The organism is Cytobacillus sp. NCCP-133 (assembly GCF_026011715.1).
Lineage (GTDB): Bacteria > Bacillota > Bacilli > Bacillales > Cytobacillaceae > Cytobacillus.
Map to the genome: position 1 here is coordinate 57,672 of NZ_BRVM01000014.1, position 47,001 is coordinate 104,672.

General features: G+C 40.6%; 46 protein-coding genes (1 of these 46 cut by a window edge). 40 read left to right on the plus strand and 6 right to left on the minus strand.

The genetic code is table 11. The features are described from left to right. The 6 genes in view from cobS to NCCP133_RS15685 are tightly spaced (at most 15 nt apart) and all read left to right on the plus strand, a layout consistent with a single transcriptional unit that may run on beyond the window. Positions 1 to 767, plus strand: the 3' portion of a protein-coding gene (gene cobS / locus NCCP133_RS15660) for an adenosylcobinamide-GDP ribazoletransferase (protein WP_264806011.1). Its footprint begins 25 nt before the window's first position; only the last 767 of its 792 coding nucleotides appear in the window; its start codon lies off the left edge, out of view; its stop codon occupies positions 765 to 767. Further along, positions 725 to 1,339 (plus strand): histidine phosphatase family protein, encoded by a 615-nt coding sequence (locus NCCP133_RS15665; RefSeq protein ID WP_264806012.1) that lies wholly within the window; start codon positions 725 to 727, stop codon positions 1,337 to 1,339. Before cobS ends, NCCP133_RS15665 begins: the two co-directional genes overlap by 43 nt. Then, on the plus strand, positions 1,291 to 1,725 hold the full coding sequence (locus NCCP133_RS15670; protein WP_264806014.1) for a bifunctional adenosylcobinamide kinase/adenosylcobinamide-phosphate guanylyltransferase: 435 nt from the start codon (positions 1,291 to 1,293) through the stop codon (positions 1,723 to 1,725). Before NCCP133_RS15665 ends, NCCP133_RS15670 begins: the two co-directional genes overlap by 49 nt. 15 nt (positions 1,726 to 1,740) lie before the next feature. After that, the gene (locus tag NCCP133_RS15675; protein ID WP_264806015.1) at positions 1,741 to 2,325 is read left to right on the plus strand and encodes a cob(I)yrinic acid a,c-diamide adenosyltransferase; all 585 of its coding nucleotides are present in this window, start codon (positions 1,741 to 1,743) and stop codon (positions 2,323 to 2,325) included. Beyond that, a complete protein-coding gene (locus tag NCCP133_RS15680) occupies positions 2,326 to 2,820 on the plus strand; it encodes an ECF transporter S component (RefSeq protein WP_264806016.1) in 495 nt (164 codons plus the stop codon). Continuing rightward, positions 2,817 to 3,527: an ATP-binding protein gene (locus NCCP133_RS15685; RefSeq protein WP_264806017.1), complete on the plus strand. Its 711-nt coding sequence runs from the start codon at positions 2,817 to 2,819 to the stop codon at positions 3,525 to 3,527. The genes NCCP133_RS15680 and NCCP133_RS15685 overlap by 4 nt, the downstream gene beginning before the upstream one ends. Before the next feature lie 105 nt (positions 3,528 to 3,632). Here the strand turns inward: NCCP133_RS15685 and NCCP133_RS15690 are convergent, their stop codons facing one another. Continuing rightward, the gene (locus NCCP133_RS15690; protein WP_264806018.1) at positions 3,633 to 4,913 is read right to left on the minus strand and encodes an MFS transporter; all 1,281 of its coding nucleotides are present in this window, start codon (positions 4,911 to 4,913) and stop codon (positions 3,633 to 3,635) included. Positions 4,914 to 5,196: 283 nt separating this feature from the next. Here NCCP133_RS15690 and NCCP133_RS15695 point away from each other — a divergent pair, with 283 nt between their 5' ends. The 5 genes from NCCP133_RS15695 (at position 5,197) to NCCP133_RS15715 (ending at position 10,119) form a co-directional block, all read left to right on the plus strand. After that, on the plus strand, positions 5,197 to 6,678 hold the full coding sequence (locus NCCP133_RS15695; RefSeq protein WP_264806019.1) for a SulP family inorganic anion transporter: 1,482 nt from the start codon (positions 5,197 to 5,199) through the stop codon (positions 6,676 to 6,678). Positions 6,679 to 6,746: 68 nt separating this feature from the next. Continuing rightward, complete coding sequence (locus tag NCCP133_RS15700; RefSeq protein ID WP_264806020.1) at positions 6,747 to 7,643, plus strand: patatin-like phospholipase family protein; 897 nt, start codon at positions 6,747 to 6,749, stop codon at positions 7,641 to 7,643. Between the two features lie 305 nt (positions 7,644 to 7,948). Further along, positions 7,949 to 8,365 (plus strand): CBS domain-containing protein, encoded by a 417-nt coding sequence (locus NCCP133_RS15705; RefSeq protein ID WP_264806021.1) that lies wholly within the window; start codon positions 7,949 to 7,951, stop codon positions 8,363 to 8,365. 332 nt (positions 8,366 to 8,697) lie between these two features. After that, the gene (locus NCCP133_RS15710; RefSeq protein ID WP_264806022.1) at positions 8,698 to 9,564 is read left to right on the plus strand and encodes a pyruvate kinase; all 867 of its coding nucleotides are present in this window, start codon (positions 8,698 to 8,700) and stop codon (positions 9,562 to 9,564) included. A 72-nt stretch (positions 9,565 to 9,636) separates the two neighbouring features. After that, the gene (locus tag NCCP133_RS15715) at positions 9,637 to 10,119 is read left to right on the plus strand and encodes a PEP-utilizing enzyme (protein ID WP_264806023.1); all 483 of its coding nucleotides are present in this window, start codon (positions 9,637 to 9,639) and stop codon (positions 10,117 to 10,119) included. Between the two features lie 579 nt (positions 10,120 to 10,698). On the opposite strand, the gene NCCP133_RS15720 is transcribed toward NCCP133_RS15715, so the two are convergent. Further along, positions 10,699 to 10,953, minus strand: a complete 255-nt coding sequence (locus NCCP133_RS15720) for a hypothetical protein (RefSeq protein ID WP_264806024.1) — start codon at positions 10,951 to 10,953, stop codon at positions 10,699 to 10,701. A gap of 25 nt (positions 10,954 to 10,978) precedes the next feature. Continuing rightward, complete coding sequence (locus tag NCCP133_RS15725; protein ID WP_309298078.1) at positions 10,979 to 11,593, minus strand: class I SAM-dependent methyltransferase; 615 nt, start codon at positions 11,591 to 11,593, stop codon at positions 10,979 to 10,981. Between the two features lie 363 nt (positions 11,594 to 11,956). On the opposite strand from NCCP133_RS15725, the gene NCCP133_RS15730 reads away from it, so the two are divergent. The 8 genes from NCCP133_RS15730 (at position 11,957) to rnjA (ending at position 21,557) form a co-directional block, all read left to right on the plus strand. Next, positions 11,957 to 13,423 carry a SulP family inorganic anion transporter gene (locus tag NCCP133_RS15730; RefSeq protein WP_264806025.1) on the plus strand — a complete coding sequence of 489 codons (1,467 nt, stop codon included), beginning with the start codon at positions 11,957 to 11,959 and terminating at the stop codon, positions 13,421 to 13,423. Between the two features lie 82 nt (positions 13,424 to 13,505). Next, positions 13,506 to 13,925, plus strand: a complete 420-nt coding sequence (locus NCCP133_RS15735; protein ID WP_264806026.1) for a universal stress protein — start codon at positions 13,506 to 13,508, stop codon at positions 13,923 to 13,925. Positions 13,926 to 14,124: 199 nt separating this feature from the next. Further along, positions 14,125 to 15,573 carry a SulP family inorganic anion transporter gene (locus NCCP133_RS15740; RefSeq protein WP_264806027.1) on the plus strand — a complete coding sequence of 483 codons (1,449 nt, stop codon included), beginning with the start codon at positions 14,125 to 14,127 and terminating at the stop codon, positions 15,571 to 15,573. A gap of 12 nt (positions 15,574 to 15,585) precedes the next feature. After that, entirely contained in the window at positions 15,586 to 16,005 is a 420-nt protein-coding gene (locus NCCP133_RS15745) for a universal stress protein (RefSeq protein WP_264806028.1), read from the plus strand. Positions 16,006 to 16,117: 112 nt separating this feature from the next. After that, on the plus strand, positions 16,118 to 16,537 hold the full coding sequence (locus tag NCCP133_RS15750) for a universal stress protein (protein ID WP_264806029.1): 420 nt from the start codon (positions 16,118 to 16,120) through the stop codon (positions 16,535 to 16,537). A gap of 195 nt (positions 16,538 to 16,732) precedes the next feature. Then, positions 16,733 to 19,057: an RNA polymerase recycling motor HelD gene (gene helD / locus NCCP133_RS15755; protein ID WP_264806030.1), complete on the plus strand. Its 2,325-nt coding sequence runs from the start codon at positions 16,733 to 16,735 to the stop codon at positions 19,055 to 19,057. A 145-nt stretch (positions 19,058 to 19,202) separates the two neighbouring features. Beyond that, positions 19,203 to 19,622, plus strand: a complete 420-nt coding sequence (locus tag NCCP133_RS15760) for a universal stress protein (protein ID WP_264806031.1) — start codon at positions 19,203 to 19,205, stop codon at positions 19,620 to 19,622. A 270-nt stretch (positions 19,623 to 19,892) separates the two neighbouring features. Beyond that, positions 19,893 to 21,557 carry a ribonuclease J1 gene (gene rnjA, locus NCCP133_RS15765; protein ID WP_264806032.1) on the plus strand — a complete coding sequence of 555 codons (1,665 nt, stop codon included), beginning with the start codon at positions 19,893 to 19,895 and terminating at the stop codon, positions 21,555 to 21,557. Positions 21,558 to 21,618: 61 nt separating this feature from the next. On the opposite strand, the gene NCCP133_RS15770 is transcribed toward rnjA, so the two are convergent. Next, positions 21,619 to 21,927, minus strand: a complete 309-nt coding sequence (locus tag NCCP133_RS15770) for a recombinase family protein (RefSeq protein WP_264806058.1) — start codon at positions 21,925 to 21,927, stop codon at positions 21,619 to 21,621. A gap of 420 nt (positions 21,928 to 22,347) precedes the next feature. Here NCCP133_RS15770 and NCCP133_RS15775 point away from each other — a divergent pair, with 420 nt between their 5' ends. After that, positions 22,348 to 24,306 carry an LTA synthase family protein gene (locus NCCP133_RS15775; RefSeq protein ID WP_264806033.1) on the plus strand — a complete coding sequence of 653 codons (1,959 nt, stop codon included), beginning with the start codon at positions 22,348 to 22,350 and terminating at the stop codon, positions 24,304 to 24,306. A 39-nt stretch (positions 24,307 to 24,345) separates the two neighbouring features. On the opposite strand, the gene NCCP133_RS15780 is transcribed toward NCCP133_RS15775, so the two are convergent. Beyond that, entirely contained in the window at positions 24,346 to 25,536 is a 1,191-nt protein-coding gene (locus NCCP133_RS15780; RefSeq protein WP_264806034.1) for a dicarboxylate/amino acid:cation symporter, read from the minus strand. 504 nt (positions 25,537 to 26,040) lie between these two features. Between NCCP133_RS15780 and NCCP133_RS15785 the strand changes: the two genes are divergently transcribed. The 6 genes from NCCP133_RS15785 to NCCP133_RS15810 all read left to right on the plus strand — a co-directional run bounded on the left by NCCP133_RS15785 (position 26,041) and on the right by NCCP133_RS15810 (position 34,925). Then, on the plus strand, positions 26,041 to 27,117 hold the full coding sequence (locus tag NCCP133_RS15785; protein WP_264806035.1) for a D-alanine--D-alanine ligase: 1,077 nt from the start codon (positions 26,041 to 26,043) through the stop codon (positions 27,115 to 27,117). Between the two features lie 195 nt (positions 27,118 to 27,312). After that, positions 27,313 to 28,686 carry a UDP-N-acetylmuramoyl-tripeptide--D-alanyl-D-alanine ligase gene (locus NCCP133_RS15790; RefSeq protein ID WP_264806036.1) on the plus strand — a complete coding sequence of 458 codons (1,374 nt, stop codon included), beginning with the start codon at positions 27,313 to 27,315 and terminating at the stop codon, positions 28,684 to 28,686. A 1,209-nt stretch (positions 28,687 to 29,895) separates the two neighbouring features. Beyond that, complete coding sequence (locus tag NCCP133_RS15795; protein ID WP_264806037.1) at positions 29,896 to 31,380, plus strand: DEAD/DEAH box helicase; 1,485 nt, start codon at positions 29,896 to 29,898, stop codon at positions 31,378 to 31,380. 538 nt (positions 31,381 to 31,918) lie between these two features. After that, entirely contained in the window at positions 31,919 to 32,881 is a 963-nt protein-coding gene (gene uvsE, locus NCCP133_RS15800) for a UV DNA damage repair endonuclease UvsE (RefSeq protein WP_264806038.1), read from the plus strand. 93 nt (positions 32,882 to 32,974) lie between these two features. Beyond that, positions 32,975 to 33,454 carry a PH domain-containing protein gene (locus tag NCCP133_RS15805; RefSeq protein ID WP_264806039.1) on the plus strand — a complete coding sequence of 160 codons (480 nt, stop codon included), beginning with the start codon at positions 32,975 to 32,977 and terminating at the stop codon, positions 33,452 to 33,454. Then, complete coding sequence (locus tag NCCP133_RS15810; protein WP_309298080.1) at positions 33,441 to 34,925, plus strand: PH domain-containing protein; 1,485 nt, start codon at positions 33,441 to 33,443, stop codon at positions 34,923 to 34,925. Before NCCP133_RS15805 ends, NCCP133_RS15810 begins: the two co-directional genes overlap by 14 nt. 119 nt (positions 34,926 to 35,044) lie before the next feature. Here the strand turns inward: NCCP133_RS15810 and NCCP133_RS15815 are convergent, their stop codons facing one another. Next, positions 35,045 to 35,770 (minus strand): rhomboid family intramembrane serine protease, encoded by a 726-nt coding sequence (locus tag NCCP133_RS15815; protein ID WP_264806040.1) that lies wholly within the window; start codon positions 35,768 to 35,770, stop codon positions 35,045 to 35,047. Between the two features lie 156 nt (positions 35,771 to 35,926). Between NCCP133_RS15815 and acpS the strand changes: the two genes are divergently transcribed. From acpS to NCCP133_RS15885, 14 genes are all read left to right on the plus strand, one after another. Continuing rightward, on the plus strand, positions 35,927 to 36,283 hold the full coding sequence (gene acpS / locus NCCP133_RS15820; RefSeq protein WP_264806041.1) for a holo-ACP synthase: 357 nt from the start codon (positions 35,927 to 35,929) through the stop codon (positions 36,281 to 36,283). Between the two features lie 216 nt (positions 36,284 to 36,499). After that, the gene (locus NCCP133_RS15825) at positions 36,500 to 37,513 is read left to right on the plus strand and encodes a LolA family protein (protein ID WP_264806042.1); all 1,014 of its coding nucleotides are present in this window, start codon (positions 36,500 to 36,502) and stop codon (positions 37,511 to 37,513) included. 254 nt (positions 37,514 to 37,767) lie between these two features. Next, on the plus strand, positions 37,768 to 38,925 hold the full coding sequence (gene alr, locus NCCP133_RS15830) for an alanine racemase (RefSeq protein ID WP_264806043.1): 1,158 nt from the start codon (positions 37,768 to 37,770) through the stop codon (positions 38,923 to 38,925). 177 nt (positions 38,926 to 39,102) lie between these two features. Next, entirely contained in the window at positions 39,103 to 39,384 is a 282-nt protein-coding gene (locus tag NCCP133_RS15835) for a CopG family ribbon-helix-helix protein (RefSeq protein ID WP_264806044.1), read from the plus strand. Between the two features lie 4 nt (positions 39,385 to 39,388). Beyond that, positions 39,389 to 39,739 carry a type II toxin-antitoxin system endoribonuclease NdoA gene (gene ndoA, locus NCCP133_RS15840; protein WP_009336311.1) on the plus strand — a complete coding sequence of 117 codons (351 nt, stop codon included), beginning with the start codon at positions 39,389 to 39,391 and terminating at the stop codon, positions 39,737 to 39,739. A gap of 401 nt (positions 39,740 to 40,140) precedes the next feature. Further along, positions 40,141 to 40,974: an RsbT co-antagonist protein RsbRA gene (locus NCCP133_RS15845; protein ID WP_264806048.1), complete on the plus strand. Its 834-nt coding sequence runs from the start codon at positions 40,141 to 40,143 to the stop codon at positions 40,972 to 40,974. Positions 40,975 to 40,976: 2 nt separating this feature from the next. After that, complete coding sequence (locus NCCP133_RS15850; RefSeq protein WP_026041667.1) at positions 40,977 to 41,333, plus strand: STAS domain-containing protein; 357 nt, start codon at positions 40,977 to 40,979, stop codon at positions 41,331 to 41,333. A gap of 4 nt (positions 41,334 to 41,337) precedes the next feature. After that, the gene (locus NCCP133_RS15855) at positions 41,338 to 41,739 is read left to right on the plus strand and encodes an anti-sigma regulatory factor (protein WP_026580738.1); all 402 of its coding nucleotides are present in this window, start codon (positions 41,338 to 41,340) and stop codon (positions 41,737 to 41,739) included. 11 nt (positions 41,740 to 41,750) lie between these two features. Then, complete coding sequence (locus NCCP133_RS15860) at positions 41,751 to 42,761, plus strand: PP2C family protein-serine/threonine phosphatase (protein ID WP_264806049.1); 1,011 nt, start codon at positions 41,751 to 41,753, stop codon at positions 42,759 to 42,761. A 60-nt stretch (positions 42,762 to 42,821) separates the two neighbouring features. Beyond that, on the plus strand, positions 42,822 to 43,154 hold the full coding sequence (locus NCCP133_RS15865; RefSeq protein ID WP_264806050.1) for an anti-sigma factor antagonist: 333 nt from the start codon (positions 42,822 to 42,824) through the stop codon (positions 43,152 to 43,154). Beyond that, positions 43,151 to 43,624 carry an anti-sigma B factor RsbW gene (gene rsbW, locus NCCP133_RS15870; protein WP_264806051.1) on the plus strand — a complete coding sequence of 158 codons (474 nt, stop codon included), beginning with the start codon at positions 43,151 to 43,153 and terminating at the stop codon, positions 43,622 to 43,624. The genes NCCP133_RS15865 and rsbW overlap by 4 nt, the downstream gene beginning before the upstream one ends. Further along, complete coding sequence (sigB, locus tag NCCP133_RS15875) at positions 43,602 to 44,396, plus strand: RNA polymerase sigma factor SigB (protein WP_264806052.1); 795 nt, start codon at positions 43,602 to 43,604, stop codon at positions 44,394 to 44,396. The genes rsbW and sigB overlap by 23 nt, the downstream gene beginning before the upstream one ends. Next, complete coding sequence (locus tag NCCP133_RS15880; protein WP_264806053.1) at positions 44,393 to 44,989, plus strand: PP2C family serine/threonine-protein phosphatase; 597 nt, start codon at positions 44,393 to 44,395, stop codon at positions 44,987 to 44,989. The genes sigB and NCCP133_RS15880 overlap by 4 nt, the downstream gene beginning before the upstream one ends. Before the next feature lie 110 nt (positions 44,990 to 45,099). Continuing rightward, a partial coding sequence (locus NCCP133_RS15885) for a Tex family protein (protein WP_264806055.1) occupies positions 45,100 to 47,001 on the plus strand: 1,902 nt, incomplete at its 3' end.

The window sequence follows — 47,001 nt, forward strand, 5'->3', positions numbered from 1 at the left end:
TAAACCTTCAATTTTTCACCAGCATCCCCATTCCGATAGCGATGCCGATGGATAAGATTCACCTTGAGAAAGCGATCAAAACGTTTCCGCTGGCAGGACTCATTCAGGGGGGGATATATGCGTTCATTCTTTATGCTTTCCTTGAATGGACACCATTTTCCGTTTTGACTGCTGCGTTTGCGGTATGGCTGGCAGGGATTATATTGACTGGCGGTATTCATCTCGATGGGTGGATGGATGCGAGCGATGCATTCTTCTCCTACCGGGATCAGGAGAAACGGCTTGAAATCATGAGTGATCCCCGGGTAGGAGCCTTCGGGGTAATGTCCATTATCGTTTTGCTGAGCGTCCGCTTTTTGTTTATCTATGAAATTGTGCTTTTATCACAATCTGCTACATACTTTCTCATCACTTTGATCCCTTTTTTAAGCAAAATGGTAATGGGTGTTTTACTGATAAACATCCAGGCTGCAAAAAAAGAAGGGCTTGGTTCTTTATTTCAGCAGGCAGCCACAAAAACAACTTTATTTATCTACCCATTCTTCCTTCTGCTGATCGCTGCTGCGGCATTGTTCACAGGGGCACAAGCTACTCTCGGATTTTTGGCCATGACGGTTTTTTCAGTACTGTTTTTCCTGTTCATATCAAAAAAAGTCATCGCCTGGTTTGGCGGCATGACAGGGGATATACTGGGTGCAAGTGTGGAAGGGATGGAGGTTTTCCTATGGATGATCGTGTGGTTATTGCATTATTTCGCCATGGGATAACGGAAGCAAATAAACGCCATGCCTACCTGGGCTGGACAGATTCATCTCTTTGCCCCATTAATCAGAATCTTATCAAAGTTTCTGCCGGTTACGAGCTGATTTTATCCAGTGATTTAGGAAGATGCCGGCAAACAGCCAATATTCTCTTTCCGGGAACTACTCCAGATGCAAGCAAAGATTGGCGGGAAATCCATTTTGGGAAATGGGAAGGCAAAACTTATGAGGAATTGAAAGATAATGCTGATTATCGAAGCTGGTTAGAGATACCTTTCACCCATAAACCTCCTAACGGTGAATCATTCGGCGAATTTACAGAAAGAGTGGATAGGGGCTGGAATAAGCTGATTCACAGAATGCTGGATGAAGAGATCAGAACAGCCGCGATTGTTACACATGGCGGTGTGATGCGGTACTTATTAAGTAAATATGCACCCGAAGCTAAAGAGTTTTGGGAGTGGCAGGTTCCCTTTGGTAAAGGATACGAATTTAGCTGGAAACAGGAAGGATTAAGGAGGGGTGAGAGATGCACTTTGTTACGGGAGGTGCCTTTAACGGCAAATCCAAGTGGGTGAAGGATTTCTATCGTCTGGAGGAGGTCCAGTATCAGTGGATTTCCGCCTACAAGGGAAAAGTCAACATGGATACGGATCAAAATTCCGCTGATATTCACATACTAGAAGGCGTTGAGTTGTGGATCCGCGGCCTGGCAAAAGAGTTTAATACCGATGAGGTTCGAACCAGATGGAAAAATCAGCTAAGGTTTTGGCTTGGTTGGGAGAAAGAAGACATTCATAGGAGAGTTATTTTAATAGGGTCAGATATTTCAAAAGGGATTGTTCCGGTGGAAGCCGCTGATCGATACTGGCGGGATGTAACCGGATGGGCCTATCAGGACACCGCTGCGGCTGCAGATCGTATTGACTTAATTTGGTATGGCATAAGCCAAAAAATAAAATAAAAAGGGGATTGAGCAATGAAGCTTTACACAAGAACTGGCGATGAAGGAAAAACGAGCATTATCGGGGGAAGAGTTGAAAAGGATGATGTAAGGGTTGAGGCATACGGTACTGTGGATGAAGTAAACTGTTTTGTCGGACAGGCTATAACACAGCTTGATCCTGCCATTTTTCAGGACGTACTGGTTGATCTTGAGAAAATCCAGCATGAGCTTTTCGACTGCGGCGGAGATTTAGCCAATGTCTCAAAGAATCGGGAGCTGAAGCTTGGCAAGGATTCGGTTGACTATTTGGAGTCTAAAATCGATGTGCTTATCGAGGAAGCACCAGAGCTCGAACGGTTTATTCTGCCAGGAGGGGCACCTGCTTCTGCATCGATTCATATCGCAAGGACCGTAACAAGAAGAGCGGAAAGGCTCGTTGTCTCTTTACGAAAAGCAGATCCGGAAACATCTGCAGTTGCCTTAAAATACCTGAACCGCTTATCCGATTATTTCTTTGCTCTGGCAAGGGTTATTAACTTCCGGCTTAACGAAAAGGATGTGGAGTACGTCCGAAGTGCAAAAGTGTTCAGGGAAGGGAAGCGCAAGGAGGACAAATAAATGAAAAGCATGAAGGTTTCTTTGGCAGCGATGCTCATCGCTTTAACCGCTGCAGGTGCAGCAATAAAAATTCCTGCTATTATTGGGAGTGTTGCTCTGGATGCCTTTCCTGCCCTGCTGGCGGCTGTGCTGCTTGGGGGCTGGGGAGGTGCTGCGGTTGCATCCGTTGGCCATCTTCTATCCGCTTTATTAGGAGGGATGCCTCTCGGGCCGCTGCATTTTCTCATAGCTGCTGAGATGGCACTCTTAGCATTCGCCTTTGGTTATTTATACCGCAGAGGCAGGCGCTGGCAGGCTGGTGTTCTTTTTATACTTGGCAATGCCTTTGCTGCGCCGCTTCCTTTCATCTTTTTAATGGGTAAAGCATTCTACTTGGCGATAGTGCCATCTTTATTTATCGGATCTGTTTTAAATACCGTTATTGCCTATATAGCTATTCCAAGACTTGTGAGGATACTTGAACCTCACTTTACTAAAATGAGTGAAGGGCAATGAGAGACGTCATCACCTTTTCCGTCAGCTCCGGTGATACATTAGTTATTGCAGCTGATAATAGCGGAGCGATTGGAGAAAAAGATCAGGACGCAGTGCATGTACCCTATGAAACGGTTGCGTACTTTACTTTTCGTGTTTCTGTGATGGAATGTCTTTCTGCGGGTGGGGAACCATTCGCGGTGATCATGCAGAATTTCTGCGGTGATGAGGCGTGGAGTTCTCTTGTAAAAGGGATTGAACAAGGCATGAACGAGCTAGGCTTAACAAATCTGGTAATAAGCGGAAGTACAGAAAGCAACTTTCAATTATCTCAGTCAGCTGTAGGGTTATCTGTTTTGGGGAAAAAAGTGGAAAATGGGGATCAGGGGCAAATTCCTTTTACAAACGAGTCTAGTATCGCTGTAATTGGCTCTCCGCTAGTCGGTGAAGAGGTAATCCAGCATGGGCTGGATATTGTTCCGTTGGACTTATTCCAAGAAATAAATTCACTCAGTGAGGTCGTGACCCTTCCTGTTGGTTCAAAAGGAATCCTATACAAGCTGAATGAACTATTTTCCAATAAGGCTTTCAGTGGGGATGAGTTTAATGCAGAAGTGGATATCCACAAATCTTCAGGCCCGTCTACTTGTTTCATTGCTGTTTTTCCTCAGGAAAAAACAGAAGAGATAAGGAAACGGTCGGGGAAATATTTTCATCTATTAAAATAATATTTCATGATCAGAATAGCGGGGGAGCCGGTCAATATTAATTAACACCTATCCTGCGTTTGAAAAATTTATCCTTTTTCATATAAACAAAGGATCCTGAAATCATCAGGATCCTTTTACAGGTTGTTTGGCCAGCAATGCACTCAAAATAGCGATCACAGGCAAAATCATGGTGATATAAATAATTTCTTCATAGCTGCCGAAAAGATCATAGGCAAAGCCGAATGGAAGCGGTCCAAGCGCAGAGCCGATAACCATAACAGTCATCGCTGTGCCTTTAATGCTTCCAAGATACTGCCTGCCAAAATAACTTGGCCATACATAATTCAAAGCAATTCGTTCAAAGCCTCCGCTAATCCCCCAAAGGACCCCGAATAGGATGGCAACTGTCACATTTTTAGTGAACAGCAGGACCAGCATAAAGATAATCTCCCCTAGAAAAATGCCCGCCAGCACATAATTCACTTTCACCTTATCAAGGACGAATCCAGCCGCCAATGTAATGGGAAAACCGATCATCGCCATTAGGCTTAGTACCAGTGCAGCAATACCAGGTGAAATATTCTGAACGCCCAAAATAGAGACTAAGTGAAAGGTCAGTCCGGTGTTTACAACGGCAGGTATGGCCACGCAAAAGAGAAGGAGCCAATAAGTCTTTGTTTTCATCGCTTCCTTTAACGTCCAATTTTCTTCTAAATCAGTTTCAGCATAACCCTCATCTAGTTCGCCTTTTTTACGTATCGGCTTTTCCCGTCCGTCAGGCAAAAGGCCGATATCCTCCGGTTTATTCCGAATGAGAACGTAAGCGAGCGGAACGAAAATCACCAGCGTAGCAACTCCCCAAAACTGCCATGAGAAGCTCCAGCCCCATTTATTAACCAGCCATGCATTTAATAGAGGAAAGATTGCAGAGCTGGAAAATCCGCCGATCGCCATCAGACTTAGTGCTTTTCCCCTCTTAGTTATAAACCATTGAGGAACAAGTGTATTAGGAATAAGGGTCATGGAACCCTGCCCAAGAAGCCTTAAAAAGAAGAAACCTATGAAGAGCATAGCGGTATTAGCCACAATGCTGTTCCAAAAACAAGCCAGCGCAAGGCTGATTCCAATAAAAACAGCCATTTTCCGCTGTCCATGCCGGTCGATGAAGCGGCCGACAAAAAACATGCATAAGCCGGAAGCAAGAGTAGCTGCGGAATAGACAGCCGATACTTGTGAACGGCTCCAGCCGAAATCGTGAATATAGGAATCAATAAAAACCGATATGGAATATGTTTGTCCCGGCCCAGCGAAAAACACACCGAGAGCAGAAATGAGGACAATCATCCAGCCATAATAAAAAGGTGTGGAAATAGGAGCAGCTATTCTTTGTGTTTGTGCTTTCATGTCAAAACCTCCTCGCTTATCATATCAAAGCACGAAGGTTTTGCCCAATTTTTTACACATGGCTGTTTTCAGAAAAATTTTATTTTTGCATTGTGTCCAAAATGTGAAATTCAATAGGATTATCAAGCATTTACTATTTAACCTCATAAAAAGGAAGGCTTTAAGCGTTTTCATGGGAAAAGCGCGCTTCCTTTTTTTATGCTATGCTTTGAGCATCAACGACGGATACGACTTTCATGAGAGTTGAAAGTCACAAATTAAAATAGGAAGAGGTGCCGTTTTATTGAGTTTTAATAAAATTAAATATAGCTGGTTTGGTAACGTAAAGGGAGATTTGCTTGCGGGTATTGTGGTGGCATTGGCCCTTATACCAGAGGCCATTGCTTTCTCCATCATAGCAGGCGTAGACCCTATGGTAGGACTCTATGCGTCTTTCTGTATATCGGTAGTTATTGCATTTGTTGGGGGAAGGCCGGCCATGATTTCAGGAGCTACAGGTGCTATGGCTTTATTAATGATTACCCTGATCGCTGACCATGGTCTGCAGTATTTATTGGCTGCTACTATTCTAACTGGTATTTTACAAATCATCTTTGGAGTTTTTAAGCTTGCCAGATTCATGAAGTTCATTCCACGATCGGTTATGGTTGGATTTGTGAATGCATTGGCGATATTAATTGTTATAGCTCAGCTCGACCATTTTGTTGGTGAGACCTGGGTGATGTATGCTCTTGTAGCTGGTACATTAGCGATTATTTTCATTCTTCCAAAATTTACAACGGCTATTCCTTCGCCCCTAATAGCGATTGTCATCATGACGATTGTAGCTATTTTTGGCGATTTGAATGTAAATACTGTTGGGGATATGGGTTCCCTGACACAGGCTTTGCCGTTGTTTGCCATTCCAAGCATTCCGTTTACATTTGAAACGCTTCAGATTATTTTCCCTTATTCATTGGCACTGGCTATTGTAGGGCTACTGGAATCTTTATTAACTGCTTCTATTGTGGATGATATGACAGATACTGGAAGTGATAAGAATCAAGAAAGCAGGGGCCAGGGGATAGCGAATATTGTCTCAGGGTGTTTTGGCGGCATGGCCGGCTGTGCGATGATCGGTCAATCGGTTATAAATGTAAAATCAGGCGGTAATAGCCGATTATCATCCCTGGTTTCAGGTGCAGTTCTCATGTTCCTCATTATAGTGCTTGGGGGAGTAGTTGTCCAAATTCCAATGGCCGCTCTTGTGGGTGTGATGTTAATGGTTGCAATCGGTACATTTGACTGGTCATCTATAAAGAGTTTAAAGGTAGTTCCTGTGACAGACTCGATTGTTATGGTTGTGACGGTTGTAACGGTTGTTGTTACACATGATTTATCAAAAGGTGTCTTTGCAGGGATTATTTTAAGTGCCATCTTCTTTGTAGCGAAGATCTCAAAAGTGTATGTGACATCTGTCTCAGTTCCTGGAGCAAGCAAGAAAGTGTACAATGTAAAAGGGCAGCTTTTCTTTGCATCTGTAACAGACTTTGTGGACGCTTTTGATTTTAATGCTGATAATAACCTTAAGTCTGTGGAAATTAATCTTTCTCATGCCCATGTTTGGGATGATTCAGCCGTTTCTGCAATCGACAAGGTGGTCTTCAAATTCAGAGAAAATAATATTAAGGTTAGTCTTGTGGGATTGAATGAGCCAAGTTCCGTTTTAGTAAAACGAATGGCCATCCATGATAAGCCGGGAGCTAAATTATCCGGGCACCATTAAAAAATGGCGCGTTGTATTTATACACCGCGCTTTTTGTATTTAAACTCTTGATTATTGGAGGGATTAAAATGGAAAAATCCGGATTGGTGCTCGAGGGCGGCGGAATGAGAGGAGTCTATACAGCTGGGGTCCTTGAATTTTTCCTGGAAAAGCACATGTTCTTTCCATATATTATCGGTGTTTCGGCTGGCGCCTGTAATGCTGCTTCATATGTCTCAAGGCAGCATGGCAGGAATCAGAAAGTAACCATCGGGTATGTGAATCATCCTGATTACATCTCATATAAGAATCTATTTCTAAAAAAAGAGCTGTTTGGCATGGATTTAATTTTTGATAAAATTCCAAATGAATTAGATCCATTTGATTTTCAAGCCTTTACAGCAGCTCAGGAGAATTTTATTATTGGGACAACTGATTGCAAAACAGGGGAGCCGGTTTATTTTAATAAGGAGTCTTATGCCCGCGATATTTTAACTATTATCAGGGCTTCCAGCTCGCTCCCCTTTATGGCGCCTATCATCAATTTTGCAGGAAAAGCCCTCATGGATGGAGGAATATCTGATCCTATTCCCATTAAAAAGGCAATTAAAGATGGGGTGGAAAAAAGTGTAATTATTCTTACGAGAAATAAGGGCTATCGGAAAAAGAAGTCTTCCCTTTCAAAGCTTACCAGGTATTTTTACAAAGAGTACAGCGGATTGATAAACGCAATTGAAAACCGGTATAAAATATATAATGAAACGCTCGATTATATCGAGCAGCTAGAAAATGAGGGCAAAGTATTCATCATCAGGCCTGAACAGGAACTTCAGGTAGGAAGAGTGGAGAGAAGTCCGATTAAGCTGACACAATTATATGAGCAAGGGTATGATGATGCGTTTAGGTTATATGATGAACTAGGGGCATGGATATCCCAGCCTGAATATAGTATTGGGAAGTCCTCGCGTGAAGCCGTGTTTACCTAAGGAATCTTATTGAAATCCTGTACAAAAAGATGAGATCTTTTGTGCAGGATTTTTTTTGCTTGATCCTCTATTATGGAAACACATAATCTGCAGCATGCAGCAAGTGATCTTCTCTCCCAAGTATAAATTGAGCTGTACATCCAAACAATAAATTAGAATTAACAACTTTTGGAGGGAGAAGGCAGAGTGATTTTTCCTGCTTCATTATTAACAAAAAAAATGTTTCGTCTTTTAGAATGAAAATGACCATTATGCTAAATACTATTTCTGTTTAGCCAACCTTTTATTATAGGAGGAGAATAAATATGCAAGTGAGAGATGTAATGAGCACAAATGTACAGAGCTGTTCGGTAAATGATGACTTAAAAACGGCAGCTTCCATTATGCAATCCTCAGACATTGGTTCACTTCCAATTGTAGAGAACAATCAGGTTGTAGGTATGGTAACAGACAGGGATATGGTAATTAGAGGGCTTACCAATGGGACGGCAAACGATACAGTCCGAAACATTATGACCAATCATGTCGTAACGATAGCTCCTACTGCATCCCTGGAAGAAGCGGGACAAGTAATGTCTCAAAATCAAATCCGCCGCCTTCCGGTTGTTGAGAATGGAAATTTGGTAGGAATGCTCTCTCTTGGTGATCTAGCTGTCCGTGAGCAGGCTAATTTAAATGCGGGGGAAGCCCTGACCCAAATTTCAAAAAATGATTTGCACTAACAAAGGCATCTTTACTTTTTATACTGAAGTAATAAATATGCCTTTTAACGATTACAGGGATCCTAATTTGGGTCCCTGCAATCGTAAAAGAGAGGCTAAGCCATACAATAACTGCTTAATTTATATTATAATAAAACTAAATACTTTTAGTTTTGAATATTCCTTCAATAATGATTAGCGAATTAGCGGATTTAAACGTTGTTCGTTTCTGTTTTCCCTCTTTTCCCCCTAAAAGCTCTCCATAGATATAATTCATCTATTAATTTTATCAATATTAAAGATTAAAGGCTGTTTTCGCAAAAGAGCGATATTAAATAAGGAAGGAGATTTGAATGTTAATAACAAAAAAACTATGCTATTCGGAGAAAATCCCTAAGTCTTTATTCAGTATGGTTGAATTACTAAACGGAGGAATGGACTTTGCTATCCTTCGGCCGTCAAGCGAGCATTATATGGGTCTTGAAAAAAGGATGGCATCACTTGAAGAGGCCTCGAGAATCTCAGGCAGAAGGTTGAATATGATTCTCGAGCTTTCCCCCTCTATTCCAAAGGATGACGATTCAGATCAAAGGCTTATGATTAGAGAAGATGTCAAAGCAGAGATTAAGTGGGGAAAAAAGGTTGGGATAAGTTATTATTATTGTCCCAATATAAGAAATCGGGCGGATGTGCTCGAATATAAGAAGGAAATTTTGAAAGCGTATAGTAAGGACGAATGTCTGCCGATGATTTTATCGGAACTCGGCAATGCTTATAGCATAAAAAATATTATTGAAATAGTAAAAGAATCAGATGCTCTCATTGTAAATACGAATAGTCTGGAGCGTCAATTTCCATCTAAGCAGGTTCCGCTAATCATTAATGATATTATCTTGAAATGTAATGAAAATGGAAAACCTGTTATTCTAAAAGAATATTGGGAGGATATTGATCTTGAACGGATTAATTATGAAGCTGTGGATGGTATCATTTTTGTATTGGAAAAAAACAGCCGAAAGACAATAAGCGAAGTAATAGAGATCTTTAATCGGGATTCTGCAAGGTCCAATGGCAAAACTTTAAAAACCAATCCTTCGGTGTCTCTCAGCAACTGGTCTCATGGGGTGCATCTTGCTAACCAACTAAATGCCAGGGCAATTATTATAACTATTGAGAACAATGAAGGTGCAATTCTAACTATTTTAAAGGCTAATTCTTAAATTCCTATTATCCTTAATACTCCAAATAGGCAGCTTTCGCAAAAATATCAGCTTACCCGGGGAGTAGTGTCAGTGTATTTCGATGAAAAAATTTCAGATACAGGCATCATTGAAAGTGTAGAAGAGATTTATCAATTAAAAATAGGCGATAGGGTAATCTTTTTAAAAGGAGACAATGATATAGATGATTGGCCAGAAGTCGTGGTAATAGGTGATGTGCTAGCTAAAGGTGAAGGAATAGGCAGCATGTTTACTACAGGCCGGGTCTTTGTCTATAACAATCTAAATTACCTGGGAACAATGGAGCGGGGAGATATTTTGGTTTTCAACAAAGAAGTCGATCAAAACCCTGATTTGATAAGGAGAGCATCAGTTATTATAACAGAAGAAAAAACTTTGAATTCATTGGCAGCTGTTTTAGGATTGAATTTAAGCAAACCTATGATTATAGGGGTAGAAAATATAAAAAATCTCCGTTCAGGAGAAATCGTAACAGTTGATACAAATGCCGGAAAAATTTATAAAGGCGGCATCAAAACGGCAAAGTATGCATAAATTGTTTCAGTTAATTAAATAAAGTGAAAAAGGACCCCTAATGAGGTCCTTTTTCACTTTATAAGAAAGTACAAAAATTTTAAACGTCGATAACTATCTAGAGCAAGCAGCCTAACCCTTGAGGTCACAAGCCTGTCTAGCTGCGGCTCCTAGGGACTCTCAGGTCTAAGCTGGGCTTGCGTTTTTCTTGCTTTCAACGGGCAAATAAAAATTACCAGGTGAAGCAGAAAGTTATTGTATGTCACTTGCTTGTTTTAACTCGCTTCGATGAATCAATTCAATATATTTATCATTATTTAGCTTTTTAATCTCACAATACCCGGATTCGTAAACATAAAGAACGTGATATTTTTCGTTATTATAAATAATTATATCATTCGCTTTTAACATTTTATCACCTACTTTATATTCAGGTCCTTTTTTACAATTGAATCTAGTGGCCGGCTGTCAGTTTTAAACCCCAAGCCATTGCATTCCGTGCAGGTTTTTAATAGAAGATTCCTTAACAAGGGAGTTTTGCCTTTGCCTTTGCATCTTGAACAAATTAATTTGATGGCCATTAAATCCTCCTTTACTGAATTAGTGCGTTACGCTTAATACAGGAATATCCATCGGAACTTGCAATTCATTTAATAGGTTTAATGTTTGTGCATCTTGAAATAAGATTTCCAATAAATAAGGGATTAAATTCTCGCTTTGTATATTGCCGATGGTAGCTGTCCAGCTGTTATGCTCGTTCTTTTGGAACTTTAAAGTGTAAAAATGCCCGTCTTTAAGAATGATAAATCTGATATCATGCTCGTTTACATATTTAATTGTAATTTCATTCTCCAAATAATTACCTCCAGTTAAAGAGAAATTATTTCTTACATACGGCAATCCCAATCGGGTACCGCACATCATGTTTTGGCGGTTCAACCAGGACACCTTTTTGGCCATAAAAGGCTGTATCTTGATAATCAGTAAATAGATCCCGAAATTCATCAACTGTAAGCTGATGAACATGAAAAGGCGATCCGCAGGGCATTCCTCTGCCTTTTCCGAATGGAGTAGAAATAACCAAAACTCCACCAGGCTTTAATAATTGATAAACATTCGATAGGAATTGTTGTTCGTCCTCAATGTGCTCGATTGTTTCAAAGGAAACGATCACATCGAAGAGCCCTAACTTTTGGGGAAGAAGTGGATTCACTGCATCTTCACAGCGATAATCAACAAGTGGGTGGTTATATCGCTTTTGCGCATATGCAAGTGTTTTGGGGTCGCAATCAATTGCAACTATTTGTTTTATTCTCTTTTTGCCCATCTTGGCCAGCATTTGGGAACCAAATCCGGATCCACAAGCAAGATCTAGGACTCTGCCCTTTGTATAATGATTGCTAAAGTGGTATCTTGCAATGTGTTCCAAGAGCAAACCGTTTGTAGGCTTCATATAATCCGGAATCACTCTTTCTCCGGTATCTTCAATTATCATTGGCTTAGCTCTCCTTTTTTGCCTCCCTTACATTATTGGGAATTTCCTATTCATTATATCAAAAGAGAGGAAAGATTTGTAGGATGAGTTACATTATCGGGCTTACCATTAATTGTATAGATATAAAAGCTATCCCTTATCTATGTAAACAAATTGTAAGAAATGTAAAACATTTTTAGATGCACTTTTTCCACTATTTATATAGTAATAACAAGAAAAACAGCGAATGTAAGAGAAAATCATATGTATTATCGCTTACATGAGCTCTTGTCAAAAAAATATATATGGTATGATTCATTATGTTTTTGTCGGCTCGACTTTGATGAGAGTTCAAGGTCATTAAAAAAAATAAGGGGTGTTTATTTGAAAGCTCATTCTATAAAGGAACATTGGTTCGGCAATATAAAAGGTGATGTTCTTGCAGGTATTGTAGTAGCCTTGGCACTTATTCCTGAAGCAATAGCCTTTTCAATCATAGTGGGGGTTGACCCAATGGTTGGTTTATATGCCTCATTCTGTATAGCTGTTGTTATCGCAATTGTTGGTGGAAGACCTGGAATGATTTCGGGTGCAACAGGTGCTATGGCACTGCTAATGGTTACACTAGTTGCTGATCATGGTGTGCAATATCTTTTTGCTACTACAATTTTAACAGGTATTATCCAAATTTTGTTTGGGGTATTCAAGTTGGCGAAATTTATGAAATTTATTCCCCGTGCGGTTATGATTGGATTTGTAAATGCGCTTGCAATCTTAATTTTCATGGCCCAGCTTGAGCAATTTGTTGATGCTACCTGGGTTATGTATTTAATGGTTGCCGGGGCTTTAGCTATTATCTATATTTTCCCGAGAGTAACAAAAGCTGTACCTTCACCTTTAGTAGCGATTATTGTGATTACAGTGATTGCTATTATGACAAATAGTGATGTAAAAACAGTAGGAGATATGGGGTCATTATCTACAGCTTTGCCATCATTTTTGATTCCAAATATTCCACTGAATTTTGAGACCTTGCAAATCATCTTTCCATATGCCTTGGCATTATCGGTAGTTGGTCTCCTTGAATCATTATTAACTGCTTCTATCGTGGATGATATGACAGATTCGTCAAGCAATAAAAATAAAGAAGCAAGAGGGCAAGGGATTGCAAATATTGTGACAGGATTTTTTGGCGGAATGGCTGGCTGTGCAATGATTGGCCAATCTGTTATCAATGTAAAATCCGGCGGTAAAGGAAGACTGTCCTCCCTTGTTGCAGGAATTATATTGATATTCTTGATTCTAGCATTAGGTAAAATTGTTGTACAAATACCAATGGCTGCACTAGTTGGTGTTATGTTCATGGTTGCTATTGGAACCTTTGACTGGTCTTCCCTTAAAGGCCTTGCAAAGGCTCCAGTCACAGATTCAATCGTTATGGTCGTTACTACTATAACGACAGTTGCAACCCATGACTTATCCAAAGGGGTATTTGCAGGTATTATCTTAAGTGCGATCTTCTTTGTTGCTAAAATCTCTAAAGTGCATGTTACATCACGGGTTGAGGGAGAAAAGAAAATTTATGCTGTTACAGGCCAGGTTTTCTTCGCTTCTGTAGAAGAACTTGTAGCTGCATTTGATTTTAACAATGATGTAAAAGAAGTGGAAATTGACTTTTCTCAGGCGCATATCTGGGATGACTCGGGTGTCGCTGCTATAGATAAAATTGTGTTAAAACTAAGGGATAATGGTGTATTAGTCCGCTTAGCGGGATTAAATGCGCCAAGTTCAAATTTAATAGAACGACTGGCTGTTCACCGCAGACCTGGCGCAAAGTTATCGGGGCATTAAAGGCCTGACTATTTCAAAAAAAGCACGTGTTTCACGTGCTTTTTTTACAAAAGAGCTTATTTGATAAGGAGCGAATTCGATATTGTTTAAAAAAATTATGCTAGCATATGATGGTTCAGAAAACTCGCTTAGGGCAGCTGAAAAGGCAGCCTTTATTGCAGAAAATACGAAAGGTGCAGAAATCACAATCGTGTATGTTATTGATGGTGCATCTTCTAAGGAAGACGTTTTACATTATTCATCCAAAGAAATCATTAATGAAAAAAGAAAAGAACGTTTAAAAAAGGTTGAAGATTACTTTAATGAAAAAGGCATTTCATTTACCCATGAAATCCTTCATGGTGAAGCAGCCCCAGCAATCGTCGACTATGCAAATTCCAATAATTTTGATTTAGTTACTGTCGGAAGCAGAGGTTTGAATGGACTTCAGGAAATGGTTTTGGGAAGTGTAAGCCATAAAGTGGCAAAACGTGTAAAAGCTCCAGTTATCATTGTAAAATAAATGGGAGATCCCTGAATTAGGGATCTTCTTTTTTTAGGGCTTGGACGTAATAAAAATGAAAATCCAGTTTGATTTAGCAGCTTCTGGGAATATAAAAAGCAAAGGTAAACGGTAGTTTTATGCTGAAATAAATGGTAATTTCCCTAAAGTCATTATATGCAAAATTTGTACCATACTAATAAGAAAGGGAGGAACTAAAATGGAACAAATGAGCTATAAGGATACTTGGTTAAGCAATATTAAAGGCGATTTATTAGCAGGCATCGTTGTGGCTTTAGCTTTAATTCCTGAAGCTATTGCCTTCTCAATCATTGCTGGTATTAGCCCGATGGTAGGCCTGTATGCATCTTTCACAATCGCTGTTGTTATCGCTTTTGTAGGAGGGAGACCCGGTATGATTTCCGGGGCGACAGGGGCAATGGCCTTGCTGTTTATCGATCTAGTGGCAGAACATGGCTTGCAGTATCTGCTTGCTGCAACGATTTTAACAGGTATTTTACAAATCTTGTTTGGTGTTTTCAAACTGGCCCGATACATGAAATTCATCCCCAGGTCTGTTATGGTCGGATTTGTAAATGCATTAGCGATATTAATTTTCACTTCTCAGCTGCAGCATTTTGAAAATGAATCAGGGATTATTTATTTGCTGGTAGCTCTGACATTGGCCATAATCTATTTGCTTCCCTTTGTAACGAAGGCTATTCCAAGCACTTTAATTGCCATTGTCATTATGACAGCCATTACGATTTATATGAATATTGGGGTCCGGACAGTAGGCGATATGGGGGCTATCTCACAAACTCTTCCGATTTTTCTGATCCCCGATATCCCTTTCAATTTTGAAACGCTGGCCATTATCTTTCCGTACTCTCTTGCATTGGCACTAGTAGGATTGCTTGAATCCTTGCTTACTGCTGCCATTGTAGATGATATGACAGATACAGACAGTGATAAAAATACGGAGAGCAGGGGTCAGGGAATTGCAAATGTAGTAACAGGTTTTTTTGGAGGGATGGCTAGCTGTGCGATGATTGGCCAATCTGTCATCAATGTAAAATCCGGCGGCAAGGGAAGGTTATCATCCTTCTTTGCAGGTGTTTTTTTAATGTTATTAATTGTGGTGCTGGGAGATATAGTGGTAAGGATCCCGATGGCAGCCCTAGCAGGTGTCATGATCATGGTCTCCATAAGCACGTTCGACTGGAATTCGATTAAGACTCTCCATCTTTTGCCGAAAAGCGATGCAATCGTCATGATTGTAACAGTGTTTACAGTTGTCCTAACCCATAACCTGGCTATTGGTGTCTTTACAGGTATATTACTTAGTGCCATTTTCTTTGTCTCCAAAATTTCGCAAGTGCATGTTAACACCGAATTGGAAGGAGGGACCCGAATCTATAAAATGAAGGGACAATTATTTTTTGCTTCTGTCACTGAGTTATTAAAGAAATTTGATTATAAGGAAGATGTTCAAGTTGTCGAGCTGAACCTAAGGCGTGCTCATCTCTGGGATGATTCTGCTGTGGCTGCAATTGATAAAATCATTAATAAATTTGAGGAAAATGGGAAACAAATTACATTAACAGGCTTAAATGAAGACAGTTCAGAACTAGTCGGCAAATTAGCGAATAAGCTTGGATCTCATTAAGGCGGTGGAGAAATGTATAAAAAGATTTTATTGGCAACGGATGGTTCAGAGCATTCCCGAAGAGCTGCAGAGCATGCCATTGCAATGGCGAAATGTACGGGTGGCTCCAAAATTGAAATTGTGTATGTGATTGATGATGACAACGCAAAGTCGGATGTTCTGCAAAATTGGAATAAAGCAGACTTAGGGGATAAAAGAAAAGACAGAATTAAGTTTGCGGAACAACAGGCAAAGGAAGCGGAAGTTCCTTATGAAATAAAGACACTTCATGGTGAACCTGGCCATGCTATTGTAGAATATACCAACAAAAATAATATGGATGTAGTAGTAATCGGAAGCAGAGGTCTGAATGTCCTTCAGGAACTTGTTCTGGGAAGTGTCAGCCATAAAGTGGCAAAAATGGCTAATTGTCCGGTTTTGATTGTCAAATAAGAAATGGTGCATCATGTACCATTTCTTTTTTTAGGAAAATTAATTTAAATATTCAATAAATGATTTGAAAGCGCTTTAATTTAGGGTATCATTAAACTAGGGGGGGAGAAGTATGTTTAAGAAAATTCTTTTGGCTTTCGATGGTTCAGAGCATTCTTTTCGTACAGTTGCAAAAGCGATTGATATAGCTAAGCTAACCCAAGATTCAAAGGTGGAAGTTTTATATGTCTTATCAGATGAAACATCTAAAAGCGAGGTAATAAATTTATGGGAAGCCGAAGGGATAAAGGAAGACCGTTTGGAAAGGTTTAAGCTGGCTGAGGAAGCTGCTGCACAAAACGGCATAGATTATGAAATCAAGTTTTTGAGGGGGGAGCCTGAAGAAAAGATCGTTCAATATGCCAATGAAAATAGCATAGATATGATCATTATGGGTTCAAGAGGCTTAAATCCTTTTCAAAGCATGATCCTAGGCAGTGTAAGCCATAAAGTAATGAAAAGAGCAACATGCCCAGTCATGGTTGTGAAATAATCAAAAATTCCTTAGTAAGGCGTCTTATGGACGCTTTTTCTTTTGAAGGGATTTTGCATAACGAAAACGTGTATGTTATATTCAAAATGAAATTTCATCTAAATTCCTCGTATATCTTCAGTTTTCTTCTTTTATTTCCTGATGGTTTACTATGAAAGGATAAAGAAAAATTTATAGGATGTGACAACCGAAAGAATGGGTACTGATAAAAACACTGATATATATGAACATCCAGATTATCAAGCTGAAGTGCAGCATTTGGAGTTCACCAAAGTTTATATAAAAAGCATACTAGAAAGCTCAAAAGGCAGTAGATCAAATTTTAAAGAAAATATAAAACAAGCCTTTGTTGATTTGGACTATCTGGACAGCAGTTTAAGTTATATCAATATCTTAACGAATGCGAAATTTCTGGAAATGGCCGAAGGTGAACTGGAAAGGCTTGAAAGTATTTTAAACAAGCCCTATTTCTCCAGAATTAATTTTCAAAGAGATGCAGGCGGCAAAGAAGAGATTCTTTATATTGGAAAAACATCCTTATATGACCGGGAAAATCAAATGCCTATTATTGTTGATTGGCGCTCCCCAATAGCAAATGTATATTATGACGGAAGGTTAGGCAGCGTTTCGTATGAGGTGAATGGGGAGGAAAAAGAAGGATATTTATCCCTTAAAAGGCAATTTAATATTGAAAAAGGCACATTAAAAGATATACGGGACGTTGATTTAACCACACATGATGAGCTGCTGCAGGAATCTTTGGCTGGAAAGGCAGACAACCGCCTTACGGAGATTGTCTCTACAATTCAAAAAGAACAAAATGATGTTATTCGAGCCTCCTTAGATCACCCCATTATTGTGCAGGGGGCAGCAGGAAGCGGAAAAACAACGATTGCCCTTCATCGAATCTCCTACTTTTTATATACTGCTGGGGAGAATTTTCAGCCGGATAAGTTGATGATTCTGGCTCCAAACCGCCTGTTTATTGATTATATCTCTGAGGTTCTTCCTGAGTTAGGTGTAAATCGGATAAAACAGACCACGTTTATCGATTACATGCGGGAAAGCTTAGGAGGCAAATTGAAGATTGCCTCTCCTGGAAGCAAGCTATTGGCTTTGGTAGGGAATGCAGCAGATTCAGACAAAATTAAATGGGTTTCGGCATTGAAAGGGTCTCTTCAATTCAAGGAATTGCTGGATAAGTATATGGCTGACATCGTAAGTGAACTTGCGCCTTCTGAAGATTTCAAGGTTGAAAAATTCAGGCTGATGAAAGGGGCGAAGCTTAAGAGGCTTTTCCTTAAGGAATATAGATATATGCCTGTATATGCACGCTTAGATAAAATTAAAGCGCTGCTGGCAAATCATTTAAAAACAAAAAGAAAAACAATCTTGACCATGCTGGAAGAAAAATATGATGAGGCACTGGAAAGAGCCCTTTATAATATAAAAGATGCAGAAAAACGAAAGAAAAAGGTAACATCTCTTATGGATCAAAAAGAGAAGAGAATAGAGAGCATTAAAACAGAAGCGAGAACAGCTGTGAACAGATATATGAAACACTTTGCCAAAACGGCTGTCTTTACTTTATATAAAGACTTAATGACTTCAAAGGAAAAGCTTCAGAAGTATTCTGGCCTAAGTATGGAAGAGGCTTCCCAGCTGGCTGCCTATAGCAGCTTTATATTTAAAAAAGGTGTCTATGAGCTGGAAGATCTGGCCCCGCTTTATTATTTAAAATCAAAATTGGTTGGCATTGACCCTGCATTAAAAATGAAGAGTGTTTTTATAGATGAGGCGCAGGATTACAGTTATTTTCAGTTTGCGGCTATGAAGGAAGGAATGGAAACAGAGCTATTTACAATTGTAGGAGACCTAGCACAGGGAATACATGCCTATCGGGGACTAAATAGCTGGGAGCCCTTATTAAACGAGGTTTTTCCTTCTGCAAATTACTATTCATTGCAGAAAAGCTATCGGACGACAGTTGAAATCATGGAACTCGCCAATGACATATTATCGATCATGAAGGAAGACCTCCCAAAAGTGGAGCCGGTTGTCAGACATGGATACAAGCCAGTCTTTTATAAAATGGATCCTGCTGACCGGAAACAGATTGTGGATTATATTGAAAGGGATGTGAGCGATCTTTACAGCCAGGACCTAAACTCTATTGCTATTATAGGCAGGACAGAGAAAGAATGCGTTGCCTTGGCAGCCATTTTGGAATCGGGCAGCATTAAAACCCAGCTTCTTGATGAATCCGAGGACATTAAGAAAGGCCATGTTGCGATTGTTCCCTCTTATCTTGCTAAAGGCCTGGAATTTGATGCTGTATTGATGATAAGCCTTAATGAGGAATATACTGAGCAGGAACTGGATATTAAGCTATTGTATGTGGCTATGACCAGGCCGATGCACAGGCTTTATTTGTATGGGAAAGACCCATCAGACTTTTTATTAAATAAGTCTGATAAGTCCCATTATAAAATCAGCAGCAGGTTAGGTGCCGAAGTATAAAAGCTGAAATATGGTTTTTTTTTGCACAGCCAAAATATTGTCATGAAATTGTCAAGCTATCACTGGAGTTCATATTGTTCATGTATACTTAAAGCACTTAAGATATAAGAGATAAAAACTAAGCGGTGTCTATAGGAGTGAAGTCATGTTTAAGAAAATTCTATTAGCAGCGGATGGCTCTGATCACTCTGTTCGATCAGCAAAAAAGGCAATTTATCTAGCAGAGCAAAGTCCGGAAACAGAAATTACAGTTGTTTATGCAGTAGACGGCCAAACATCAAAAGTGGATATCCTTCATCATTATGATAAAAAAGTGGTAGACGAGTTGAGAAAACGTCGGTTAGAACCGATTGAAAATCTTTTAATTGAAAAGAATCTCAAATATAAGATGGTGATTTTGCATGGTGAACCTGGACCTGCCATTGTAGATTATGCCAACAAGAGAGACTTTGATATAGTAGTTGTGGGAAGCCGGGGGCTTAATGCCCTTCAGGAAATGGTACTGGGAAGTGTAAGCCATAAAATAGCGAAAATGGCAAAAGCACCTGTTATGATTATCAAGTAAGGCGCAGACTTAGTCTGTGCTTTTTTATACTATCAGAATTTATATCCCTTTGAACTTAGATAACTATCTAGCTCCAGGCGCCTTGCGCTTTTCTTATACATTTTTACAATTGATCCTGTGAATGTGTGGAAAATGATTCCTTTTAAATGTGCAGAGGTCTATTAAATGTTACAATTAAATATGCCAATAAAGCGTTTTCGGCTTTACGGACTCATGATTCTTTTTCATACCATCTAAGAGGTAAAAATATAAATATTAGGAGTTGGATGAATGGCTATAAAAAAAGAGAATAAAGTTAAGATATTGGCCTTAGGCGGCCTGGGGGAAATCGGAAAGAATACATATGTCATCGAGTATATGGATGAAATGGTTGTAATTGACTGCGGCATTAAATTCCCGGACAATGAACTGTTTGGAATCGATTATGTATTGGCTGATTATACGTATCTTAAACAAAACCAACACAAGCTAAAAGGCATTTTCATTACCCATGGACATGAAGATCACATCGGAGGAATCCCATTTTTGCTCCGGGATGTGCAAGCACCTATATTCGGGGGGGATTTTGCTCTGGAGCTGATTAAGAGCAAGCTGGCGGAGCATCGAATAAAAGGGGCAAAGTTTCAGCAGATTGATAATGAAACGATTATTCAATTTCAGAACTTAAAAGTAAGGTTTTTCCGTACAACTCATAGTATTGCCGATTCTTTTGGCGTTGTCGTCTCAACACCTGAAGGGAATATTGTCCACACAGGAGATTTCAAATTTGATCTGACGCCGGTGGGAGCGGTAACTGATTTTCATAAAATTGCAGAAATTAGCCGTGAAGGGGTACTGTGTTTATTATCAGATAGTACGAATAGTGAAGTTCCGGGTTTTTCATTATCTGAAAAGAAAGTCGCTGACGCCATTGAAGATGTGTTTCAAAATGCCGAGGGCAGAGTCATTTTCGCTACATTTGCGTCTAATATTGACCGCATTCAGCAAGTAGTCCAATCTTCCATAAAACATGAGCGGAGAATTGCGGTTGTGGGAAGAAGCATGGAAAAGACTCTTGAAATCGGCAGAAGGCTCGGATACATATCAGCTCCTGATAAGGCTTTTATTAGCATAAAGGATATTGGACAGCTGTTAAGCAATGAAGTGACAATCATCTGTACTGGAAGCCAGGGAGAGCCGATGGCTGCTTTATCCCGGATTGCGAATGGAAACCACAAGCAAATACAAGTGATTCCCGGCGATAAAATTGTTTTTTCGTCCTCTCCGATTCCTGGAAATGGAATTAGCATTAGCAGGGTCATGGATAAATTGCTTAGAGCAGGAGCGGAAATTATCCATCATAAAATAAGTGAAGTGCATGCCTCGGGGCATGGAATGCAGGAAGAACAAAAGCTGATGCTGCGGTTGATCAAACCTCGATACTTTATTCCGATTCATGGAGAGTATAGAATGTTAAAAGAACATGTTCGCTTAGCATCGGATTGCGGAATTTCAAGCGAAAACTGTTTTATTCTTGATAATGGAGACGTATTGGAATTAACTGCTGAAAGTGCACTAAAAACCGGGACAGTGCCGGCACAGCCGGTTTATGTCGATGGAAATGGAATTGGGGATATCGGGAACATTGTCTTGCGTGATCGAAAGGTTCTCTCCGAAGAAGGATTAGTGATCATAACATTAGTGATTGATAAGAGCGCCAGAAAGATGGCAGCTAGGCCGGCTATTGTAACAAGAGGCTTTGTTTATATTCGGGAGTCTGGGAGCTTGATTAATGATCTTGAAGACATTGTCAAGGACAAAGTGATAACTGAATTAGCGGAGGGTGTGAAAGACTGGGCACAACTAAAAAGGGAAATCATTGATTCCGCCCAGCCGTATTTATTTCATAAAACAGGCCGGCGTCCCATGATATTGCCATTTATTATGGATCTATAATTGGAATAAACCGTTAAGAATCCAGCAAAAAAGGACAGGTGAGCACCTTTTTGCTGGATTTTTATTTTCCAAGATAGCGGTAAAGGGTTGACTTGCTTATCCCTGTTTCAGTTTTAATTTCGGCCAAGCTATATTTCCTGCTTTGGTACATTGAGATCGCCTTTTTTATATTTGTATCAGGTATTCTTGGCCGCCCAGGCAGTGTTCCTTGTTGTTTTGCTTCGTTGATGCCTTCCTTGGTCTTTTCGCTCAACATATCCGATTCGAAGTCAGCTATATTTGCAACAATGTCTTTAAAGGAGATTTTTAAGCTTCTGCTTGTATCAATTCCTTCATTAATTGAACAAAAATAAGCCCCCTTTTTCTCTATTTCATTTAATAGCTGAGAAAGATGGCGTGCAGAATCTGCAAAAGCAAAGAGCTTGGTACAGCCACTTTGTCTTCTGGATCAAGGGTCCTGATCATGTTTGCAAGTTTTGTTCTTTGCTTAGCTGAAAAACTTTCCTCACATATTATCTGGTCACACTTCATATTTGTTAGAAGTACTTGTTGTTCTTTGCAAAAAGGATCGTTTGAATATGGCCTAGCATATCCAATTAGCATAACCGGCACACTCCTGCCTATCTGAATTCGTATGATTATCATACCATATAAATTTTTAATGGTTCCAAAATGGTTCATTTTTAGGACAATCCGTGTTAAAATCTTTTTATCTTTTTATAAACTTTTGCTAAAAATACAAATTTTGGATAGAAACAATACACAGACTATTATAGAAAGTAGGGCTGAAATGAAACCAAGCTTCCTCATCAGTCGAAGGATACCTAATAAATTTGCTTTCTTCTTCTTAATTGCAGTTGTGTTTATTTGGATGAAGACGTACCTGGTTCAATTGACACAATTTAATTTGGGCATTGAGAATTCAATCCAGCAATTTTTGCTGTTTTTAAATCCGCTGGGGTCATCTCTATTATTTTTAGGTTTAGCGCTTTTTTTTAAGGGGAGACAGAAATTTATCGCTTTGATCTTTTTTGATTTTTTATTGTCGTTTCTCTTATATGCCAATGTTTTGTACTATCGTTTTTTTAATGATTTTATCACTTTGCCAACTTTAACGCAGACTCAAAACTTTGGGGATGTGAGCGGAAGCATCGGGACACTTTTAAAACCGGCTGATCTGTTATTTTTTGCAGATGTTATTGTACTTCTGATTTTGATTACAGTCAATTTTAGCAGATTGGAAGTAAAGAAGATTGCTCCGCGAAAGGTGATGGCCGTCCTGCTGATTGCTATAAGCATTTCGGGCGTAAACCTGGCTATTGCGGAAACAGATCGGCCACAATTATTGACAAGAGGATTCGACCGTAATTATATTGTTAAATATTTGGGCATGTACAATTATACAATCTATGACGCTGTCCAAAGCACGAAGGCTTCTGCACAGAGGGGATTGGCTGACAGCAGTGATATTACAGAGGTCATCAACTTTACAAAATCTAATTATGCAGAACCTAATCCAGTATACTTTGGAGTCGGGAAAGGGATGAATGTCATCTATGTGCACATGGAATCAATTCAGAACTTCCTAATAGATTATGAGCTTCATGGCGAAGAGGTAACACCTTTTCTAAACTCCTTAACAGCTGAAGAAAATACCCTTTACTTTGATAATTTCTTTCATCAAACGGCTCAAGGGAAAACAGCCGATGCAGAATATATGGTAGCAAACTCACTATATGGACTGCCTCAGGGATCGGCTTTTACTATTAAAGGTTTAAATACTTATCAAGCAGCTCCCGCAATTTTAGGCCAGGAGCAGGGATATACATCCGCTGTATTTCATGGGAATACGGGCAGCTTTTGGAATCGTGATGAGGTTTATAAATCACTGGGATATGATAAGTTTTACGATTCAAGTTATTATGAATTGAAATCGGAAGACATGGCTGACTATGGCTTAATGGATAAACCATTCTTCGAACAATCCATGCCTTATCTGGAAGCATTGCCTCAGCCGTTTTATGCTAATTTTATTACAGTTACCCATCATTTTCCTTTTAAAATTGATGAAGAAGAAGCAACGATTGACAAACACACAACAGGCAATAAAACTGTAGATAATTACTTTCAGACTGCGAGATATGCGGATGAAGCGCTCGAACAATTCTTTGCTTATTTAAAGGAAACAGGCTTATATGATAGCTCGATTATTATCATGTATGGTGACCACTATGGCATATCCAACAATCACAACGAGGCAATGGCAGAGGTGATTGGAAAAGAAGTTACACCTTATGAAAGTGCTGGCCTGCAAAGGACTCCTTTATTTATCCGGATACCTGGGATGGAGGGCGGAGAAAACCATGAGTATGCCGGGCAGATTGATCTCCTTCCTACCCTTTTGCATTTGCTGGGAATCAATACAAAAGAATTTGTGCATTTTGGAACGGATCTGTTATCTGAACAGCATGATGAACTGGTTCCATTCAGAAACGGAGATTTTGTTAGTCCTGAGATCACTTCTGCTGACGGCAAATTTTACGATTCAGCAACCGGGCAATTGCTCGCGGAAGAGCGATTAAAAGAAGCAGAGGAACTTCAGGTAATAGCTGAACAAAAATTGTCATTTTCCGATAAAGTTGTCAATGGCGATCTCCTGCGGTTCCATAAACCGGAGAATTTTAAACCTGTTGACCGATCGCAATATAACTATAAAAGTCCTGAAAAAGATAAACTTAAGAAGCAATAATATGTACAAAAAAGCGCAGAGCGATTCTGCGCTTTTTCTTTAGCCAGCTTTTACAGCCTGTGGCTGCTCCTTTATGTCTTTTCCGCTTGCTTTGTCAGACAGTAACGTTAAAGCTCCGTCACCAGTTACGTTGCACGCTGTTCCAAAGCTGTCTTGGGCAAGGTATAAGGCAATCATCAGAGCGATCATAGTTTCATTGAAGCCAAGCATGCTTTCAAGCAGCCCAAGTGCCGCCATCACAGCTCCGCCTGGAACCCCCGGTGCAGCAATCATAGTGACGCCAAGCATTAATACAAATGGCAGAACCTCAGAAAAAGAAGCAGATTGCCCTTGCAGCATCATAACCGCGATGGCACAGCTTACCAGCGTGATTGTACTTCCTGACAGATGGATGGTTGCAAGTAAAGGAACTGAGAAATCAGCCACTTTTTCACGTGCTCCAAGCTTTTTAACCTGTTTGAGTGTGACAGGTATTGTGGATGCGGAAGATTGGGTTCCTAGTGCTGTAAAGTATGCAGGCATCATGTTTTTAACAAGTTTAATCGGATTTGTTTTTGCAGCACTTCCTGCAGCTGTATATTGAATAAATAAAAAGACAATATGAAGAGCAATAATCATAACAAAGACTTTGGCAAATACAGACATGATGGCGCCAACTTGCCCGCCTTGCGTCATGTTGGCAAAAATCCCGAAAATATGAACAGGAAGCAATGGAATAATGACTTTCTCAATTACTTTTTGAATAATATCACGGAAATCATTCATGGCGTTTTGCAGCGTATTTCCTTTAATGGCCGCTAAACCAAGTCCTAATGTAAATGAAATGAGCAGTGCTGTCATGACGCCCATAACAGGAGGCATGTCCACTTGGAAGAATGGGGTTAGCAACGCTTCTTCTGGATTCTCAAACTCTTTGAGGCTTTGGTTTTTTAATAGAATGGGGTATAAATAAGTAGCGGTGAAAAATGCAAGCAAGCCTGCCGCTACAGTCGAACCATATGCAAAACCCGTTGTGATGCCCAGCAGTTTGCCGGCGCCTTTGCCCATGCTGCCAATCCCGGGTGCGATGAATCCGATAATAATCAACGGAATGGCAAAGCCGAGAAAGTTTCCGAATAGTCCATTAAACGTTGCGAATAGTTTAATTAACCATTCAGGAGAAAAAGAACCTAGTAAAATACCCAAAGCAATGGCTAGTATAATCCTTGGGAGTAATCCGAGCTTCTTCATGTTTGTCCTCCTTATAAAAACAATTGTTTTTGTTAGAAGGATTATATCTTGTTTTAAGTTAAAAGTTAAGAGTAAATAATGTTGTTATAAAAGTAAAATAATTATATGAATTCTGTCTTTAGATGCTCACACAAAGGATTTTCAGTTAGAAACGCTACTTTATAAGAGATAAAGCGTTTTTTTAAAATAATAATTAAATCCGAGTTTTAATTTATTTGTGAAAAGGAAGTAATAATAAAAGTGTTTGCAGATTTAAAGGTAAGAAGAGTTTCCTTTTTAAATCCTTTTACATACATATAGGAATATGGGCGTATGCGCAGAAAAAAATTCCTGAAGAATTGAACATGTAATCACTCCCTTTCTTAAATTAGAAAATGTTACAATAAAGGGAATCTTGAATTTGCATTTAAAGCAGATTAGAGATGAGAATGATATCAATATCGGAATTGGCACTCGGCTTAGAAAAACCGGGTTATCCATGATGGAACAATGGAGGTTTCTTTTATGAAAACGAAGGTTGGCCTATTATACGGCGGGAAATCCGCAGAGCATAAAGTATCCATGCAGACGGCAATGGCTGTGATCAAAGCCCTGGATTTGGAAAAATTTGAAATTCACCCTATATATATATCGGAGGAAGGACAATGGGTTAAGGGTCCTCAATTGAATGGCCCTGTCTCCGGCGTGAAGGCACTCGAATTTTCCCAGGGGGAAGCACTCCCGCCAACAGCTTTGGCACCGACCCTATTTCAGAGTTCTCAGCAAAAAGGCCCTTTTGACGTTATTATTCCGCTTCTTCACGGCCCAAACGGTGAAGATGGAACAGTTCAAGGCTTATTGGAGCTTCTAAATCTTCCGTATGTAGGAAATGGCGTTTTGGCCTCATCTGCAGGCATGGATAAGGTCATAATGAAAAACATTTTTGCGCAGGCAGGCCTTCCTCAGGTAAACTATGTGTGGTTTATCCGAAGTGAATGGGAAAATGGAACAGAACTTGCGTATGATAAAGTGGAGAAGGAACTGGGCTATCCATGTTTTGTTAAACCGGCTAATCTGGGTTCGAGCGTGGGAATAAGCAAATGTATGAATCGCTCAGAGCTTGAGGCAGCGTTTAAGGAAGCTTTCCAATTTGACCGCAAGATCATTATCGAAGAAGGTGTCACCGCAAGGGAAATTGAAGCTGGCGTCATAGGCAATAATCATCCGGAATGCTCTGTTGCCGGAGAAATTGTTCCGAAGGTTGAATTCTATGACTATAAAGCAAAATATGAAGATGGAGATACAGCCTTGATTATCCCTGCTGAAATCTCTGAGAAAGAATACACTGAGCTGAAGGATATGGCGATTAAAGCCTTTAAAGCTTTGGACTGCTCAGGGCTAGTCAGGGCTGATTTCTTTTTGACGAGAGAGGGAAGGCTATATATTAACGAGGTAAATACAATGCCTGGCTTTACACCTTTCAGTATGTTCCCGCTTCTTTGGAAGCATACAGGCGTTGAATACCCGCAGCTAATTGAAAAGCTAGTTCATCTCGCAATCGAGCGTCATGCGGAAAAACAAAATATTAAACACACAATGTAAAGCCAGCTGGCAGGAATAATAGACTTTATAAAGGAGACACGGCAGTCCTGTCGTGTTCCTTTTGTTCACAAGTAAGAAAGCCTAACTTTGAACTTAGATAACGTCTAGCTCCAGACGCCTTGCGCTTTTCTAAATACATAACCTGACAGTTTGTTCTATCGGACCATCTGAAACTGTCAAAATAGGAGGCGGCATATGATTAAGAAAACACTTCAAGAGATTGCGCAAATGATTAAAGTTGAGAACGATCTTTCGTCTTTTCCTGAGACAGCCATTCATGGTGTAAGCATTGACTCTAGAAAGATTGCAAAAGGCAATCTGTTTATTCCTTTTAAAGGGGAGAATTTTGACGGCCATCGTTTTGTGGAGGATGCCCTTCGGAAAGGAGCCGCAGCTGCGTTCTGGCAAGAAGATGTTCCGAACCCTCCTTTTCATCTGCCAATTATTCTAGTTGAAGATACTTTGACAGCTCTTCAAGAATTAGCGAGAAGCTATCGTAATGAGCTGAAGGTTAAAACAGTTGGCATTACTGGAAGCAATGGAAAAACAACAACAAAGGATATAACAGCAAATCTCCTATCTTTAAAGTACAAGGTCCAAAAGACAGAAGGAAATTACAACAACCATATTGGGCTTCCGCTTACGATTCTTGCGTTGGAAGAGGATACGGAAATTGCGGTTCTGGAAATGGGGATGAGCGGCCGGGGTGAAATTGATTTTCTAACCAATCTGGCCCGTCCGGAAGCTGTCATCATTACGAATATAGGCGAATCTCACCTTCAGGATTTAGGATCCAGGGAAGGGATTGCAGAAGCGAAACTTGAGATTGTGAACGGGATTCAGGATAATGGCCTGGTCATCTACTATGGAGATGAGCCGCTTCTCAACGAAAAATTAAAATCTTATACTGATTCAGCCGCACTAAGAACCTTTGGAAGAACCGGGAAAAATGATGTATTCCCGATTGAAATTAATCAGAATGACAGCGGCAGCACCTTTAAGATTAATGCTTCCAATCAGGAGTTTTATCTGCCGGTGCTGGGTACACATAATGTTCTCAATGCGCTGGCAGCGATGATTGCTGCCTCACATTTTGGCGTGCCGTATGAAAACATGAATGAAGGCTTCTCAAGTCTGAAGCTAACCAATATGCGGATGGAATTGCTGGAAGGGCAAAATGGTGAAAAAATCATTAATGATGCTTATAATGCAAGTCCGACTTCTATGAATGCGGCTATTGAACTAATTGCCAACCTTCCTGGATATAAAAAGAAAATCATCGTTCTCGGCGATATGCTGGAACTTGGGCCTCAGGAGGAAGAATTCCACCTTGCGATTGGAAAGTCGGTAGATGCGGAGAAAATAGATTATGTCTTCACGTTCGGCGAACTAGGCGAGATTATTGCCAAAGGGGCGAAACAATCACTTCCTGCCGATCGAGTATTTGCTTATACAGATAAACAGCCGTTGATTGAAGAATTGAAAAAGCATGTTGATAAGGAAACAATCGTACTGGTGAAAGCATCCAGAGGCATAAAGCTGGAACAGGTCGTCACAGCCCTCCAGTAAACCCTAATAAGGGGAACGATCAACTGGGGTATACATGATAATTTGTATAATGATTCTGCTTAACAGAGTTTATGTTTAAATTGAAACAGCATGTGGTAAGTCATGCGTTTTTTACCACTTTGGCTCTGTCTTATCAACGCGGCTATTCGAGAGCGCAGCCAATGCCAAACGAGCGGAATAGTAGCGGAAGCGACCGCCGGATGAAGTAATCAATATACTTTTCCGGAGGAATCAAAATCTCTCCTCTCAGCAAAGTGGATAAAACTGTTATTAAAGGTAATAAACCCCTGTTCCACGTGAAACAGGGGTTTATATTATTTTTGTATCATGCTGATTCCGTTTTTTGGTTTTTCTTGTAAAAATAAGTAAGTCGAATCCTTTTGAACGTGGGTAACTGTCTAGCGACTGCCTTCTCGAGGATCATAAGCCTGTCAAGTTGCGGCTTCTGGGGATGAAAGATTAGCCTTCCTTTTCAGAAGGATAGAACACCTTCTGGCATGGCTCATCTTATGCTTGTCGTCCCTGGTTTGTCGCCTCCAATTTGTAGCCAATCCTCCCAAAAAGAAAAGGGCGCTCTTTTGGGAGGATTGGCTTGTACTTGAGGCCCGCAGAATGGGGATCTTACAGACATGGTGTTCCTAGTCTTTCATGAAGTTCTCAATTTTCTTAAAAAAATGCCGGAATGGTAGAGGCTTCAGCCAGGCATCAAGTTTGCATTGCATGCTTGAAAATGGTAATATTAATACCAAAGTGCCAACAGGAACTTCTTTTGAAACGGACATACTCCAGAAGGAGAATGTCTTTTTTCATTAAATGCGGAAGTATGCATGTATTGAAAGTAACCTTTCAGGATTCAGGCGTGCTTTCGGCTAGGCCTGTTTAATGGGAGCTATCCCCTATTAAAGGGATGGCCATTATATCAAGAGACCTACTTGTTTAAAAATTAATCAGGGATTGAACTTACCCTCATCCTTTCCTCAAGCGGGTTTCATATTGAGTGAGACTCTTCTTTGCGAAAATACACAGCACTTTTTATCAAAAATAAGAAGGTACAGCTTTCTAAACCGGAAAGATCCTGTTCTGGGCTCCGTCAGCGGGTGCCGTAACTTTTCTTATAATCGTCCGGAAGAGTGTCTCATAGGCCAATTTTCAGGAGAATTCCTGCCTGCGAGTAGCAGGGACAAAAATTTTTCTATGATTAGAAGGAGAATGAATACATTGACAAAGTTTCAAGATTTGGGCATTAGCCCAGCGACAATGAAATCACTAAAACGAATGGGATTTGAAGAAGCAACTCCAATTCAGGTCCAAACGATTCCATTGAGCTTAGAAAATAAAGATCTTATCGGGCAGGCGCAAACGGGTACAGGAAAAACGGCAGCATTCGGTATTCCGATGATCGATAAGATTGACAACACAAAGGATTTTATCCAGGGAATTGTCATCGCGCCAACACGTGAACTTGCGATTCAAGTGTCCGAAGAGCTTTATAAAATCGGGTATGGCAAAAGAACCAAGGTCCTTTCCATTTATGGAGGCCAGGATATTAACCGCCAAATTCGCGCTTTAAAGAACAAGCCCCACATTATCGTCGGAACGCCGGGGCGCATTTTGGATCATATCAATCGTAAAACACTTCAGCTTGACAATGTCCATACGGCAATTCTTGATGAAGCGGATGAAATGCTAAATATGGGATTCATTGATGATATTGAAGCAATTCTTGCACAGATTCCTGAAGAGCGCCAGACATTGCTGTTCTCTGCTACGATGCCTGCCCCAATCCGCAGGATGGCAGAGCGCTTTATGAAGGATCCTCAGATTGTCCGGGTAAAAGCGAAGGAAATGACTGTTTCATCTATTGAACAATATTATGTTGAAGTCCATGAAAAGAATAAGTTTGATGTGCTGACAAGGTTATTGGATATCCAATCACCTGAATTGGCAATTGTATTTGGCCGTACCAAGCGCCGCGTTGATGAGCTTGCCGAGGCTTTAAATCTTCGCGGATATATGGCTGAAGGAATTCACGGAGATTTAAGCCAGGCAAAGCGTATCTCTGTATTGAGAAAGTTTAAAGAAGGAAGCATCGACGTATTGGTCGCAACAGATGTAGCCGCTCGCGGATTGGATATATCCGGTGTAACACATGTCTATAACTTTGACATCCCTCAAGATCCGGAAAGCTATGTTCATCGCATTGGGCGCACAGGCCGTGCCGGCAAAACAGGGGTTGCAATGACATTTATTAACCCGCGTGAAAAATCTTATTTGCATGTTGTGGAAAGAACGACAAAGAGAAAAATGGAACGCATGGATGCGCCAACATTGGATGAAGCGCTTGAAGGCCAGCAGAAAGCAGTTATGGATAAAATCTTCCAGACCATTGAGGAAAATAATCTGGGCAGCTATAAAGAAGCTGCAGATGAGCTTCTTGCTCAAAAAGATGCTTCTGCAGTGGTTCAAGCTGTCCTTAAGATGCTTACGAAAGAGCCGGATACCACTCCAGTAAAGCTGACTGAGGAGAAGCCGCTTCCATCAAAACGTGATAGAAAGCCAAATGACCGCAGCCGCGGCGGATATGGCGGTAATAGCCGACAAGGAGGCCAAAAGGGATCTTACAAATCTCGCCAAGGCCATACAGGCAAACGCCATAATAACAATAACCGATCAAACAGCAATAGCTACCGTTAACATGGAAGAGAGCAGAAATTCTGCTCTCTTTTTTTTGATATCAGCATTTTTATCCTTTTGAACTTAGATACCTGTCTAGCTCCAGGCGCCATCGGCTCTCGGTTCTAAGCCAATCCTTCCAAAAGGTTAAAAACCAGCCTTTCAGCCGGCTCTTATGCTTGAGTTCCCCAGGATGGGGGACATGCAGACATTGCCGCAGAACGTGGCGTTCTTAGTCTGCCTTCCGATAGGCGGTCGCTTTGCGCTATTTTAAGTATTAGCATTTTAAAAGTAGGCTTTCACATGGTGCTTCTTAATTGAAAACCAGTTATATAAGAGAGATTATCCGCCACATATATTTTGTTATCTGCCTTATAAAGAGATTTATAACCTTTTGAAAGTTTTATCTGCCTTATAAAGAAATTTATCACTTTTATAAAAAGTTTTATTTGTCTTTAATTGATTTTTCAGGCACATTGGGAAAGTCTTCAATCAACAAAGTAATTTCTCAGCCGATGACGAGCATACTAAAGAAAATGCTATTTAGGAGGGACTGAACTTGACGATTGTGCGCCTCGGCTATGTCGCGATGAGCATGAACCTAAAAAATGCTTCCCCATCGCAAACGATGACGTTTAAACAGTTTTCTGCGATTAAGGATCGGAAAGCGGCCATTGAGAGACTGGAACGGATTGCTGTATCAAACCTTGAAAACTGTCTTCGGCTCTTAAGGCATAATGCGGCCCACGATATTCACTTTTTCCGTTTCAGCTCGCGGCTAATTCCGCTTGCCAATCATGAGGAGCTGTCTGATTGGAAGTATATGCGCCCCTTAAAAGAGGCACTTTCCAATATAGGGGATTTTTTAGATGAACATCCCATGAGAGTCGATTTTCATCCAGACCATTTTGTGCTCCTAAATACGCCGAAAGTGGAAACGTTAAATATGTCTATAAAAACCCTTGCCATGCATGAAGCGCTTTTAAAAGGCATGCGGGTGGATCCGTCCCATCGATGTGTCCTTCATGTCGGTGGAGGATATGATGATAAAGAAAAGGCTCTGGAGCAGTTTATACATAATTGGGGATTCACGCCAGCGGGAATTCAGCGGATGATTATTCTTGAGAATGACGATACAACATTTACTCTCGATGATACATTGTATCTTTGTGAAAAGCTTGGCATTCCTTTGGTTTTTGATTATCATCACCACCTTGCAAATTATCAGAACGATCATTGGGCCGATCAGTGGGAGAGGATTGCTGGCACTTGGGACCAATCTGATCTTCCTATAAAGATGCACATTTCCAGCCCGAAATCGGACAAGGACTTTAGAGCTCATGCAGATTTTGTTGACTCAAATATGTTTATGGATTTTCTGCAGAATATCAATGGCTCAATCCCGGAAATCCATTGTATGATAGAGGCGAAAAGGAAGGATAGTGCACTTTTCAAACTTTCAGAAGACTTAAGAACGATACACGGGCTAAAAGGTATCGACCAAACAAGCTTTGAAATTTAATCAATTGCCCCTTATTACAAATTTCCTGTGCACCTCTTTTGGGTGTCATGTATACTTATTACAGTGATATTTTGGAATTTCAGGGGGTACTACATGATTACAGAGCCACATAAAAGGGTTCCGGCACGGGGTCTGCTTGCATGGAGGATCTCCGGCACTATCCACTCCGTATTTCCGTTGCTTTTATCAGGGGTCTCCATTGCTTTAGCAGCCCTTTTCAAATGGCCTATCTGGGTGATTGGCGCTGCCCTGATGTTTTTTTCTGCCTATGCGTACGTTGTGATCAAAGTTCTTCCAACTATAAAGTGGAAGAGGTGGAGATATGAAGTCAGGGAAAATGAAATTGAGCTGAAGCATGGAATATTTATTATTAAAAGAACGCTTGTGCCGATGATTCGAGTGCAGCATGTAGACACAAAGCAAGGGCCAATTTTGCGGAAATATCGCCTGGCAACTGTGACGATATCAACGGCTGCTACGGTTCACGAGATTCCTGCATTGGATGTGGAAGAAGCAGAAGAATTGCGTTTTTTCATCTCTCAGCTGGCAAGGGTTGCTGATGATGATGTCTAATCCAAAGCGGCTCCATCCTATAGCTGCTGTAGCGAATTTTCTTAAACAGCTAAAGGAATTAATTGTTCCATTTGTCATTTTTGTTGTTTTTGGAAGCAGGGGCGGTAACGGCGAAATTATTCAGCTGGTTATTACGGCTGGGATTCTTATAGCTGTGTTTATCTTTGGTATTCTATCGTGGTTAAGGTATACCTATAGGCTTGAAGAAGGGGAGCTTCGGATAGAATATGGCGTTTTAATCAGAAAGAAGAGATATATTCCCCTTGAAAGAATACAGAGCCTTGATCTATCAGAAGGACTGCTGCAAAGGCCTTTTGGGCTTGTTAAAATGAAGGTGGAGACGGCAGGATCAAGCGAATCGGGAGATGCAGAAGCGGTGCTGACTGCTATTACAAGGCAAGATGCAGATCTAATTCAGCAGGCATTCTCATCAGCTAAAAATAAATCTTCGGAAAGTATGGGTGAAATAGCTTCAGGCATTCAGCCAAGAAAAGTTATTTATAAAATTTCTCGTGGACAGCTGCTTCTGCTCGCCTCAACCTCAGGTGGCGTGGGTGTCGTGATTTCGGCTGTTTTTGCTTTTGTGTTCCAATTTGAAGAAATCATTCCTTATAAGAAGGTATTTGCAGGATTAGAGGGCTTTATTGCCAATGGCGTTGTTTTTGTGAGTATTCTTGTCTTTATCGGATTCCTGATTGCCTGGATCATTGCCCTTGTTGGATCGATGCTGAAATATGCTGATTTTACACTGAGAAAAACAGAGAAGGAACTGATTATAACAAGAGGTTTACTTGAGAAAAGGCAAATGACCATTCCACTGCATCGGATACAAGCCATCCAAATCAGCGAGAATCTGGTCAGGCAGCCTTTTGGCTTGGCCACTGTTTATATTGAAAGTGCTGGCGGTTCGCTTGAAGATAATGAAAGCGCCCGTGTCATGGTTTTGCCTATTGTTAAAAGAAGCCGGATAGCTGGACTGTTAAAGCCTCATTTGCCTGAATACGAACTCCAGCCAGGATTTTTCAAAGCTCCGAAAAGAGCGCTTGGAAGGTATGTTTGGAGAGGGGTGCTGGGAATTATGCCGCTGGTTCTTGCTCCGATCCTATTTTTCAGGCCTTGGGGTTATTTCTCTTTGCTGCTGCTGGTTTTCTCATTAGCTTGGTCATATCTAAAGTACAAAGATGCAGGCTGGGACATTAGTTCACTGCAGCTTTCACTCAGATACCGCGGCATTATCAGGACAACTGTTTTTATGAGAAAAAATCGCATTCAATCACTTACTATGAGTGAAAGCTATTTTCAAAAAAGGCGCAGCCTGGCTACAATCGAGGCAATCGCTATGTCCGGAACTGGCGGGACCGGAGGAAGGGTTCCTGATCTGGACCGAAAAGAGGTATATGCAATTTATAAGTGGTATTCACATACAGGCGTGAACAGAAATATGCCCGTGAATAACAAAAAGCGCTCCTGAGCGCTTTTTGTTGTTTACAAAGTAAGAAAGCATAAAATTTTGAAAGTCGATAACTGCTCCAGGTGCCATCAGCTCGAGGTCGATTCAAAAGCGGTCTGACAGCAGTGCATCCGATTTGCCTATTTTGCTAAAAACCCCAATACGGCCAGCAGCAAAATGGCAGTCCAAAGGATCAGCCTGGAAGCAGGCACTCCTTTGAGAGAAGGACGCCTCCCCGATATTCTTCCGGGATGGTGCATGGTGTTTGCAGAAGATTGCCTTCCTTTCGTAAGGAAGGCTGTACCGATTAGGAAACCGGCAATTAGCCCAAATAGATGAGCTGTTACATTGATGTTAGGCTGCAAAAAGGTCATAATGATGCCAATTGCGGTTATTGTCAGAATGATTTGTGAATTACCCCTTGACAAAAGGTCTTTACGAAAAAAAGTGATGGCGCCAAAGAAACCGAATAAGCCAAAGATGGCTCCACTGGCACCTACATGGATATATGTCATAGGTTCTAGTATCAGGGTAGCGATGTTTGCTGCCACTCCAGCTGCGATATATAGAAGTAGAAATTTGGCTTTTCCAAGTATTTGCTCCAGGGCAGGACCAAATAAAACAAGAGAAAAGCTATTAAACAAAACATGGGGAAATCCGCTATGCAAAATAATGGGGGTTAATAGTCGCCAATATTCCCCCTCAATAATATATAAATTGACTCCAGCGAGCTTCTCAAATATAAGTGCGTTGGGGAAAATAGGTATAGCAGTTAATAAATATAGTACGATATGGGTAAGAATGATGCCGGAAACAACAGGGTAAAAGCGGATAAATTCCTTTAAACTTTCCGTTCTCGTAAACATAGACATCCTCCAATAGTATATTCTACCTCCATCATAGCCTGAAAAAGCGGTTTTTAGCATCTGATAGCTCTTTTCTTTTGTAATAACCATGTACTTGCCTGAGCTTCTACTGTATTCTTTATGCAATAAATAAAATAAATAGAAGGGAGATGCGAAATGATTTCCGGAATTGGGATTGATATTTGTGGTATTGGTCGAATCCGCAAAATCGCAGCCAGGCAGGAGCGTTTTCCGGAGAGGGTTCTTACTTCCCGGGAACTGGCTGTGTATGATAAGTTGCCTGAGAAGAGAAAAGCAGAATTTCTTGCTGGGAGATTTGCTGCAAAAGAAGCCTTCGCTAAAGCTGTTGGAACAGGGATTGGCGAAGAGCTTTCTTTTCAGGATATTGAAATTGAAAAAGATGAACAGGGAAAACCTTTTATTTCGAAACCTAACAAAAAGGGGGTCCACCTGTCTATCTCCCATAGCCGGGAGTACGCAGTTGCACAGATAGTGATTGAAAGAGCAATTTGATCTAGTTAAGATTTGGCTGTGGGCAGGATCATTACTGCTTTTGGCACCCTGCAGTTGGAGATCAAGAGCTGGTTTTAACGGTGTCAAGAAATTCAAAATGCTTGTCATTCCTCCTAGCATATTCCCTTAGGTTGTCTCATATATTCATAGTGCGATAGGAGAGACAGGCCAAAAGGTTTGGCCATCTCACTGAAATGAGACAAAGGGGCTGAAGGAATGAAGAAAAAGTTGTTAATGCTGCTTGCCGGGCTAATGGTTGTTTTTGCATTGTCTGCCTGTGGTTCTAAATCACAAGAAGATGTTGTAAAAGAGCTTGGCAATAAGCTGGAAGACATTAAAGGGTACAAGGCAGAGGCTAAAATGACCCTCCAGATGGGCACTGATCCGCAAACATACGATATTGAAGTATGGCATAAGGATCCTGACTTTTATCGGGTGAATCTGAAAAATGCCCAAAAAGACCAAAGCCAAATGATTCTGCGAAACGCTGATGGTGTTTTTGTCCTGACACCTGCGCTGAACAAAAGCTTCCGCTTTCAAAGCGATTGGCCCGAGAACAGCAGCCAGGCTTATTTATATGAATCCTTAGTCAAGGATATTATGGAGGATAAAGAGGCTAAGTTCTCAGCTACAAAAGATCACTATGTGTTTGAAACGAAAACCAGATACCAAAATAATCAGATGCTTCCTGTCCAGGAAATCACACTGAAAAAGTCGGACTTGTCACCTGTTAGCGTGAAGGTCATGGACCCTGATAAAAATGCACTTGTAACTGTAGATTTCTCAAATGTAAAGTTTAATGCGAGCTTTGATAAAAAAGACTTCGATATGCAGAAAAATATGACAGGCGCCCAGCTCGAAGTACCAGTTATGGCTGAAGTGGATGAGCAGGAGTTTTCGGTTAAATATCCTCAAAGTGAAATGGCCGGGGTCAATTTGGTCGAAGAGAAGGAAATGAAAACAGAAAACGGCAAGAGGGTTGTTTTAACCTTTGATGGAGAGAAATCCTTCACTCTTGTTCAGGAAAAGGCAACTGTAATGCCAGCTTCATCCTCTGTAACATCAGTTAATGGGGAACCGATTGATCTTGGGTTCACAATTGGTGCACTATCCAGCAACACGATTTCATGGACATACCAGGGTGTGGACTATATGATTGCTTCAAATGATCTATCCCCTGAAGAAATGACAATGATCGCCCGTTCTGTACAAGGTGATATGGTGAAATAACCATTCCTTTTGTTAAAAACAGGCCCTCTCAAGGGGCCTGTTTTATTCTGTCTCTAAGTAGAAAAAATTTGCAGAACCGCCGCGTTTCCGTTCCTATTTTCTATATAAACTTAAAGAAACGATGCCTGTAAAAAACACATAGCAAAAAATATCCATATTCATAGCTATATAATTCATTTGACAAACTCTGCTGGGGAGTTTGATAATCGACATGTACAGAAATACGGCATTGGCTAAAGGACGTGAATACATCAATGGGTGAGCAGATAAAAATATTTAGAGATACATGGGCAGAGATAAATCTCGACCATATTTCATATAATGTTGAGTCGATGAAAAGGCATGTAAGCGATGGTGCGATCGTCATTGCTGTTATAAAGGCAAATGGATATGGCCATGGCGATGCAGCTGTGGCAGAAGCTGCCCTCGAAGCGGGTGCTTCATATTTGGCGGTTGCCACACTTGATGAAGCGATGGCTCTGCGAAAGAAAAAAATACAAGCTCCTATTTTGGTGATGGGTGCAAGCAGACCGGAAAATGCAGGTGACGCTGCTAAAGAAAATATTGCTCTTACTGTTTTTCAAAAAGATTGGCTTTCTAATGCGAAAGAATATATTCGGACCGGCGAGGAGCTGCGCATCCACTTAAAGTTTGACACTGGTATGGGGCGTCTTGGCATTCGCAGCCGAAATGAGCTGGAGGGAATTGAGAGCGCTGCCAAAAGGGACGGGCATTTCCTGATTGAAGGAGTATTTACTCACTTTGCTACAGCTGACTCACTGGATAATCATTATTTTGAACAGCAGTTAAGCAGGTTTGAGGAGATGATTGGCTGGATGGAGGAGGTTCCTAAGTACGTACATTCCAGCAATAGTGCTGCTGGCCTAAGATTCCCTAAGGCACATTTGAATGCAGTCAGAATGGGGATCAGCATGTACGGCCTGGCACCATCAATGGAGATGAAACCTGAACTTCCTTTCCCGCTTAAAGAGGCATTTTCCCTCCATACAAAAATTGTACATGTCAAAAAGATCCATAAGGGGGAAAAGGTCAGCTATGGCGCTGCATATGAGGCGAAAGAGGATGAATGGATTGCGACTTTGCCGATTGGCTATGCTGATGGCTGGGTTCGAAAGCTTCAGGGACAGGAAGTTCTGGTTGAGGGATTTAGAGTGCCGATTGTTGGCCGAATATGCATGGATCAATGTATGATTAAGCTTCCATATGAAAAGCCTGTTGGTACACAGGTTACCTTGATAGGAGAACAGGACGGAGCGAGAATACCTGTAGATGAAATCGCCCGGAAACTTGAAACCATTAACTATGAAGTCACTTGTATGGTATCTTCACGGGTTCCCCGCATATATAAAAGAGATGGCCTTGTAATTGGCGGGGTCAATTATCTGCTTTAATAAATAGGGGGATTGCGTTTAATTGCCATATAATCGAATTACTTGCATAAAAGCCTATTTTCTTGGCCGATAATACAGAAGAATTCAAGAACCCCCTTTGCATTGGGCGGTATTAATGGTAATATTGAAAATGGTAGATATAAAAATGGTGTGTAGTGATGGTGGAGGTGTATGTTTGTGTCTGAGTCCAGCACAACAACAGAGATAATGGTGAAATTACCGCAATATCTTTTAACCGAGTTAGACGGATTTGCAAAGCAGGAAAACGTTAACCGGAGCGAATTCATTTATCAAGCGACCAAAATGTATTTGCGCGAGCGCAAAAAGAGACAAATTCGCGAATCCATGAGACGAGGCTATATGGAGATGGCGAAAATAAATTTGACGATTGCATCTGAAGCATTTCAAGCGGAATACGAGGCAGAACACACAGTTGAACGTCTAGTAAGCGGAGGATAATCCTTTGATTGTCAAACGTGGTGACGTTTATTTTGCAGACCTATCCCCAGTTGTTGGTTCAGAACAAGGCGGCGTTCGTCCAGTGCTTGTCATCCAAAACGACATCGGGAATCGGTTTAGTCCCACAGTAATTGTTGCAGCGATCACAGCTCAAATTCAAAAAGCTAAGCTGCCTACTCACGTTGAAATTGATGCGAAGCGTTATGGTTTTGAAAGGGATTCGGTCATCTTATTAGAACAGATTCGTACAATTGATAAACAACGCTTAACCGATAAAATAACCCATCTCGATGACGAAATGATGGAAAAAGTGGATGAAGCCGTGCAAATCAGCTTAGGCCTCATCGAATTTTAAACAAAACGCTCTGTTAAAGGGCGTTTTTTTTTATTTTTAATATGTAAAATAGGTTTAGTCACATTGAAATAGGGTAAAAAAGAAAGTCCTTATATTTTTACAATAATCCAGTGGTGTAAATATACCCGAATGTATGGAAATCTACACCTGACTCTGCTTTTTTTCTTATCCTAAGATCAAACTATTTATGGTTTTGAAAAAAGGTTTTTATAAGAAATTTGTCGAAATTACTATACACCTATAGAAATCATATAGGTATCATTTGACTGATATGAGCTGTTATCATTAAATAGATGTATAAAACGTGAATGCATATATTTTTTTACAAATTGTTCGGTTATTTTACAATAAAGGGGATTTGGAAGGCTAATAATAGATATATGATAAAATGGGAGGAACCAATGAATTCCAACATATTGAATTATATTCAAAATAATAAAGAAGATATCTTCAATGATTGGCTGCAAGCCACAAAGGAAAATGCGGATGAACGAGTGACCAAGGTGGTTTCTGACCAGGTTTTTGTTGGGACTAGCCGGGAGTTTATAGACCTGATTATTTCAAATATAAAAAGTTCGAATGAAGAGTTCGCTTCAAGGCTAAGTGATTTCTCTGAGAAAATTGTTCGTTTGGGCTGGCCATTGAGCTTTGTGACAAAGGGGCTGCAAACCTTCGGAAAAATTGTCTTTGAAGGAATGCAGGATGCTGGGATTGTAACAAAAGAAAACCAGCTAAAAACCGTATATGATTTTGATAGCTGGATGACTCCGATGGTCAATGAAGTTGTCAATATGTATTCAACTACTTGGGAAAGAACTGTTTCATTGCAAAAGATCGCCCTGCAGGAACTTTCTGCTCCGCTTATTCCTGTCTTTGATGGAATTACTGTTATGCCGCTTGTTGGCACGATTGATACTGATAGGGCTAAGCAAATTATGGAAAATTTGTTGAACGGGGTAGTGAAACACCGTTCTGAAGTGGTGCTTATTGATATAACCGGTGTTCCGGTTGTCGATACGATGGTAGCCCATCATATTATCCAGGCAGCTGATGCCGTAAGGCTAGTTGGTGCAAAGTGCATGTTAGTAGGCATTCGGCCTGAAATTGCCCAAACCATTGTAAACCTGGGCATAGATTTGAATCAGTTTACTACAAAGAATACCCTCAAAAAGGGAGTTGAAGCGGCTCTCGAATTAACGAGCCGTAAAATAGTAAATGTGGAGGGAGCGGAGTGAGAATGAGAATTCCGATTTTAAAGTTAAACGATTGTTTGTTAGTCTCCATTCAATGGGAATTAGATGACCAGACTGCACTTCAGTTTCAGGAGGATTTGCTCCATAAAATCCATGAAACAAGTGCAAATGGAGTCGTAATAGATTTAACATCCATTGACTTTATAGATTCATTCATCGCTAAAGTTTTAGGCGACGTAATAAATATGTCCAAACTGATGGGTGCAAAAGTAGTCATTACCGGGATACAGCCTGCCGTAGCTATAACGCTGATTGAGTTAGGTATTGGGTTAGATGATGTCCTTACTGCATTAGATTTAGAAAAAGGTTTGGAGAAATTACAACAGGAATTGGGGGAGTAACTGTATGGAAAACCAATCCTGCGTTAAAATCATAAACGAGTGGGACATCGTTGCAGCCCGCCAGCTTGGGCGGAATGTTGCAAAAGAGCTTGGTTTTGGTACAGTTGACCAGGCCAGAATCACTACAGCCATTAGTGAACTTGCCCGGAATATCTATTTATACGCCGGACAAGGACAAATCTGTATAGAAAAAATATATGACGGCGGAAAAGCGGGATTGCGTATAGTTGCAGTAGACAGCGGCCCTGGAATAAATGATTTACGCCAAGTGATGGAAGATGGATTTTCAACATCGGGAGGATTAGGAGCCGGCCTGCCAGGTGTCAAGCGGTTGATGGATGAGTTCTTAATTGACTCCAATCCTGGAACCGGAACAGATATAAAAGCAACTAAGTGGCTCCGATAGGGGGAAAAGGTATGGATTTCCGAGAAATGATGGATTCAAAGTATCGGGATATTCTGAAGAATTATATCAAAGAACAATCTGAACAGGCTTTGTATCAAGGCCAAAAGTTCAGCAGGAAGTCAATTGAACATAAAATTTCTCCTGAAGAGATTATCAGCGTTCATAAAAATTTGATGGGTGAACTATACCCGGACTTGCCTGAGTATGTTCATCATTCTTTTGATATTCTTTTGGAAATCATGATAGGATATGGATTTGCTTATCGGGAGCATCAGAATTTGAAACATATTCAGCAGGAATTAAGAACAGAAATGGAAATAGCCGCTAATGTGCAGCAGACCCTGCTCGGGACGCACGTGCCTTCTGTGGAAGGGTTGGACATTGGCGCAATCAGTGTTCCTGCCAAACATATGAACGGTGATTATTTCCACTTTGTTCAGGATGATAATGGCAGCATCAGCATTGCGATTGCTGATGTTATCGGAAAAGGTCTTCCAGCAGCTTTGTGTATGTCCATGATTAAATATGCGATGGACAGCTTGCCTGAAAACCGAAATGATCCTAAAAGTGTCCTTGAGAGCCTGAATCGGGTTGTAGAGCAAAATGTAGATTTGACTATGTTTATTACGATGTTCTATGGAATCTACGACACCAATACCCATTTGTTTTCTTACGGTTCTGCCGGACATGAGCCTGGGCTTTTCTATAATGTTAAAAAAGGTGAATTTACCGAACTCGTGGCAAAAGGCCTGCTTCTGGGCATCGATAAAAAAACGAATTACCACCAGTATGAAAAAGGAGTAAACCCGGGAGATATGATTATATTAATGTCAGACGGTGTAACGGAATGCCGTACTGAAGAGGGGTTCATTGAAAAAGAAACATTGCTTGAATTAATCAAAAAATATATTCATTTAGGTGCACAGGAAATTGTTAATAGCGTATTTAAAGAACTTGAAAAACTCCAGCATTTTCAATTGCGAGATGATTTTACCTTAATTATCTTAAAAAGAAATGTTTAGCCGGTTTAAATAGCGGGTAAGGAGTAAAATGCAGTTGACATGTAAAGAGGTGGGTCAGTTATGAATATTACAATAGATGTAAAAGAAAATGATTTGCTGATTGAAGCGATGGTCAGTGGAGAAATTGACGCATATACAGCTCCAAAACTCCGGGAAGAACTTTTTCCTTTAACGGAGAAAGAAGGAGTTGAAATGGTTGTAAACCTATCTGAAGTCTCTTATATGGATAGTACCGGCTTAGGTGTATTTGTTGGTGTATTTAAAAATGTTCGCGCCAATAACGGCAAGTTTAAAATTGTGGGTTTGTCGGATCGCTTGAAGAGACTTTTTGAAATTACAGGTCTAGCCGATATTATCGATATAAACAGCGGGATTGAAGGTGGAGTGCAATGAACGAACCATTTGATTATGTAGAGGTGAAGATTCCGGCCAAGCCGGAATTTGTTGGGGTAATCCGCCTAACTCTATCGGGGATTGCCAGCAGAATGAGATTTGCATACGAAGAAATTGAAGATTTGAAAATTGCTATCAGTGAAGCTTGCACAAATGCAGTCCAACACGCATACAAGCAGAATGAACAAGGTGAAGTAGTCATCGGATTCGGGTTATATAGTGACCGTCTTGAAGTTATGGTTGCAGACAACGGCAAGAGTTTTGATTTCCAATCTGCGAGACAAGGCATTGGACCGTATGACCAAACTGATTCTGTGGAATTTTTGCGTGAAGGAGGCTTGGGCCTATACCTGATTGAAACATTGATGGATGAAGTGAGAATTCATCACAAAGAGGGTGTTACGGTCTTCATGACCAAATACCTAGAAGGAGAGCAGGTGGAGAGGGATGCAAAAACAATCTCAACCTAATCTAAAATCTAAAGAAGAAACCAATGCTTTAATTAAGGCTTATCAGCTTCACCAAGATGAAGAGGCACAAAATGCGCTAGTCCTGCAATATAAGAACCTAGTCGAAGCCATTGCCCGCAAGTATTCAAAAGGCAGATCCTATCATGAAGATATTGTCCAAGTGGGCATCATCGGATTATTGGGAGCAATCCGACGCTATGATGAATCTTACGGTAAAACATTTGAAGCATTTGCAGTTCCTACGATCATTGGTGAAATTAAACGCTTTTTAAGGGATAAAACTTGGAGTGTTCATGTACCCCGCCGAATAAAAGAGCTGGGGCCGAAAATAAAAGCAGCCGTCGAAGAGCTTACAACAGAACTTCATCGTTCTCCTCTAGTGGACGAAATCGCCGATGTAATTGGAGTTTCAGAAGAAGAAGTTCTGGAAGCGATGGAAATGGGCAAAAGCTATCAGGCACTTTCGGTTGACCACTCGATTGAGGCTGACTCCGATGGCGGAACCGTAACGTTGCTTGACATCGTCGGAAATGAAGACGATGGTTTCGAAAAAGTAAACCAAATGCTTGTGCTTGAAAAAGTGCTGCATGTATTATCTGAGAGAGAAAAATTGATTATACAATACACATATCTTGAGAATATGAGCCAGAAAGAAGCAGGAGATAAGCTAGGAATATCCCAAATGCATGTCTCAAGACTTCAAAGGCGTGCGATCAAAAAGCTTCAGGAAGCAATACATTCTGAAACTAATAATTCGGAGTGCCTTTCATGACCAAATTTGTCAGGGACAACATCGAAGTGATCGCTCATCAAACGGCTAAAGAAGGAAAATCCTTCTGCGGTGATGGATATTATTTCACTGCAACTGATGAATACTTTATATGTGTGCTAGCAGACGGCCTTGGAAGCGGGGAATTCGCTTATGAAGCTTCCTCGGCTGTTATAGCGGTAGTGGAAGAGCACCATGAAAAAGATATTGATGCGCTCATGAAGCTATGCAATGAGGTGCTTGTACAAAAAAGAGGAGCGGCTGTTGCACTGTTTAAAGTGCATTTTGCCACCAAGGAGTTTGTTTATAGCTGTGTGGGGAACATTCGATTTTTCCTTTACTCATCAACGGGCAAGCTAACCTATCCATTGCCTGTGACAGGTTATCTGTCAGGGAGGCCTCAAGTGTTCCACACCCAACGGTTTACGTATGAAGCCGACTCAAAATTCTTGCTATTTTCAGATGGCTTAAATATTCAGGGGATTAAATCTTTGCTAAAGGCATTTCTTCCTATTGATCTTATCTCGGAAGATATAAAGAAGCAGTATCCATCTACAGCAGATGATGCTACTTTCATACTTGGAAGCTTACTCTAAAACAGGGTAAGCTTTTCTTTTTGATAAAATAAATGGACTGCTATGCAGTGTGAAACTTTAAGGTGGTTTTGTTAAAATATAAGATGACACTCTTTAATGGAGGAATGAACTTGGAGAAATTACTGGATAAACAAGATCAAGTGCTAAACCTTATTGCAGAGGAACTATCAATTGCAATTAAACAAGTGAAAAACACAATAAACTTGCTCGAGGAAGGAAATACCGTCCCGTTTATTGCCCGATACAGGAAGGAACAGACTGGAGCTCTGGATGAAGTTCAAATCCGCAATATTATGGAGCGATGGCAATACATACAAAATCTTAATCATCGTAAAGAAGAAGTTGTCCGCTTAATTGAAGAGCAGGGCAAATTGACAGATGAATTAAAGTCCAAGATTGTAAAAGCAGTCAAATTGCAGGAAGTTGAGGATTTATATCGGCCATATAAACAAAAACGCCGTACAAAAGCGACTGTTGCAAAAGAAAAAGGGCTGGAGCCTTTTGCTGAATGGCTCCTCACCTTTCGACTTGATCAAAAACCTGAAGATAAGGCGAATGAATTTTTGTCCGAGGAAAAAGGAGTTAACTCTGCAGAGGAAGCGATCACAGGCGCGAAAGATATTCTCGCAGAATGGATTTCAGATGAAGCTGAGGGCAGAAAGTGGATCCGATTAGAAACAGCCAGAAAAGGAACGATTGAGTCGGCTGTTAAAAATAAAGAGAACGACGAAAAAGGCGTTTATGAAATGTATTATGAGTACGAGGAACCTATCGGCAAAATTGTTCCACACCGGACACTTGCGTTAAACCGGGGTGAAAAAGAAGAAGTTCTAAAGGTGAATATTAAGCCGAATACAGACTTTATTTTAAACTATTTAAACAAAATGTGGGTGAAGGATGACCGTTCCCTTGCTGCCCCGATTGTAAAGGAAGCAATTGAGGATGGATACAAGCGATTGATACAGCCTTCCATAGAGCGTGAAATCCGAAATGAATTAACAGAAAAGGCTGAAGAGCAGGCGATAATGATTTTCTCTGAAAATCTAAGAAAGTTATTGCTGCAGCCTCCGTTGAAAGGCAAAGTCGTATTGGGGGTAGACCCTGCGTATAGAACGGGCTGCAAGCTGGCGGTTGTGGACGAAACAGGCAAGGTACTTAAGATAGATGTTATATATCCACATCCGCCTGCGTCCAAAATGAAACAGGCGAGAGAGAAAGTGATGGAAATACTCAATTCATTCAAAGTAGAAGTGGTTGCAATCGGCAATGGTACAGCCTCAAGAGAAACAGAGCAATTTGTCGCCGATATTCTGAAAGATATGAAAGACGATATCTTCTATTTAATTGTTAATGAAGCGGGAGCGAGTGTTTATTCAGCCTCTGACTTGGCCAGAGAGGAATTCCCTGATCTGCAGGTAGAAGAGAGGAGTGCTGTTTCCATTTCACGCCGACTTCAAGACCCGCTTGCTGAGCTGGTGAAAATTGATCCGAAATCTGTTGGGGTTGGTCAATACCAGCATGATGTTTCCCAGAAAAAGCTATCTGAGTCACTGGCCTTTGTGGTCGAGACCGCGGTTAACCAGGTAGGTGTCAATGTCAATACAGCATCATCTTCCTTGCTTCAGCATGTTGCAGGGCTCACAAAAACGGTTGCCAATAATATAGTTAAGAAGCGGGAGGAAGAAGGAAAGTTTGCTGATCGTAAGCAGTTAAAAAAAATTCCGCGCCTCGGTGCGAAAACATATGAACAGGCAATTGGATTTCTTAGAGTCATTGATGGGAAAGAACCTCTTGATCGGACAGGCATTCACCCGGAAACTTATCCAGAAGTAAATAAGCTGCTTGAAAATCTTGGTTTTAAGTCCAGAGACCTGGGGAAGCAGGCATTAAGAGATGCCCTGTCAGGACTGGACATGAAGCAAACTGCTGATGAACTTGAAATAGGAGAACTTACATTACAGGATATTATTGATGCATTGATGAGACCTGAAAGGGATCCGCGTGATGAATTG

Bases quoted from the DNA above. Each gene is read 5' to 3' on its own strand.
- rnjA (WP_264806032.1), top strand. From the start codon at position 19,893: ATGGCTATAAAAAAAGAGAATAAAGTTAAGATATTGGCCTTAGGCGGC.
- NCCP133_RS15825 (WP_264806042.1), top strand. From the start codon at position 36,500: ATGAAGAAAAAGTTGTTAATGCTGCTTGCCGGGCTAATGGTTGTTTTT.
- NCCP133_RS15880 (WP_264806053.1), top strand. From the start codon at position 44,393: ATGACCAAATTTGTCAGGGACAACATCGAAGTGATCGCTCATCAAACG.
- NCCP133_RS15775 (WP_264806033.1), top strand. From the start codon at position 22,348: ATGAAACCAAGCTTCCTCATCAGTCGAAGGATACCTAATAAATTTGCT.
- NCCP133_RS15710 (WP_264806022.1), top strand. From the start codon at position 8,698: ATGTTAATAACAAAAAAACTATGCTATTCGGAGAAAATCCCTAAGTCT.
- NCCP133_RS15675 (WP_264806015.1), top strand. From the start codon at position 1,741: ATGAAGCTTTACACAAGAACTGGCGATGAAGGAAAAACGAGCATTATC.
- NCCP133_RS15850 (WP_026041667.1), top strand. From the start codon at position 40,977: ATGAGAATTCCGATTTTAAAGTTAAACGATTGTTTGTTAGTCTCCATT.
- NCCP133_RS15745 (WP_264806028.1), top strand. From the start codon at position 15,586: ATGTATAAAAAGATTTTATTGGCAACGGATGGTTCAGAGCATTCCCGA.
- NCCP133_RS15685 (WP_264806017.1), top strand. From the start codon at position 2,817: ATGAGAGACGTCATCACCTTTTCCGTCAGCTCCGGTGATACATTAGTT.
- NCCP133_RS15845 (WP_264806048.1), top strand. From the start codon at position 40,141: ATGAATTCCAACATATTGAATTATATTCAAAATAATAAAGAAGATATC.
- NCCP133_RS15740 (WP_264806027.1), top strand. From the start codon at position 14,125: ATGGAACAAATGAGCTATAAGGATACTTGGTTAAGCAATATTAAAGGC.
- NCCP133_RS15700 (WP_264806020.1), top strand. From the start codon at position 6,747: ATGGAAAAATCCGGATTGGTGCTCGAGGGCGGCGGAATGAGAGGAGTC.
- NCCP133_RS15665 (WP_264806012.1), top strand. From the start codon at position 725: ATGGATGATCGTGTGGTTATTGCATTATTTCGCCATGGGATAACGGAA.
- NCCP133_RS15815 (WP_264806040.1), bottom strand. From the start codon at position 35,770: ATGTTTACGAGAACGGAAAGTTTAAAGGAATTTATCCGCTTTTACCCT.
- helD (WP_264806030.1), top strand. From the start codon at position 16,733: ATGGGTACTGATAAAAACACTGATATATATGAACATCCAGATTATCAA.
- NCCP133_RS15690 (WP_264806018.1), bottom strand. From the start codon at position 4,913: ATGAAAGCACAAACACAAAGAATAGCTGCTCCTATTTCCACACCTTTT.
- NCCP133_RS15865 (WP_264806050.1), top strand. From the start codon at position 42,822: ATGAATATTACAATAGATGTAAAAGAAAATGATTTGCTGATTGAAGCG.
- NCCP133_RS15705 (WP_264806021.1), top strand. From the start codon at position 7,949: ATGCAAGTGAGAGATGTAATGAGCACAAATGTACAGAGCTGTTCGGTA.
- sigB (WP_264806052.1), top strand. From the start codon at position 43,602: ATGCAAAAACAATCTCAACCTAATCTAAAATCTAAAGAAGAAACCAAT.
- NCCP133_RS15780 (WP_264806034.1), bottom strand. From the start codon at position 25,536: ATGAAGAAGCTCGGATTACTCCCAAGGATTATACTAGCCATTGCTTTG.
- NCCP133_RS15805 (WP_264806039.1), top strand. From the start codon at position 32,975: ATGATTACAGAGCCACATAAAAGGGTTCCGGCACGGGGTCTGCTTGCA.
- NCCP133_RS15670 (WP_264806014.1), top strand. From the start codon at position 1,291: ATGCACTTTGTTACGGGAGGTGCCTTTAACGGCAAATCCAAGTGGGTG.
- NCCP133_RS15795 (WP_264806037.1), top strand. From the start codon at position 29,896: ATGAATACATTGACAAAGTTTCAAGATTTGGGCATTAGCCCAGCGACA.
- NCCP133_RS15750 (WP_264806029.1), top strand. From the start codon at position 16,118: ATGTTTAAGAAAATTCTTTTGGCTTTCGATGGTTCAGAGCATTCTTTT.
- NCCP133_RS15790 (WP_264806036.1), top strand. From the start codon at position 27,313: ATGATTAAGAAAACACTTCAAGAGATTGCGCAAATGATTAAAGTTGAG.
- NCCP133_RS15785 (WP_264806035.1), top strand. From the start codon at position 26,041: ATGAAAACGAAGGTTGGCCTATTATACGGCGGGAAATCCGCAGAGCAT.
- acpS (WP_264806041.1), top strand. From the start codon at position 35,927: ATGATTTCCGGAATTGGGATTGATATTTGTGGTATTGGTCGAATCCGC.
- NCCP133_RS15760 (WP_264806031.1), top strand. From the start codon at position 19,203: ATGTTTAAGAAAATTCTATTAGCAGCGGATGGCTCTGATCACTCTGTT.
- NCCP133_RS15810 (WP_309298080.1), top strand. From the start codon at position 33,441: ATGATGATGTCTAATCCAAAGCGGCTCCATCCTATAGCTGCTGTAGCG.
- NCCP133_RS15855 (WP_026580738.1), top strand. From the start codon at position 41,338: ATGGAAAACCAATCCTGCGTTAAAATCATAAACGAGTGGGACATCGTT.
- rsbW (WP_264806051.1), top strand. From the start codon at position 43,151: ATGAACGAACCATTTGATTATGTAGAGGTGAAGATTCCGGCCAAGCCG.
- alr (WP_264806043.1), top strand. From the start codon at position 37,768: ATGGGTGAGCAGATAAAAATATTTAGAGATACATGGGCAGAGATAAAT.
- NCCP133_RS15860 (WP_264806049.1), top strand. From the start codon at position 41,751: ATGGATTTCCGAGAAATGATGGATTCAAAGTATCGGGATATTCTGAAG.
- NCCP133_RS15680 (WP_264806016.1), top strand. From the start codon at position 2,326: ATGAAAAGCATGAAGGTTTCTTTGGCAGCGATGCTCATCGCTTTAACC.
- NCCP133_RS15725 (WP_309298078.1), bottom strand. From the start codon at position 11,593: ATGATAATTGAAGATACCGGAGAAAGAGTGATTCCGGATTATATGAAG.